The sequence below is a fragment of the Parasphingorhabdus pacifica genome, from assembly GCF_054779195.1.
The window spans coordinates 345,011-402,681 of the sequence record NZ_BAAGYS010000002.1 but is presented as its reverse complement, the minus strand read 5'-3'; the positions used below and the strand labels follow the sequence as shown (position 1 = coordinate 402,681).

The following is a 57,671-nucleotide window of genomic DNA, read 5'->3' as shown; positions in this document are numbered from 1 at the left end:
CTTCGCCGCACCCACCGTGTGGGTGGCGTTGGCCAACCACGACGAGTTCGGCCCGCGCGATCTGAGCTCGCTGCGCAAGGCCTACTACGGCGCATCGATCATGCCGGGACCGGTCCTGCAGCGGTTGCGGGAGAGCCTGCCGGAGCTGGGCTTCTACAACTGCTTCGGACAGTCCGAAATCGCGCCACTGGCCACCGTTATACGACCGGAGGAGCACGCCGACCGTCCCGATTCGGCGGGTCTTCCGGCGCTGTTCGTGGAGGCGAAGGTCGTCGACGACCGGGGAGAGGAAGTGCCCGCCGGCGAGTTGGGCGAGATCGTCTACCGGTCACCGCAGCTGTGCACCGGTTACTGGGACAAGCCGGAGGACACCGCAGAAGCGTTCCGGGACGGCTGGTTCCATTCGGGCGATCTGGTGCGGCGCGACGAGGGCGGTTTCTTCTACGTCGTCGACCGGATCAAGGACGTGATCAACACCGGTGGCGTGCTGGTGGCGTCCCGAGAAGTGGAGGACGCCCTCTACAGCCACCCGGCGGTGGCCGAGGTCGCGGTGATCGCCGTGCCCGACGACAAGTGGATCGAGAGCATCGCGGCGGTCGTGGTCGCACGGTCCGAAGTGGACGAGTCCGGACTGCTCGAGCACGCGCGCGGCGAGCTTGCCGGGTTCAAGATGCCCAAGCGGATCCGGTTCGTCGACGACCTCCCGCGCAACAGCGCGGGCAAGTTGTTGAAACGGGTGCTGCGGGAAGAGTTCACCGCCTGATCCGCTCGGGCAACGGGGCGACGTGCCGCGCACCCCGCCCCGTCGGGTGAGTGTGCCCGAATCCCGGACAATGGTGGCGTGAGCAACGCAGCGTGGACCTCCGCGACCGCCACCGCCGTCGGATCGATGCCGGGCGACGACCCGTTGGAGGCGGCCCGTCTCGTCGTCGGCGAACTGCCGAGGCTGGTTCCGATCCCGGAACTGCCCCGCCGGGGTGTTGGCGCCGACATGCTCGGGCGCACCGCCGGAATGCTGGTCGACATCGCCGTCGAGGTCGTGCCCTCCGGGTATCGGGTCGCGTCCCGGCCGGGGAGGGACCAGCGCCGCGCACGCGACCTGCTGCGCTGGGACACCGACGCGATCGAGCAGGCGGTCGGTGAGGCCGGCGCACCCGAGGCCGTGAAGGTGCAGGCGGCCGGACCGTGGTCACTCGCGGCCGGTATCGAACTCGAACGAGGTCACCGCGTGCTGACCGACCGCGGGGCGTTGCGGGACTTCACCGAATCACTGACCGAAGGATTGCTCGCGCACGCGGACGAAGTCTCGGCCCGGACCGGCGCGCGGGTCGTCATCCAGCTCGACGAGCCCACGCTGCCCGCGGTGCTCCGGGGGGCGCTGCCGACGCCGTCCGGCTACGGCAAGGTTCCCGCCGTGCCCGAGCCGGAGGTGCGGCGGCTGCTGTCCGAGACCATCGACCGGCTGTCCTCGGCGACCGGGGCGTCGGTCGCGGTGCACTGCTGCGCGCCCCGCCCGCCGGTCGAGCTGCTACGGCAGTCCGGGGCCGGGGTCGTCTCGTTGGACGCGACCGGGCTGGGTGAGGTATCCGGGGCGCTTGCCGACGAGCTCGGCGAGGCGTGGCAGGAGGGCGTGGTGCTGCTGCTGGGCCTGGTCCCGGGCGTGCGACCGGCCGTGGAACCGGGGCTGCGTGATCTCGCCGTGCCCGCGTTCGCCCTGGCCAAACGATTGGGGTTCCATCACCGGGTGCTGTCGGGGGCGAGCGTGCCGACCCCGTCGTGCGGACTGGCCGGGGCCTCCCCGGATTGGGCGAAGCGGGCGATCGAGTTGACCGGTGAGCTCGGACGGATGTTCGCCGAGGAAGCCGAGGAGTGATCACCGTCCCGGCTGGGCGACTCGGTGGGTTCAGGTTTCGCCGAGTCGGCGCGCGTACCGAGGGCGAGGCGGCACAATGGTGCCCATGCTGAATTTCCTGCGGCGCCGCCGCGCGGAGAAGAACGCCGGGCAACCGGAGGCCACCGGGGAGATCGACGTCGAGCGGGACGCCGCCGTCCGGGCCGCCACGTTCTGGCGGCGCTGGGACGAGTTCCTGCCCGAGGTGGGCGCTGCACTCGGCGACAGCATGCCGCAGCGCGTCGACCACCAGCTCTCGCAGATGTTTGCCGGGGTGCACCCGGAGCTGAAGTTCTCGATCGAACGCGGCGAGACCGCGGTCTACGCGCTGGTCCTCACCGCCCAGGCGGACCCGGAACTGCGGCCCTACACCGATGCGTGGATCGCCGCGGCCCCGAAGCCCGACACCTTGTTCGAGTACCACGACTCGATCCCCGCGGTGCCGGACCCGACGGAGGTGACGGTCAACCTGCGCGGGGAGCAGTACCCGTTGGCGGAGGTCCGGTTGGCCCCGCAGGTGGATTCCGGGGCGGGGCTGGTCGACGTCGCCGTGTACCACCCGGGATTCGACGGTCTGGAGGACGCGGCGCAGCAGGCGTTGACCTTCCTGCCGTTGGACGCCGCGCTCGGCGAGCGGCTGGCGGCCGATCGCATCGGCAGGGTGGAGACGGCCGTGCGGGAACCGCAGGGCTCGATCGACCTGCTGGAGTTCCGGGAGCTGGTCCGGCGCCTCGACCGGGGAGATGACCCGGACTCGGCAACCGACGTCCCGGACTCGGCAGCCGCGCAGCAGGACTCGCCGGAACAGGAGTCCGGATCCGACGGCCCGGACTCGCCGGAGCGGAACGCCGACGAGCGGCGTTCCGCGGGGCAGGACGTTGCGGGAGAGGACTCGTCGGGACAGGAACCGACGGATCGGGGCGGGGCCTGAAGCTCCTTCCCGGAGAGGCGATGTGCGCGAGTGTCGGGATGGCTCGTTAGGCTCGGGACGTGACCAGCGAGGACTCCGCCGGGCAGGACCGGCACGCCGCGACCGATCGGGACGACGCCCGCATGGGTGACGAGGCGCTCGATCAGGAAATGCGGGACCCGGCGGCGGCGCAGCAGGCCGAAGGCGTCGAGGACGTTCCGGCCGAGGTGCGCGAACACTACGCGAACCTGGTGGACGAGGTCCGCGGCCACCAGTTCCGCTACTACGTGCTGGATTCGCCCACGATCTCCGACGGCGAGTTCGACCGGATGTTCGCCGACCTGCAGCGGCTGGAATCCGAGCATCCCGCGTTGCGGGGCGCGGATTCGCCGACGCAGGCCGTCGGCGGGACCTTCTCCACCGAATTCACCGCGGTGAACCACCTCGAGCGCATGCTCAGTCTCGACAACGCGTTCGACACCGAGGAACTCGGTGCGTGGGTGGATCGGGTCGAGCGCGAGGTGGGGTCGTCCGCGCACTACCTGTGCGAGCTGAAGATCGACGGGTTGGCGATCAACCTGCTCTACCGGAACGGCGTGCTGGAGCGAGCGTTGACGCGGGGCGATGGCCGCACCGGCGAGGACGTGACGCTCAACGTCCGCACCATGAACGAGGTTCCCGAACAACTCGACGGCAGCGGCGAATACCCGGTGCCGGAGCTGGTGGAGATCCGCGGTGAGGTGTTCTTCCGGGTAGACGAGTTCGCCGAGCTGAACGCGGCACTGGTAGAGGCGGGCAAGCCCCCGTTCGCGAACCCGCGCAACGCGGCGGCCGGTTCGCTGCGGCAGAAGGACCCCAGGGTGACTCGTACCCGGCCGCTGCGGTTGATCTGCCACGGGCTCGGCAGGCGGGAGGGTTTCGAGCCGAACCGGCAGTCGGAGTCGTACGCGGCTCTGCGGGCCTGGGGCTTGCCGGTGTCCGAGCACACCGCGGTGCTGTCCGGTGTGGACGAAGTGCTCGATCACGTGCGCTACTGGGGAAAGAACCGCAACTCCGCCGAGCACGAGATCGACGGCATCGTGGTCAAGGTCGACGAAGTGCCCCTGCAGCGCAGGCTCGGCACCACCTCGCGTGCCCCGCGCTGGTCCATCGCCTACAAGTACGCACCGGAACAGGCCAACACCACGCTGCTCGACATCCAGGTCAACGTGGGGCGGACCGGCCGGGTCACGCCGTTCGCGGTGATGGAGCCGGTCAAGGTCGCCGGTTCGACGGTATCCATGGCGACATTGCACAACTCCGACGAGGTGCGCCGCAAGGGCGTGCTGATCGGTGATCGCGTGGTGATCCGCAAGGCGGGTGACGTGATTCCCGAGGTCCTCGGGCCGGTCGTCGACACCCGGGACGGCAGCGAACGCGAGTTCGTCATGCCCACCCAGTGCCCGGAGTGCGGCGCGGAGCTGTATCGGCAGAAGGAGGGCGACGTCGACCAGCGTTGCCCCAACGCGCGGTCCTGCCCCGGCCAGCGGCGGGAACGGCTGTTCCACCTGGCCAGCCGGAAGGTCTTCGACATCGAGGTGCTCGGGTACGAGGCCGCATCCGCGTTGCTGTCGGCGGGCGTGGTCTACGACGAGGGCGACATCTTCTCGCTGGACGAGGAGAAGCTGCTCGGGACCGCGTTGTTCCGCACCAAGGACGGGGCGTTGTCGGCCAACGGCCGGAAGCTGCTGAACAACCTGGAAACGGCCAAGCAGAAGCCGTTGTGGCGGGTCCTGGTCGGGCTCTCGATCCGGCACGTCGGTCCCACTGCCGCGCAGGCGCTGGCCAGGGAGTTCGGTTCGCTGGACAAGATCGAGTCGGCGGGCGAGGAAGAGCTCGCCGCGATCGACGGCGTCGGGCCGACGATCGCTACGGCGGTGCGCGAGTGGTTCGGCGTCGAGTGGCACCGCGAGGTGGTGCGCAAGTGGCGCGAGGCCGGGGTTCGGATGGCCGATGAACGCGACGAATCGGTGCCGCGAAACCTGGTCGGACTGTCCATCGTGGTCACCGGTTCGCTGCCGACGTTTTCCCGGGACGAGGCCAAGGAATACATCATGGCCCGTGGTGGCCGAGCGGCCGGTTCCGTGTCGAAGAAGACAGCCTTCGTCGTCGCCGGGGACGCTCCGGGGTCGAAGTACGACAAGGCCGTGCAGCTGGGGGTTCCGGTGCTCGACGAGAACGGTTTCCGGGTGCTGCTCGAACAAGGCCCCGAAGCCGCTGTCGACGCGGCACTGCCCGCGGAGTGAGGCGAGCATGGCGATGATTCGGGCCGCGAGGCCGGAAGAGTTCGAAGCCGTCGGGGAGCTGACGGCGCACGCCTACCTCGAAGGCGGGCACATCTCCGAGACCTCCGACTACGGGCAGGTGTTGCGGGATGCGGGCCACCGGGCAGCCAACGCCGAACTGCTCGTGTGCGTCGACGGGGACAAGGTGCTCGGTTCGGTCACCGTCGCCCGCCACGGTGACCGGTACGCCGACATAGCCGGCCCCGGTGAGCTGGAGTTCCGGATGTTGGCGGTCGCCCCGGAAGCGGCTGGTCGCGGTGTCGGCCGCGAACTGGTACGTGCGGTGCTCGACCGGGCCCGTGCGGAGGGCCTGGACCGCGTCGTGCTGAGCAGCCAGGAGTCGATGACCATCGCCCACCGGCTCTACGAGAGCCTGGGCTTCCGTCGGGCCGTCGATCGGGACTGGCAGCCCGTGCCAGGCCTGCAACTGATCGCTTACACCCTCGAACCGGTGTGACCGGGCCGCCGGGAGTCGTCGAGGACGATCGATCCGGCGGGTCAGTCGTCGAGGACGACGGAGACGATCCCGGCGAGGTGGGCGAGCCGGGCGACCTCGGCGGCGCGGAACATCGGCCCGCCGGGACGGCCGGCCAGCAGCACCCGGTCGGGTTTGCCGATGGGAGTCGCGGCCAGCTCGGTGCCCAGTTCCTGCCAGGTCTCGGGCACCCAGCCCTCGTCCCCGTCGAGGATGGTGGCGCGCGGTAGCGGCAGCCAGGGGAGCTCAAGGTAGCCCTGCTGCGGGGCGGAGCCGCTGGCGGCGAGCTGTTCGGCCCCGCCGGAGTGATGGCCGAACACGATCGCCCACCCGGAACGGATGATTTTCGGTACACCTTCGGCGAAGATCTGCAGCCCGTGGCTGGGCTCGGCGGCGATCTCCTCGACGAGTTCCAGCTCGCGGTGGGTGTCCAGCACGCCCGAGTAGGGGCGTACCGCGTCGACCTCGACTCCGTCGATGGATTCGGCGGCGGTGATCAGGCCGTCGGGCAGTCGGCCGGAGGGCATCTCGACGACCAGGTCGTCGATGGCGACGTCATTGCCGCGCTCGACGACGTCGACGCTGAGAATGTCGGCCCCGATCTCACCCAGTGCGGTGGCGACCGCTCCGAGAATTCCCGGACGGTCCGGTATCTGCACCCGGATCAGGAAGGACACCGGATCTTGCCTCCAGCTTCGTGCGCGGCACCTTGCCGTCCGCGCTCCTCGCGGCGCACTACCGCGCCCGGTGGGCGACATGCGCCGAGCAGGCCGGGGAAATTGTGGCAGACACAGCAGTCTATTCGTGAGGCCACCGTCAGTGTAGGGATTGCGCATCACGACTCGGACGCGTTGTCCGCACCGGCGGGCACGCCCCCTCCACGGGAGTCGCCCCGGGCCCGCAATAGACTGGGGGAAACCCGTGATACCGGACATGACCAGGGAGCCTTCGCAGTGTCCAAGATCTCCCGTGACGAGGTGGAGCACCTCGCCGGCCTGGCCAGACTGGCCGTTACCGAGCAGGAACTGAACACCTTCGCAGGCCAGCTGGACCAGATCTTGGAAGCGGTGGCCAAGGTCGGGCAGGTCGCCGCGGACGACATCCCACCGACCTCCCACGCGGTACCCGTGACGAACGTCTTCCGCGAGGACGTGGTCCGCCAGGGGTTGACCCGGGAGCAGGCGCTCGGCGGTGCGCCCGCAGCGGAAGAGGACCGTTTCCGCGTGCCGCGGATTCTCAGCGAGGAGGCGTGATGACGACGACCGCATCGGGCGAGGGCTCGGCGGTGACCCGGCTGACCGCCGCCGGGATCGCCGAGAAGCTGCAGGCGGGCGAGGTGACGGCCGTCGAGGTGACGCAGGCGCACCTGGACCGCATCGCCGCCGCCGAACCGGCCGTGAATTCGTTCCTGCACCTCGACGCGGACGGCGCGTTGGCCGCCGCCCGCAAGGCGGACGAGGATCGTGCCGCGGGCCGGGCTGCGTCGCCGCTGGCGGGTGTTCCGCTGGGGCTCAAGGACGTCTTCACCACCAATGACATGCCGACGACCTGTGGCTCGAAGATGCTGGAGGGGTGGCAGCCGCCGTACGACGCGACCGTGACCCGCAGGCTGCGCGAAGCGGGCGTGGTGATCCTCGGCAAGACGAACATGGACGAGTTCGCGATGGGCTCGTCGACGGAGAACTCCGCCTACGGGCCGACCCGCAACCCGTGGGACACCGACCGCATCCCGGGCGGTTCCGGGGGCGGTTCCGCGGCGGCACTGGCGGCCTTCGAGGCGCCCTTGGCGATCGGGACGGACACCGGCGGCTCCATCCGTCAGCCCGGTGCGGTGACGGGCACGGTGGGTGTGAAGCCGACCTACGGCGGTGTGTCCCGCTACGGCCTCGTCGCCTTCTCCTCGTCGTTGGACCAGCCGGGCCCGTGCGGCAGGACGGTGCTGGACGCCGCGCTGCTGCACGAGGTGATCGCGGGTCACGACCCGATGGATTCCACCTCGATCGACGCGGAGGCCCCCCAGGTGGTGGCCGCGGCTCGAGAGGGCGCCGCCGGTGACCTGACCGGCGTTCGCGTGGGCGTGGTCCGCGAACTCGGCGGCGAGGGCTACCAGGCGGGCGTGCAGCGCGCGTTCCAGGCGTCCGTCGCCCAGCTCGAGGCGTTGGGCGCGGAGGTCGTCGAGGTCTCCTGCCCGCACTTCGACTACGCGCTCGGGGCCTACTACCTGATCGCGCCGAGCGAATGCTCGTCGAACCTGGCACGGTTCGATGCGATGCGTTACGGGATCCGGGTCGGCGACGACGGCGAGCGGAGTGCCGAGGAGGTCATGTCGATGACCCGCGAGGCCGGATTCGGCCCCGAGGTCAAGCGGCGGATCATGCTGGGCACCTACGCGCTGTCGTCGGGTTACTACGACGCGTACTACGGCCAGGCGCAGAAGGTGCGGACGTTGATCACCCGCGACTTCGCCAGCGCGTTCGAGCAGGTCGACGTGCTGGTCTCGCCGACGACGCCGACAACCGCGTTCCGGATCGGCGAGCGGGCGGACGACCCGATGGCGATGTACCTCGCCGACCTGTGCACGATCCCGTCCAACCTGGCGGGCAACGCGGCCATGAGTGTCCCGTGTGGACTGTCCGACGAGGACGGAATGCCGGTGGGGCTGCAGATCATGGCCCCGGCATTGGCCGACGACCGGCTCTACCGGGTCGGCGCTGCCTACGAGGCAGCCCGCGACGCCGCCGACGGCGGCAGCCTGCTCGACCGTGTTCCTCAGCTGGAGGTGGCGTGATGAGTCCGAAGATGAAAGCAGTGTTCCAGCTCGTTTCGGCGGCATCGGCGGTCTTCGGACTGCGCGCGAGCTTCCGGGACGCCCGGCGGAACGACGACAAGCTGGCGCTGGCCGACTCGATCTTCACCGCGCTCGGCCTGATCACCGGTACCGCGCTGGCCGTGCGCGCCCTGCGCAAGGGGGAGGACAAGTGACCGCCGTCGCCGAGATCATGGACTACGACGAGGTCCTCGAGCGGTTCGACCCGGTGCTGGGCCTCGAGGTGCACGTCGAGCTGTCCACGGCAACGAAGATGTTCTGCGGCTGCGCGAACGCCTTCGGTTCCGACCCCAACACTCGGGTCTGCCCGGTGTGCCTGGGCATGCCCGGTGCGCTTCCGGTGGTCAACGGTAAGGCCGTGGAGTCGGCGATCCGTATCGGTCTGGCGCTGAACTGCCAGGTCGCGGAATGGTGCAGGTTCGCCCGGAAGAATTACTTCTACCCGGACATGCCGAAGAATTTCCAGACTTCGCAGTACGACGAGCCGATCGTGTTCGACGGGTACCTCGACGTCGTACTCGACGACGGCGAGACGTTCCGGGTCGAGATCGAGCGCGCGCACATGGAGGAGGACACCGGCAAGTCGCTGCACGTCGGTGGCTCCACCGGGCGCATCCACGGCGCGGAGCACTCGCTGCTGGACTACAACCGCGCGGGCGTGCCGCTGATCGAGATCGTCACCAAGCCGATCGAGGGTGCCGGTGACCGGGCTCCCGAGGTGGCGCGTGCCTACGTCTCGGCGCTCCGCGACCTGCTGCGGTCGATGGAGGTCTCCGATGTGCGGATGGACCAGGGCTCGTTGCGTTGCGACGCGAACGTGTCGCTGAAGCCGAAGGACGCCGACGAGTACGGCACCCGCACGGAGACGAAGAACGTCAACTCGCTGCGCAGCATCGAACGCGCGGTGCGCTTCGAGATGCGCAGGCACGCGGCGGTGCTCACCGGCGGCGGAAGCATCGTGCAGGAGACCCGGCACTTCGACGAGTCGACGGGGTCCACCCAGGCGGGCCGCCCGAAGGAGACCTCGGAGGACTACCGCTACTTCCCGGAGCCCGACCTCGTGCCCATCGCCCCCTCCAAGGAGTGGGTCGAGGAACTGGGCAAGACCCTGCCCGAGCTGCCGTGGGAGCGGCGCAAGCGGGTTCAGGAGAACTGGCAGCTCTCCGACGAGGAGCTGCGCGACCTGGTCAACGCGGGTGCGCTGGACCTGATCGCCGCCACCGTCGACGCGGGTGCCACGCCGGATGAGGCGCGGTCCTGGTGGGTGGCCTATCTTTCGCAGCAGGCCAACACGCGCGGTGTCGAGCTCGCGGAGCTGCCGATCACGCCGAAGCAGGTGGCGCGGGTGGTCGCGATGGTCAACGAGGGCAAGCTGACCAACAAGCTCGCGCGGCAGGTCGTCGACGGGGTGCTCGAGGACGAGGGCGAACCGGACGACGTCGTGGCCGCGCAGGGTCTGGAGGTCGTTTCCGACGACTCCGCGCTGCAGGCGGCGATCGACGAGGCGCTCGCCGCGCAGCCGGACGTGGCGGACAAGATCCGTGGCGGCAAGGTGCAGGCAGCGGGGGCGGTCGTCGGCGCGGTCATGAAGGCCACGAAGGGCCAGGCCGACGCCAAGCGCGTCCGCGAACTGGTGTTGGCGGCCTGCGGCCAGTAGCTGCCGGTCACCCGGGGCGTGTCGGTTTCGCGAGAAATCGCGCGTCCCGGGAGGCGCCGGTTGGCGGGCGGTCAGTCCGGCTCGCCGTGTTCGCCGAACCAGCGGGCGAGCTTTCCGCGCCTGCTGATCGCGCGCAGGCGCCGTTCGGCCGCTTCGCGCTTGGCTGCGGTGGTGACGATGAGCAGCTCGTCCCCGGAGAGCAGCCGGGTTTCCGGTTGTGGGACGAAGGTGTGCCCATTCCGGATGATCAACGTGATCACCGCCGGATCGGGCAGCCGGAGTTCGATGACCATCACGTAGTGCAGACCCGAGCCGTCCGGGACCTCGAAGGTGAGCAGTTCGGCGTCGAGCACGTCCAGCGGCGCGGATTCGACCTGGATCTCGAAGGCGAGGTCCGAACGGATCAGACCGAGCCCGCGAACCAGCGGTCCCAGACTGGGGCCCTGCACGAGGGTGAAGATCACCACCAGCACGAAGACGATGTTCAGCAGGCGGTCGCTCCCCGGCACGCCTTGCACGGCGGGGAACGTGGCCAGCACGATCGGCACCGCCCCGCGAAGCCCGGCCCAGGACAGGAACGCCTGCTCGCGCCACGGAATCCGGAACCCCGCCATCGAGAGCACCACCGAGACCGGTCTGGCCACCAGCAGCAGGACGAGTCCGGTGACCAGCGCGGGAACCAGTTCACGGAGCAACTCGTGGGGTGCAACCAGCAGACCGAGCAGCACGAACAGGGCGATCTGCGCGAGCCAGCCGAGTCCTTCGGCGAACGACCTGGTCGCCGCCCGGTGCGGCACCCCGGAGTTGGCCAGCACGACTCCGGCGATGTAGGCAGCGAGGAACCCGCTGGCCTGTGCCGATCCTGCCGCCGCGAAGGCGACCATGCCCAGGCCGAAGGTGGCCAGCGGATACAGGCCCGAAGCTGGTAGCGCGAAACGCCGCAACGCCACCGCGCCGAGCCTGCCCAGGACCAGCCCGATGAGTGCACCACCCGTGAGCTGGTAGAGCAGGTTCGCCGCCGTGGACACCGGGTCGAGCAGCAGCGGTGTGGTGCTGAACAGCATCACCAGGATGACCGTCGGGGCGTCGTTGAAGCCCGACTCGGCCTCCAGCAACCCGGCCAGCCGCCGCGGCACCGGCAGCGTGCGCAGCACGGAGAACACGGCGGCCGCATCCGTCGAGGAGACGATGGCGCCGAGCAGAAGCGCGAGCTGCCAGTCGAGCCCGAGCAGCAGATGGGTCCCCGCGGCGGTCACCAGCACGCTGGCCACGACGCCGAGCGTGGCCAGTGCGGTAGTCGGCCACAATCGCGGCCGGACCTCCGACCACTTGGTGGTGAGACCGCCTTCGACCAGGATGATCGCCAGCGCCGCCGTGCAGAGGTTCTGCGCGAGCCGGGCGTCGTCGAACTGGAGCCCGATACCGTCTTCGCCGAGTACCACTCCGACGACGAGGAACATCAGCAGGCTCGGCAACCCGAGACGGGTCGCGAACTGGGCGGCGATCACACCGGCGAGCAGCACGAGACCACCGGCGAGCATCGCCACGTACAACTGCTGCAAGCTCATCGAATCCCCGAGCGGTCCGGCCTGGGAGTACGAGTGCACCACGTGTCGTGGCTTCTCGTCGGTCACACCGCACGAAGGTGTGTGCGGCGCGGAGTCGATGTCACTCCTTGCCCGCGGCTCCGCTGGTCGGCGGTTCGATGCGCAGGGCGCGGTCGTCACTGGGTACGGGGTCGCCGCCGGCCTTGTTGGTGGTGCCCAGCCACAGCATGCCGTCCCGGCCGAGCGCCGCGGCGGAGAACTTGCCGTAGGTGTTCTCCAGGACCTTGGTCGGCTCGCCGGTGAACGCGCCGTCCGGCGTCGGATGCATGGTGTAGAGCGCCGAAGCGTCGTTGAGGGCCACGATCACCGTTGCCGGGCCCGCCGCGCAGCCGGTGACGCCCGGGCGGTCGGCCCAGGTCCAGGCGGGAGACCCGAGCGGACTGCCGGGTTCGACCCGGAACAGCGCGTCCTGCGAACGACCACGGTCCGTCACCCAGTAGCTGCCGGTCTCCGGGCTGGCGCAAAGTCCGCCGGGTGAGGTCAGACCGGAGGCCACGATCGGCGAGGACGGGTCGGGGTTGTCCGGCGCCGGATCGCCGAAGCCGTTGATGCGCAGGACCTTGCCCGCCAGCGAGGTGGGGTCGGCGGCGGCGGTGGGCGAGCCCGCGTTGCCGGTTGCCACCAGCAGCGCATCCCCGCCGTCGTCGAGCAGCGCGCCCGCGTTGCCGGAACCACCCTTGGGGATACCGGTCAGGACGGGTTTCGGCCGGTCACCCGGAGCGATCCGGACGACCTGGTTGCCGTCGGGGGCGGTGACGTAGGCGTAGACGAGTTCGTCCTCGTGGTAGCTCGGGGACAGCGCCAGACCTGTCAGGCCGCCACCACCCGTCGCGTCCACGGGGAGCCGTGCGAACTCGACGGGGTCGGCATCGGGCCGCACCAGCAGCACCCGCCCGGTGGCTCGTTCACCCACCAGCGCACTCCGGCCGTCGGGAAGTGGTGCGACCGCCCCCACCGGATCGAGGCAGGCGGCCACCACAGCGGGGTCGGGGTCGTGGCAGCCTTCGGGAGGCTCCGGGTCCTGCGGTGTTCCGGTTTCGGGGGGTGGCTGTTCGCCCTCGATCGACGGTTGCGGCGCGGTCTGCGGTTCCAGCGACGGCTGGTCCTGCCAGGCGTTCGGGTGTTCGTCGGGGAACTGCGCGCAGCCAGTCAGCAGTGCCCCGACCGCGACGGTCGCGGTCAGCAGGAAGCGAGGCCGACCGAGTGGGTGGTTGCGCGAGGTGACTGCCACGGTGTCCGAGGTTATCCGCTCGGTGGTGAACGGTGGGTGAGACCTGCCCCGGTCGCGAGGGCCATCCGGCCGTGGCGCCGGGCGAATCGCCGTTGTTTCGTCTCGGACCCGTAACTCGGCGGGGCCGTTTTTGGGAGAACGGGTCGCACACCGCAATGACCATGGCTTAGCCTTCTCGGCCGTGAGAACTCACGATGATCGCCCCGGAGGCGAGGGCGGCTACCCCGATGACCGCAACTTCGGCGGGACTTCCTCGGCCGGGGCCGGGTCGCAGGGCCCCGCTGGTCTCGACGGGTACGACTACTACGACGATGACGCCGGCTACAGCGACGGCGAGGGCACGTCCCTGATCCGTGGCCGGTCCGACGACTACTACGAGGAACTGGAGCGGGAGAGCAAGCAGCTCCGCTGGAACGCCGGTGCCGACCTCGGGCTGCTGGTCCTGCGACTGGCGCTGGGCGGATTGTTCATCGTCCACGGTGCGCAGAAGCTGTTCGGAGCGTTCGGCGGGCCGGGGCCGGACGGGTTCGCGCAGGCGCTGAGCCGGATGGGATTCCGCGAGAGCGCGGTGCTCTCGCTGGTCACCGGTGGTACGGAGCTGGGCGCGGGTGCGCTGTTGGTGCTGGGCCTGTTCACGCCGCTGGCCGCGGCGGGACTGCTCGGCGTCATGGCCAGCGCGGTCGTGACGAAGCTCGACTCGGGGTTCTTCGCGGCCCAGGGCGGCTTCGAGTTCGAGGCTGTGCTCGGCGTCGCCGCGCTCGCGCTGATGTTCACCGGACCGGGACGGGTCGCGCTGGACAAGGGGCGTTCCTGGTTCCGGCATCCGCTGGTGAGCGGATTCGTGGCGTTGCTGATCGCGGCCGGCTCGTCGGCGGCCGTGCTGTTGCTGCTGCGCTGACCCGTTGAACGTGGTGCGGGGGCGGGTTCCGTCGGGAACCCGCCCCCGCTCTTGTCGTGCGGTGCTCTCGTACTGCGGTGCTCTCGTACTGCGGTCGACTCCGCTTACTTGTCGACGTCGCGCACGGCGCCGTAGGACGCGGAGGTGGCCAGTCGAGCGTAGGCGCGCAACGCCGAGGTGACGGTGCGTTCCCGGCCGATGGGCTGCCACGGGTGCTCGGCGGCGTCCATCTTGGCTCGCCGTTCGGCCAGCACTTCGTCGTCTACGAGCAGCCGGAGCGCGCGTTCCCGGACGTCGATGAGGATCTCGTCGCCGTCTTCGACGAGTCCGATCGCGCCGCCGTTGGCCGCTTCCGGCGAGATGTGGCCGATGGAGAGCCCGGAGGAACCGCCGGAGAACCGGCCGTCGGTGATCAGCGCGCACTTCTTGCCGAGACCGGATCCTTTCAGGAACGCGGTCGGGTGCAGCATCTCCTGCATGCCCGGGCCACCGGCGGGACCCTCGTAACGGATCACCAGAACCTCGCCGGGCTGGATCTCGCGTTTGAGGATGGCCGAAACGGCCTGTTCCTGGCTCTCCAGGACGCGTGCCGGGCCGCGGAAGTGCCACAGCTCCTCTTCGACGCCCGCGGTCTTGACCACGGCGCCGTCCTCGGCGATGTTGCCGCGCAGAACCGCGAGCCCGCCGTCGGAGGTGTGGGCGTTGGCGACATCGCGAATGCAGCCGTTCACGCCATCGGTGTCCAAAGAGGACCACCGGTTCTCGGTGGAGAAGGCCTGAGTGGTGCGCACGCCCCCGGGTGCGGCGTGGAACACCTCGAGTGCCTCGGCCGAGGGGGACTCGCCTCGGATGTCCCAAGTGGACAACCAGTCGGGGAGGCTCGGGCTGTGCACGGATGCGACATCGCGGTGCAGCATCCCCGCCCGGTCCAGTTCGCCGAGGATAGCGGTGATTCCGCCCGCCCGGTGCACGTCCTCCATGTGGTAGTTGGAGTTCGGGGCCACCTTGGCCAGGCACGGAACCCGGCTGCTGATGTCCTCGATGTCCTCCAGCGCGAAGTCGATCTCGCCTTCTTGGGCGGCGGCGAGGGTGTGCAGGACCGTGTTCGTGGAGCCGCCCATCGCCATGTCCAGGGCCATCGCGTTCTCGAACGCCTCCTTGCTGGCCACCGATCGGGGCAGCACGGATTCGTCGTCCTCGACGTACCAGCGCTTGGCGATCCGCACGACCGTGCGGCCGGCCTCCTCGAACAGCGCGCGGCGCTTCGCGTGGGTGGCCAGGGTGGAGCCGTTGCCCGGCAGGGCCAGCCCCAGCGCTTCGGTGAGGCAGTTCATGGAGTTGGCGGTGAACATGCCGGAGCAGGACCCGCAAGTGGGGCACGCGGACCGCTCGACCTCGTCGAGCCCGGCATCGTCCACTTCGGAACTGGCGGAGGCGGAGATGGTGGTGATCAGGTCGGTGGGGGCCTGCGCGACACCGTCGACCACGACCGCTTTACCCGCCTCCATCGGCCCTCCGGAGACGAAGACGGTGGGAACGTTCAGCCGCATGGCGGCGTTGAGCATCCCCGGGGTGATCTTGTCGCAGTTGGAGATGCACACCAGCGCGTCGGCCTGGTGCGCGTTGACCATGTATTCCACCGAGTCGGCGATGATCTCGCGGGAAGGCAGCGAGTAGAGCATCCCGCTGTGCCCCATCGCGATGCCGTCATCGACCGCGATCGTGTGAAATTCGCGCGGTACGCCGCCTGCTTCGCGGATCTGTTCCGCGACCACGTCACCGAGGTCCCGGAGGTGCACGTGTCCGGGAACGAACTGGGTGTAGGAGTTGGCGATCGCCACGATCGGCTTGCCGAAGTCGTCATCGGTCATGCCGGTGGCCCGCCACAGCGACCGGGCACCTGCCGCGTTGCGGCCGTGCGTGGTGGTTCGGGAGCGCAGCTGGGGCATAGCTTTCATCTCGGTTCGTGAAGTCTGCCGGGGATCGAACCGATCCGCCGAGGCAGGGACGTGCGGCACCTTGTGGGTGCGCGAGCGGTCGCGGTGAACGCGAGATTACTCCGGCCCCGCGAGCGGGTGACGACTGGTCGGCCCCGGTCGCGGTGAAAGCGGGCCGGTCACCGCTGGTCGCGGCCGTCCTCGGTGGTCTTCGCCGAACCGGTCTCGGTGTCCTGCCCGGTCTCGGTGGGCTGCTCGGTCTCGGTTTCTGGTCCGGTCTCGGTGTCCGGCTCGATCCCGGCAGCCTGCGGGGCGTCGGTGGCCTGCTCGGTGGGCCGGTCCTGCTCCGAGGTGGCTGTCGGGTCCGGGATCAGGCCACCGCTCATCGCGGCGACCCGCGGCAGGTCCCGGACGCGGACGGCAGGCAGCAGGATCTCCTGTCCGGAATCGAGCACCGCGCGCAGCCAACGGCGCTCGTTGAGGCGAATCCGCCGGACGTCCTGCCAATCGATCTCCCTCGTCCGCAGCAGCATGCGGGAGGTGATCCGGTCCGGGGTGACCACGGTCTTGAGCCGGAGGATCCAGTAGGCCAAGCCCACGGGAAGCAGGAACAGCATGAGCAGCGCCGGATGTGCGAACGCCAACGGGGTGACGCAGACCGCGATCGCGAGCACCGCGAGCAACGCGGTCGGCAGGATCCGGAAGGTCAGCGACTCCGGGAGCGCGCGCTCGTCGGAGTGCCCGTCGCCGGACTGCTCGTCTTCGGGGCGCTTGTCTTCGGGGTGCTCGCCGTCGGAGTGCGCACGATCGGGGTTCGCACGGTCGGGGCGCTCGCCCCCGGGGTGCTCGTCACGGGACTGGTCGGGTTCGGAAACAGGCTCGCTCACGTTGCCGATGTTCTCACTAGAGCCGGTCGCAGCCTCACACGGTGGGGTTTTGCCGTTCCGACCGTGGCTTGAACCCGTTCTCGTGGCCGAGAGGTGCACCACATGACCACGACGTCCGTGCCCGGCGAGTGAAAAGGTGAAGTCCACGATGCGGGAAAGCCATCCCGCATAGTTTGACGTTGTGGACCTGATGCGATTACTGTCGACCACATGCTGCGACTGCACGACCTTCTCGTAATTCCCCGGCGCGTCGACGCCTGAGGAATTTCGCAGCGACGACGCGCCAACCCTCGTACGGTCCCGTGTGACCGGCGGGGGTTTTTTCGTGCCCGGCCCACTTACCGACCACGAGGCAGAACCGATGACCAGCGCCAGTACCAGGCAGAATCCCGTCCCGGCTCCGCCGCCGGGGCCCCGCCCGAAGCCAACCCCGCCCAGCGGTGTGCCAGTGAAGGCAACCGGCGCGCAGTCGCTGGTCCGCTCCCTGGAGTCCGCAGGCTGCGAGGTCGTATTCGGGATTCCGGGCGGCACGATCCTTCCCTCCTACGATCCGCTGCTCGACTCCACGAAGGTCCGGCACGTGCTGGTCCGTCACGAGCAAGGGGCCGGCCACGCCGCGACCGGGTATGCCCAGGCGACCGGCAAGGTCGGGGTCTGCATGGCGACGTCGGGACCCGGTGCGACGAACCTCGTCACACCGCTGGCCGATGCGCAGATGGACTCGGTTCCGGTGGTGGCCATCACCGGCCAGCAGGCCACCGGTCTGATCGGAACGGATGCCTTCCAGGAAGCCGACATCTGCGGCATCACGCTGCCTGTCACGAAGCACAACTTCCTGGTCACCAAGGCCGAGGACATCCCCAGGGTGATCGCCGAGGCGTTCTACATCGCGGCCAGCGGTCGTCCGGGACCGGTGCTGGTGGACATCCCGAAGGACGTCCAGCAGGCGATGACCTCGTTCTCCTGGCCGCCGGAGATGAAGCTGCCAGGGTACCGGCCCACCAGCAAGCCGCACGGCAAGCAGGTTCGCGAAGCGGCCAAACTGATCACTTCCGCGCAGCGGCCGGTGCTGTACGTCGGTGGCGGTGTGCTCAAGGCGGAGGCGACCGCGGAGCTGCGGGCGCTGGCCGAGGCCACCGGAATCCCGGTGGTGACCACGCTGATGGCTCGCGGAGCCTTCCCGGACTCGCACGAGCTGCACCTCGGGATGCCCGGGATGCACGGCACGGTGTCGGCGGTCGCGGCGATGCAGCGTTCCGATCTGCTGATCACGCTCGGCGCGCGGTTCGACGATCGGGTCACCGGCCAGCTGTCGTCCTTCGCGCCAGAGGCAAAGATCATCCATGCCGACATTGACCCGGCGGAGATCTCCAAGAACCGCAACGCCGATGTGCCGATCGTGGGCGACTGCAAGGACGTCATCACAGAACTGTCCGAGGCCGTCGCCTCGGTCACGGAGGAGAACGGCACGCGGGACCTGACGGCGTGGTGGACCCAGCTCAGCGACTGGCGAGACCGCTTCCCGCTGGGCTACGACGAACCCGCCGACGGAACGCTCTCCCCGGAGTACGTCATCGAGCGGCTCGGCAAGATCGCGGGCTCGGACGCCGTCTACGCCGCCGGCGTCGGCCAGCACCAGATGTGGGCCGCGCAGTTCATCGGCTACGAGAACCCGCGCAGCTGGCTGAACTCGGGTGGCCTCGGCACGATGGGCTACGCCGTGCCCGCCGCGATGGGCGCCAAGGCCGGTGTTCCGGACACGACGGTGTGGGCCGTCGACGGGGACGGATGTTTCCAGATGACCAATCAGGAACTGGCGACCTGCGCCATCGAGGGACTGCCCATCAAGGTGGCGGTCATCAACAACGGCAACCTCGGTATGGTCCGTCAGTGGCAGAGCCTGTTCTACGCCGAGCGCTACTCACACAGTGACCTCGGCACCCACAAGCACCGCATCCCGGACTTCAAGCTGTTGAGCGAGTCCCTCGGCTGCGCGGGCCTGCGGTGCGAGTCCAAAGAGGACGTCGACAGCGTCATCCAGCGGGCGATGGAGATCAACGACCGACCCGTCGTGATCGATTTCGTGGTGGGCAAGGACGCACAGGTGTGGCCGATGGTGGCCGCGGGAACCGGCAACGACGAGATCATGGCGGCGCGCGGTATCCGCCCGCTGTTCGACGAGGACGAGGGGTGAGCGCGCCGATGAGTCGACACACGCTCAGCGTGCTGGTGGAGAACGTGCCGGGTGTGCTGGCCAGGGTTTCGGGGCTGTTCTCCCGGCGCAGCTTCAACATCGAGTCACTGGCGGTGGGTCCGACCGAGCATGCGGAGATCTCCCGAATGACGATCGTGGTCAACGTCGGGGAGCAACCGCTGGAACAGGTCACCAAGCAGCTCAACAAGCTCGTCAACGTGATCAAGATCGTCGAGTTGGAACCGGACGCGTCGGTGCAACGGGAACTCCTGCTGGTCAAGGTGCGGGCCGACTCGTCGGTGCGCAGCCAGGTCCTGGAGACCGTGCAGTTGTTCCGCGCCAAGGTCGTCGACGTCTCCCCGGAGGCGTTGACCGTCGAGGCCACCGGCGACCGCGACAAGCTCGACGCGCTGCTGCGCATGCTCGAGCCTTACGGTGTCCGGGAGATGGTGCAGTCCGGCACGATCGCCATCGGGCGCGGGCCGCGCTCCATCACCGCGACCGCCGTGCGCTGACCAGCAGACCGGTCGCCACTGGCCGGCCACCGCCACAGGGCCAATCGGACAAGTCCGCGAAAGGAATACGGGAATCAATCATGGCAAGTGAGATCTTCTACGACGCCGACGCAGACCTCGGCATCGTGCAGGGCCGCAAGGTCGCGGTCATCGGCTACGGCAGCCAGGGGCACGCGCACGCGCTGAGCCTGCGCGACTCCGGCGTGGACGTCCGGATCGGCCTGCCCGAGGGCTCCAAGTCTCGGGCCAAGGCCGAGGACGAGGGCCTGCGCGTCGTCACGCCGTCCGAGGCCTCGGCCGAAGCGGATCTGATCATGATTCTGGCGCCGGACACCAAGCAGCGTCAGATCTACGCCGACGACATCGCCCCGAACCTCAAGAGCGGTGACGCGCTGTTCTTCGGGCACGGGTTCAACATCCGTTACGGCCTCATCAAGCCGCCGTCCGATGTGGACGTCGCGATGGTCGCGCCGAAGGGACCGGGACACCTGGTTCGCCGCCAGTTCGTCGACGGCAAGGGCGTGCCGTGCCTGATCGCGATGGAGCAGGATGCCACCGGCAACGCCCAGGCGTTGGCGCTGGCCTACGCCGCGGGCATCGGCGGGGCGCGCGCGGGGGTTATCAAGACCACCTTCACCGAGGAGACCGAGACCGACCTGTTCGGTGAGCAGGCAGTGCTCTGCGGCGGTGCCAGCGCCCTCGTGCAGACCGGTTTCGAGGTGCTCGTGGAGGCCGGTTACCAGCCGGAGATCGCCTACTTCGAGGTGCTGCACGAGCTGAAGCTGATCGTGGACCTGATGTGGGAGGGCGGCATTGCCGGCCAGCGCTACTCCATCAGCGACACCGCCGAATACGGCGACCTCAGCCGCGGTCCGCGCGTGATCGACGCCCACGTCAAGGAGTCGATGCGCAAGATCCTGGCCGAGGTGCAGGACGGCACCTTCGCCAAGGAGTGGGTGGCCGAGGACGAGGCCGGGCGCCCGAACTTCAACAAGCTGCAGGACGCGGGCAACGCCCACCAGATCGAAGAGGTCGGGAAGAAGCTGCGCGGGCTGATGTCCTGGACCCAGAAGTGACGTCTCCGCTTTGAGGAGAACCCCGGCGGGCCGGTGACCCCGGCGCCCGCCGGTACCGAAAGGCCCGGCTGCCGCACAACGGTGAGCCGGGCCTTTCGCGCGAGAGCCGGGTGCTCGCCGAGGACCTCGTCGGCGAGAACCCGCCCGCAAGGATCTTTATGGCAAGGATCTTGATGGGAAGGTTCTCGCAGGCAAAACGGGCCGTGACCGGAGAGGCATATCGAACTACAGCGGGTGACGATAAGGTTGTGATCGTGAACGACGACAACACGGTCCCCGCGGTAACCGAACCCGCCGTAACCGACCCCGCGGTAACCGAGGCCGCGGTAACCGACGCCGGGGCGACCGATCCCGTTGTGACCGAACCCGCGGCGATGAACTCCGCGGCGACGAGTCCGGGGCCAACGGCTTCGGCCGGGGGAGACGGCCCGATCGACGACGGCCCGATCGCCGACGGCCCGATCGGAGACGGTCCGGTCGACGACAAGGCGCACATCCGGCACAGGCTCGACTTCGGCGACGCGGAGTGGATCACCAGTACGGAGGATGACGACGAGCCCGGTGTTGAGGTCGCGTTCGTCGACGGCTACATCGGAATGCGCAACGGCGCGGACCCGGACGGACCGGTGCTCGTGTTCACCCCAGAGGAGTGGGACGCGTTCGTGGAGGGGGCCAAGGACGGGGAGTTCGACGAGCCCTGACGCTCACCGGCGGCGGGGCGCGTGGATCAACTACAACGAACAAGCCCCCCAGCTCGCCGACGCCAAAACTGAGCAAGCCTGGCTTAGCGCTGGTTGGAATCCCCCGCCTTTAGGCGTTGGGAGGAAGTCAACTTTCCATCTTTCATCCTGAATTGAAACCGCCGTGATTTGACCACCAAAAAGGTCAATGACCTGCGACGAGTGGGTTTGCAATGTTACTTTCCCCGGTGGGGTCGCCAGAAGGCGTGAACTTGGGCTGCGTCACACCCTTGTGAACAGATTCTCAATCCGCCGTTAAACTCCGACTGTCCGGGCACAACGCCGTGCCCTGCTTCGACCGTGATCTCTCTTACTGGAGCGCGCCCGTGACCAACGCAAGCCGTCCCGTCGTCCTGATCGCCGAGAAGCTGGCCCCATCCGTGCTCGACGCCTTCGGAGACGAGGTCGAGATTCGCCACGTGGACGGCACAGACCGCCCGGCGCTGCTCGACGCCGTCGCCGACGCCGACGCGCTGCTGGTCCGCTCTGCGACCAAGGTCGACGCCGAGGTGTTCGCCGCGACAACCAAGCTGAAGGTGGTCGCCCGTGCCGGCGTCGGCCTGGACAACGTAGAGGTACCCGCCGCCACCGAGCGCGGCGTGATGGTCGTCAATGCGCCCACCTCGAACATCGTGTCCGCCGCCGAACATGCCATGGCCCTGTTGCTGGCCGTCGCCCGCAACATCGCCCCTGCCGACGCCAGCCTGCGGGCCGGCGAGTGGAAGCGCAGCTCCTACGGGGGTGTCGAGCTCAGCGGCAAGGTCGTCGGTGTGGTCGGCCTCGGCAAGATCGGCCAGCTCTTCGCTCAGCGGGTCGCCGCATTCGGTACTCACCTGATCGCCTACGACCCCTACGTGTCGGCCGCCCGTGCCGCGCAGCTCGGCATCGAGCTGGTCAGCCTCGAGGAGCTCCTCGGGCGGGCCGACGCGATCTCCATCCACCTGCCGAAGACCGCGGAGACGCTGGGTCTGATCGGTGCGGAGGAGCTCAAGAAGGCCAAGAAGGGCATGCTGGTCGTCAACGCCGCCCGCGGCGGACTGATCGATGAGGAAGCCCTGGCCGACTCGATCCGCAGCGGCCACATCGGTGGTGCGGGCATCGACGTCTACAAGTCGGAGCCGACCACCTCCAGCCCGTTGTTCGAGCTCGAGAACGTCACCGCCACCCCGCACCTGGGGGCTTCGACCGTGGAGGCCCAGGACCGCGCGGGAACCGATGTGGCGCGCTCCGCGCTGCTGGCGCTGCGCGGCGACTTCGTGCCGGACGCGGTGAACGTCCAGGGTGGTGCGGTCGGTGAGGAAGTCCGCCCGTACCTGCCGTTGACCCAGAAGCTGGGCCAGCTGCTGTCTGCTCTGCTGGGGGCCACCCCGACGTCGGTGACCGTCGAGGCGCGCGGCGAGCTCGCGGGCGAGGACGTTTCGGTGCTGCAGCTCGCGGCGCTGCGCGGAGTCTTCTCCGGCGCGGTGGAGAGCCAGGTCACCTTCGTCAACGCGCCCCAGCTGGCCGAGGACCTCGGGGTCAACGTCGAGGTGGAAACCTCCCCGGAGAGCCCGAACCACCGCAGCGTCGTCCGGGTTCGCGCAGGGCTCGGGGACGGCCGTTACGCCGTCGTCTCGGGTGCGCTGTCCGGTTCGAACGAGGTGGAGAAGCTCGTCGAGGTCAACGGTAGGCACTTCGACCTGCGAGCCGAGGGCAACGTGCTGCTGCTCGAGTACCCGGACCGTCCCGGCGTGATGGGCAAGGTCGGCACGCTGCTCGGCGAGGTCGGGGTCAACATCGAGGCCGCGACGGTCAGCCAGACCACCGAGGGCGGCGACGCGATCATGCTGCTTCGGGTGGACCGCCCGGTCGAGACGGGCGTGCTGGAACCGATCGGGGCCGCCGTGGGCGCCAGGATCGTCCGGACCGTCACTTTCGAGTGAGCTCTGCCGCGAGTCGAAGGCCGCGGGATACACCGACATCGACAGTCGCCGGGCTGTGGTGAGCGCAAGGGCCGTCACGATGCGTTCGTGGCGGCCCTTGCGCTGTTTTGGGGAATACTTGCGGAAGTGGTTGCACCGAGTGGATGATCCCTCCGGTCTGACCGTCCGTTTCGGAGATCTTCGCGAATTCCCACGTACGTGTGTCCCGCTAAGCGGGACACATCAACCACTTGGTGGGTCCGGCGTGCTGGTGCCGAGAGCCTGGGCGGTAACCTTCGGCGCAATGGCTTCGAGCCCCGGCCGGGTCGGGGTGGTACTCGGGAGGTGTGTACATGCGGCTCGCTGTGATCCCAGGTGACGGGATTGGGCCGGAGGTAGTGGCCGAGGCGCTCAAGGTCCTCGGTGAGGTCGTTCCCGATACCGAGATCACCCGCTACGACCTGGGAGCCGCTCGCTGGCACGCGACCGGGGAGCTCCTGCCCGAGTCCGTGCTGGGTGAACTGCGGCAGCACGACGCGATCCTGCTCGGCGCGGTCGGAGATCCGTCGGTCCCCAGCGGAATTCTCGAACGCGGCCTCCTGCTGCGACTGAGGTTCGAACTGGACCACCACGTCAACCTCCGCCCCGGCCGGTTGTACCCGGGCGTGAAGAGCCCGATCAGCGACCCGGGCGAGATCGACATGGTGGTCGTGCGCGAAGGCACCGAAGGGCCGTACGCGGGCAACGGTGGTCTGCTGCGCAAGGACACCCCGCAGGAGATCGCCACCGAGGTGAGCCTGAACACCGCGTTCGGTGTCGAGCGGGTGGTCCGGGACGCGTTCGCGCGTGCGGCTTCGCGCCCGCGCAAGCACCTCACGCTGGTGCACAAGACCAACGTGCTCACCCACGCGGGCTCGTTGTGGTCCCGCGTGGTCGAGGAGATCTCGCTGGAGTACCCGGACGTGACGGTCGCCTACCAGCACGTCGACGCGGCTACCATCCACATGGTCACCGACCCGGGCCGGTTCGACGTGGTGGTCACCGACAACCTGTTCGGCGACATCATCACCGACATCACGGCCGCGATCACCGGCGGTATCGGACTGGCCGCCAGCGGGAACATCGACGCGACCCGCCGCAATCCGAGCATGTTCGAACCGGTGCACGGCAGTGCACCGGACATCGCCGGTCAGGCAGCGGCGGACCCGACGGCGGCGGTGCTGTCGGTGGCGCTGTTGCTCGACCACATCGGCCAGAGCGAAGCCGCCCGCCGTGTCGAGGCTTCGGTGGCCTTCGACCTGGCGACCCGGGATCACGCGGCGCCGGGTGCGACGTTCGCCATCGGTGACCGGCTGGCCGCGCTGGTTTCCTCGCACGAGGTCGCCCAGCAGGCCTAGAACGCAGCGGCGTAGATCGCTGCTGACGCCGGCACGCACCAGGGCGCCAGCACGCAGCGGAACCAGTGGGGCGTCCACACCAGTCGGTGTGGACGCCCCACTGCTGTGCGGGAACCGATCTTTCCGGGAACGTCCGCGGGGCCGGGGTCACCTTGTCCGGCCGTGGTCCGCATGGTGGGAATCCTGGCCCAGGTGGTGAAGCCGTATCGGGTTGTGGCAGCATACGAATGTGGCTTGCTTCTGCGTGACCATTATTCGTTCGCGCGCCGGGTGAATCTCCGCACCCCCGGCGCGCAGACCTCTCGCATCCGCGGGGGGTCTTTTTTGTGCTCGCAGAACCCCGCATGAGGCAACCACCATCTTCGATCCCAAGCCGACGGGAGAAACCAGTGACTCGCACCACCCCGGCAGGAACACCTCTGGGCGATGACTTCCACGTCTACGACACGACGCTGCGGGACGGCGCCCAACGAGAGGGCATTTCCTACTCGGTCACCGACAAGATCGCGGTGGCGAAGTTGCTGGACGGGCTCGGGGTCGGCTTCATCGAAGGCGGCTGGCCGGGGGCGCTGCCGAAGGACACCGAGTTCTTCCACCACGCGGCCGAGGGCGAACTCGAACTCCGGCACGCCGCGCTGGTCGCCTTCGGCGCGACCCGGCGGGCGGGCACGCTCGCGCACGAAGACCAGCAGGTTCGGGCGCTGCTCGACTCCCAGGCGCCAGTGGTGACCCTGGTGGCCAAATCGGACCGCAGGCACATCGAACGCGCACTGCGCACCGATGTGGACGAGAACTGCGCGATGGTTGCCGACACCGTCCGCTTCCTGGTCGGCGAAGGCCGCCGGGTTTTCCTGGACGCGGAGCACTTCTTCGACGGCTACGCGTACGATCCGGACACCGCGTTGCGCGTGCTCGACGCCGCCGCCGGGGCCGGCGCGGACGTGGTGACGTTGTGCGACACCAACGGCGGCCAACTGCCGACGCAACTGGCCGGCACGGTTCGGGAAGTGATCGACCGCACCGGTTTCCGCGTCGGGATCCACTGCCAGGACGACACCGGGTGCGCGGTCGCCAACACCGTCGCCGCCACGCAGGCCGGTGCGAGCCACGTCCAGTGCACCGCCAACGGATACGGGGAACGCGCGGGCAACGCGGACCTGTTCACGGTCGTGGGCAACCTCGCGACCAAGCTGGACATGCCGGTGCTGCCGGACGGCAAACTGGACGAACTCACCCGCACGTCGCACGCACTGGCCGAGATCGCGAACCTCGCTCCGGACACCCACCAGGCCTACGTCGGCACGTCGACCTTCGCGCACAAGGCCGGGCTGCACGCCAGCGCGATCAAAGTGGACCCCGAGCTGTACAACCACATCGACCCGGCCACGGTCGGGAACGGGATGCGGGTGCTGGTCACCGAAATGGCGGGCCGGGCCAGCCTGGAGCTCAAGGGCACGGAGCTGGGCGTGGACCTCTCCCGGAGCCCCGAAGCCGTGACCGGCGCCGTGCGCCGCGTCAAGGAACTCGAAGCCCGCGGTTGGTCGTTCGAGGCCGCGGATGCGTCGCTCGAACTGCTGCTTCGGCGCGAGATCGCGGCAGCCGAGGACGGCGACACCGACGCCCACGGCGCGCCGTTCGAGCTGGAGTCCTACCGGGTGCTGCTGGATCACCGGCCGGACGGAACGGTCGTCTCCGAAGCGACGGTCAAGATCTACGTCGGCGGTGAGCGGGTGATCGCCACGGCGGAGGGCAACGGACCGGTCAACGCCCTCGACGCGGCCCTGCGGGAGGCGCTGGTGCCGAGTCTGCCGTGGCTGGACGAGGTCGAGCTGGTCGACTACAAGGTGCGCATCCTCACCGACGCCTCGGGCACCGACGCCGTCACCCGCGTCCTGGTGGAGTCCCGGGACGAGCAGGAAGAGTGGACGACCGTCGGAGTTCACGGCAGCATCGTGCAGGCGAGCTGGCTGGCGCTGTGCGATGCGCTCGCGTTCAAGGCGTCCCGTCGCACAGCCGTGCTCGCCGGTTGACGAACCCGGCCGGGCGGGCCGGTTAGGCTGGTGCACCGTCCACACTCGATGAATGCCGGATCCTGGAGGTCTTGCTTTGCGCCTGGCCCGCGTTGCCCACCACGAGGGCGTCTCGTTCGTCGCGCTGGAACCCGATCCGGCCGCACCTCGGGAGAAGGTGCTCGCGATCGAGATCGACCAGCACCCCTTCGGCGAGCCGACGTTCACCGGCCGGAAGTGGCCGATGGCCGATGTTCGGCTGCTCGCGCCGATCCTGCCGAGCAAGGTGATCTGCGTCGGAAAGAACTATGCCGACCACGCCCGGGAGATGGGCGGGGAACCACCGGAGACCCCGGTGATCTTCATGAAGCCCTCCACTGCGGTGACGGGGCCGAACGTGCCGATCAAGTTGCCGGACAACTCCGAGCAGGTCGATTTCGAGGGCGAACTCGCCGCCGTCATCGGGCAGCCCTGCAAGGACGTCCCCGAGGCCCGCGGCACGGAGGTGCTGCTCGGCTACACGATCGCCAACGACGTCACCGCTCGGGACCAGCAGAAGGTGGACGGGCAGTGGACCCGCGCCAAGGGGTACGACACGTTCTGCCCGCTCGGGCCGTGGATCGACACCGAGGTCGACCCGGCGGACCTCGGAATTCGCACCGAACTCGACGGTGAGCTCAAGCAGGAGTCGCGCACCGGGCTGCTGATGCACGACGTGTCGGCGCTGGTCGCGTGGGTTTCGCGGATCATGACCCTGCTGCCCGGCGATGTCATCCTCACCGGTACGCCTGCCGGTGTCGGGCCGATGCAGGACGGGCAGAAGGTCTCGGTATCCATCGACAACCTGGGAACGCTGACGAACCCGGTGCAGCAGCGCTGACGAACCGCCCCCGGGCACGCCGGGGAGCGGTGCGCGGTGCCGGTGATGAAGACCGGGACCGCGCACCGTTGCGCGGTCGTGCCTCAGCGCAATGCGGTCGCGGGCGGACGTTCGCGCAGTGCGCCGTAGGCCAGCAGGTAGGCCGGGATCATCCGCAACCACGGGACGTTCGTCAGCAGCCGCAGCGGCAGGGGCACGCGTGGCCCCGCGAAGTCGATCTCACCGCGCAGCGCGGGCCCGATGACGTTGTCGTGCACGACGCGCTGCAGTCGCTGGACCAGCACGGTGGTCAGCCACCGCCGCCGTTGGACGGCGACCACGTGCCTGCGTCGAAGGCGCCGTTCGCGCAGCGGATCGGCGAGGTGGCGCGCGGCCGCCACGGCGTCCTGCACGGCGAGGTTGATCCCGACACCACCCACCGGCGACATCGCGTGCGCGGCGTCGCCGATGCACAGCAACCCCGGGACGTGCCACTTGTGCAGCCGGTCCAGCGTGACGTGCAGCAGTTTTACGTCGTCCCACGAAGGCACGAGTTCGCGTCCGTCGTCGAACCACGGCAGGTTTCGGGCCAGTGTCCGGTTGAACTCCTCGATCGGCTCGGCCCGGTTCTCGGCGTCGGTCCCCTTGGCGATGATCGAAGCGACCTGGAAGTAGTCGCCCCGGTCGAGCAAGGCGTAGAAACTCCGATCCTTGATCAGCCCGATGCCCCCTGCCGGGTCCTCGGGACGACGCGGGATCTTGAACCAGCGCGCGTCCATCGGGGTGGGGAAGTCCTGCAGCCCGAGTTCGGGGAGATCGCGGACGAGGGAACTGCGCCCGTCGCAGGCGACGGTGATGTCGGCACGGATCTGGCCGGTGACACCGTCGCTGGTGCGGTAGTGCACTCCGTTGACCCGGCCGCCTTCGCGGACCAGTCCGATCACCTCGGTGTTCATCCGGAGTTCGAAGGTGGGTTCCTGTTTGCTCTCGTCGGCGAGCAGGTCGAGGAAGTCCCATTGCGGGACCATCGCGATGTAGTTGTGCTTGATCGGCAGTGACCGGAAGTCGCCGAGCGTGAGGAATTCCCCGCTTTCCCCGAGCGGTACCCGTACCTCCTCGAGCCTGCGCTGCGGCAGTTCGGCGAACCGTTCGGAGAGTCCGAGCTCGTCGAGCAGTCGCAGGGTGGTCGGGTGGACCGTGTCGCCCCGGAAGTCGCGGAGGAAGTCGCCGTGCTTTTCGAGCACGGTCACTCGGACGCCGCTCCGGGCCAGTAGTAGCCCCAGCACCATTCCGGCCGGTCCGCCGCCGATGATGCAGCACGTGGTTCGCTCCATTGCGATCACTCCCCAGTTCGTCCGCCGGTCTTGCGGAGTCGGGTGGTTCGTCGAACGTGCTTGCGATTATTCAACGCGCGTTGAATAACTACCAGAATGCCTCGTCGGGACGTACTGGTCAACGCCCGGAGACCGCTCGGATACGCTTGACGTGCTATGAGCACGCCAGATGTCACCTCCGCCACCGAAACCCGCCAGGTCCGAGCCCGGTTCTGCCCTTCGCCGACCGGGATTCCGCACGTGGGCCTGATCCGGACCGCCCTGTACAACTGGGTTTTCGCCCGCCACCACCACGGCAAGTTGGTCTTCCGAGTGGAGGACACCGACGCGAGCCGGGACAGCGAGGAGTCCTACCAGGCGCTCCTGGACGCGCTGCGCTGGCTCGGGCTGGACTGGGACGAAGGCCCGGGAATGGGAGGTGACTACGGGCCTTACCGGCAGAGCGAACGTCGCGACATCTACACCGACATCGCGCGCAGGCTGCTCGAAGCCGGTGAGCTCTACGAAGCCTTCTCCACCGGAGAAGAGGTCGAGGCCCGGCACAAGGCGGCCGGACGCGACCCCAAGCTCGGCTACGACAACGCCGACCGGAACCTCACCGACGAACAGCGGGAGGCCTTCCGCGCGGAAGGGCGCGCTCCCGTGCTGCGGCTTCGGATGCCCGATCGGGACATCACCTTCACCGACCTCGTGCGCGGTGAGATCACGTTCCCCGCGGGAAGCATTCCCGACCCCGTGCTCGTGCGCGGCAGCGGTGACGCGCTCTACACGCTGACCAATCCGGTGGACGACGCGCTCATGCGCATCACGCACGTCCTGCGCGGGGAGGACCTGCTCTCGTCCACGCCCCGGCAGATCGCGCTCTACGAGGCGCTGCAGCGCATCGGGGTGACGGACTTCACGCCGGAGTTCGGTCACCTCCCCTTCGTCATGGGGGAGGGCAACAAGAAGCTCTCGAAGCGCGATCCCTCGTCGAACCTGTTCCACCATCGCGACCGGGGTTTCCTGCCGGAGGGGCTGCTGAACTACCTGGCGCTGCTGGGCTGGTCCATCTCCGAGGATCGCGATGTGTTCACCCTCGACGAGATGGTCGAAGCGTTCGACATCGGCCGGGTCAGCGCGAACCCGGCGCGGTTCGACCAGAAGAAGGCGGACGCGATCAACTCCGCGCACCTTCGCGCGCTGGCGCCCGATGACTTCGTCGACCGCGTGGTGCCGTATCTCGTCGAGGGCGGTGTGCTGCCTGCGGAGCCCTCCGACGAGCAGCTCTCCGTGGTGCGGGCGGCCGCTCCGCTGGTCCAGGAGCGGTTGATCGTCCTGTCGGACGCGGTGGGGATGATGAGCTTCCTGTTCGCCGGCGACGGTTTCGCCCCCGAGCAGTCCTCTGCGGACAAGGCGCTGGGGGAGGACGCGCGCCCGGTACTGGAGGCGGCCATCGCGTCACTCGAAGCGCTGCCGGAATGGCGCACGGATGCGATCGAGAGCGCGCTCAAGGAATCCGTCGTGGAGGGCTTGGGGATCAAGCCCCGCAAGGCGTTCGCGCCCGTCCGAGTCGCGGTCACGGGTCGCACGGTGTCGCCGCCGCTGTACGAGTCGATGGAACTGCTGGGGCGCGAGGTTTCGCTGCGTCGCATGCGCAACGCGTTGAACTGAGGACTGACCGCCTCGGTGGCCGCCACGGCGATCGGGTGTGGCCAATCGGATCGGACAGCCGGGTATCGCGGGTTGATACCCGGCTGTTCGTGTTTGTCCGGAAAAGTGCTTTCGAAACGTGGCGGCTGACACCGCGCAATCCCAACCGGATCTCTTCATGCAGGTGAGCACGTGTACGGCGAGGTCGTTCTCACCAGGGCAGCGGCGGAGAGCGCAGTCGGCCGCGATTTTGGGACGAGTTCTAAACCGTGTCAGGTACACAAGTGTCACCGCCTTGGGCGAGTCGTACGCATGGGGTGAACGCCTAGCCTCTCGGAGTGACATCCGCGCTTGAAGTTTCGACATCGCACGACCTTGGAAAGATCAAAGCCGTCTGCCTGGACGTCGACGACACGTTGATGGACAACGCGAGTTCGTCGAGAGCCGGCCTCAGAGCATTGATCGGAAACGATGCGGCCTGGCCGGTGTGGCGGTCCACGACGGAGGAGTACTACGCGCGGTTCGTCGCCGGTGAGATCGACTTCGACGTCATGTGCACCCAGCGAACCCGCGCCTTCTTCGCCGCTTTCGGTGAGCGCCTCAGCGATGAGCAGGCGGCTGACCGCGAACGGTTCCGGATGGCCGCGATGCAGCGCGCCTGGCAGCTGTTCGACGACGCGCTGCCGTGTCTGGAGTGGCTTCGGGGCGTCGGATTGCGATTGGCGGTCATCACCAACGCGCCGAGTTCCTACCAGCGCGAGAAGATCTCCTCGGTGGGGCTCGCCGGCATGTTCGACTCGCTGGTCATCTCCGGTGAGCACGGAGTGGCCAAACCGGACACTCGGATCTTCGATCTCGCCTGCGGGGAACTGGGGCTGAGCCAGGACGAGGTGGTGCACGTCGGCGACCGGTTGGACACCGACGCGGAAGGGGCCCTGCGGGCAGGGATGCGCGGTGTGTGGCTCAACCGGGACCGGGAGGCCCAGACGGCCCCCGAAGGCGTCTCGGTCATCGAGAGCCTCGATGAGCTGCCGGAACTGCTCGTGTGTGACCTGCCGGGCGTCCCACTCGCCCCGGGGGACTGGTTCGCAGACGAACGAGATCCGCTGCAGGCGTGCGTTCGCTGATCGACGTCCGCTGACCGCACTCGCCGACTTGGTCGCCCCGTGGGTCGCATTGCCGCTTTCACCTGCTGGTTCACCCCGAATGGGGGGGTGTTTCAACGGGCTCACGGGGCATGGTCTAGTATTTTCATTACCGACGACGGACAGCGGTTCGCAAGATTCGGAGTTCGAGAGAATCCGGGTAGCGGACGGCTGGCCGTCAAAGCGGTGGGGTATGGTGTAATCGGCAGCACGGCTGATTCTGGTTCAGTTAGTCTAGGTTCGAGTCCTGGTACCCCAGCGAGAGGATTCACAAGGCGATCTCAGCATTGTGGATCTCTCAGTCCTGGCCCCGTCGTCTAGCGGCCTAGGACGCCGCCCTCTCAAGGCGGTAGCGCGGGTTCAAATCCCGTCGGGGCTACGCGAACAAATCCGGCACGTGCAGCAGGCACGTGCCGGATTTGTTTTGTCTGATGGGTTCATCCGCGTCTGGCCATCCCGGCTGGTTCGGTCCCGGCTGGTTCGGTTCCGGCTGGTGCCCCCGGAGGCGAGGTGTCGGTTGCTGGACCTGTCCCGAACTCCGTTCATTCCCGAAAGGGGCTCCGATAATCGCTGGTGTTCGGTGCTTTGTCGGCCGATACCCGGGGTGGTGTTCGGAGTGTCTTTCGGGTGATGTAGAGTTTCGGTCGTTGGCGAGGTCCCGTCGTCTAGAGGTTAGGACGCCGCCCTCTCAAGGCGGTAACGCGGGTTCGAATCCCGTCGGGACTACATATGGGCGAGGCCGGTGCGGTGAATCCGCACCGGCCTCGTTCGTTTTCGCCGCTCGATCAGAGACGATTCTGCAGTCCGTCGGCGGCGGCGAGCAGGTCGGCGGCCCATCGTGCTCCTGGGCGGCGGCCGATCCGGTCGATGGGGCCGGAGACCGATATGGCCGCGACGACGTTGCCGCCCGTGTCCCGCACCGGAGCCGAAACGCTGGAGACCCCGGATTCGCGCTCGGCGATGCTCTGCGCCCATCCGCGCCGCCGGACCTCCATCAGCGTGCGTTCGCCGTAGACGGCCTCGGACAGGACCGTGCGTTGGGTCGCCGGGTCGGCCCACGCGGCCAGTACCTTCGCGCCGGACCCGGCGTGCATCGGCAGTGAGGTGCCGACCGGAACCGTGTCCCGTAGGCCGGAGGGTGGTTCGGCGGTGGCGATGCACAGCCGGTGAGCGCCGTCCCGCCGGTACAGTTGGACGCTCTCACCGGTGATGTCCCGGAGTTTGGGCAGTACTGTCGACGCTGCCTCCAGGAGCGGGTCTACGGCACCGCCGGAAAGCTCCGCCAGGGCCGAACCGGGGCGCCAGTGACCGTCGGAGCCGCGACGCAGCAGGCGGTGCACCTCCAGGCCGACCGCGAGGCGATGTGCGGTTGCCCTGGGCAGCCCGGTCCGGCTGCACAGTTCGGCGAGGCCGCACGGCTCCTCGGATACGGCCCACAACACGGCCACTGCCTTGTCCAATACTCCGATACCGCTATGCTGTCCCACGTAGCGATACTAGCTTCCCGGAATCTGGGAAGTCCACTCTTTGAGACGTGACTCGGGCAACGGGTCACCACAGTTCGGACGGGGAGGAGCGATGGGCAAAACGCTCGCGGAGAAGGTCTGGGACGCCCACATCGTGCGTCGTGGCGAGGGGCACGAGCCCGACCTGCTCTACATCGACCTCCATCTCGTGCACGAAGTCACCAGTCCGCAGGCGTTCGAAGGGCTGCGACTGGCGAACCGCGAGGTTCGCCGTCCTGATCTGACGCTGGCCACCGAAGACCACAACGTCCCCACCACCGGAGTCGATCTGCCGATCGTCGATCCGGTGTCGAGGACTCAGGTGGAGACTTTGCGGCGCAACTGCGAAGAGTTCGGCATCCGCCTGCATCCGATGGGCGACGCGGAACAGGGCATCGTGCACGTGGTGGGGCCACAGCTGGGGCTGACCCAGCCCGGCACGACGGTGGTGTGCGGCGACAGCCACACGTCCACGCACGGTGCGTTCGGCGCGCTGGCCTTCGGGATCGGCACTTCGGAAGTCGAGCACGTGCTGGCGACGCAGACGCTTCCGCTGCGCCCGTTCAAGACGATGGCCGTCAACATCGAGGGAACGCTGCGTCCCGGAGTGACGAGCAAGGACGTGATCCTCGCGGTCATCGCAAAGATCGGGACCGGCGGCGGGCAGGGTTACGTCCTGGAGTACCGGGGCGAGGCCGTCCGGCAGATGTCGATGGAAGCGCGCATGACTATGTGCAACATGTCGATCGAAGCGGGCGCCAGGGCCGGAATGATCGCGCCGGACGCGACCACGTTCGACTACATCGAGGGCCGTCCGCACGCCCCGCAGGGCGCGGATTGGGACGCGGCCAAGGCGGATTGGGCGGCGTTGCACACCGACGAGGACGCCGCGTTCGACGTCGAGGTCACGCTCAACGCCGACGAATTGACCCCGTTCGTCACCTGGGGCACCAACCCCGGTCAGGGTTTGCCGCTCGGCGAGCGGATTCCGGACCCGGAACTGATCGCCGACGAGTCCGAACGGTTCGCCGTCGAGAAGTCGCTGTCCTACATGGGCCTGGAAGCGGGCATGCCGCTGCGTGAGGTCTCCGTGGACACGGTCTTCCTCGGATCCTGCACGAATGGCCGGATCGAAGATCTCCGAGCCGCAGCGGCGATCGTGGAGGGTCGCAAGGTGGCCGCGGACACCCGAATGCTGGTGGTTCCGGGCTCGATGAAGGTCCGGTTGCAGGCCGAGTCCGAGGGGCTCGACCGGGTTTTCGCCGACGCGGGCGCGGAATGGCGTTCGGCGGGGTGTTCGATGTGCCTCGGGATGAACCCGGACCAGTTGGCCCCCGGCGAACGCAGCGCCTCGACGTCGAACCGGAATTTCGAGGGCAGGCAGGGCAAGGGTGGCCGTACGCACCTGGTATCGCCACTGGTGGCGGCCGCGACGGCGGTGCGCGGAACGCTGGCCTCGCCCGAAGACCTGGACTGACCGACCACGAACGCAGGAGCAGTAACGATGGAACCGTTCAAGACGCACACCGGGGTCGGCGTCCCACTGCGCCGGTCCAACGTGGACACCGACCAGATCATCCCGGCCGTCTACCTCAAGCGGGTGTCGCGTACCGGGTTCGAGGACGCCCTGTTCGCCGCCTGGCGCGGTGACGAGGATTTCGTGCTCAACTCGGAGCCATTCCGCAACGGCAGCGTTCTGGTGGCCGGTCCCGACTTCGGAACCGGGTCATCCCGGGAGCACGCCGTATGGGCACTCAAGGACTATGGCTTCCGTGTGGTCATCTCCTCCCGGTTCGCCGACATCTTCCGCGGCAATTCGGGAAAGCAGGGGTTGCTGGCGGCCCAGTGCGAGCAGTCCGATGTGGAACTGCTCTGGAAAGTACTGGAGAGCGAGCCGGGGACTTCGGTTACCGTTGATCTGGAGCAACTAACGGTGCACGCGAAGGACCTCACCGTGCCCTTCGAGATCGACGAGTACACCCGTTGGCGGTTGCTCGAAGGCCTTGACGACATCGCGTTGACGCTTCGTCAGGTCGAGACGATCGACACTTTTGAAAAAACCCGGCCGAGCTTCAAACCGGCCACGCTGCCCGCTCGCGCGGACTGACCGATGGACTCCCGGCGGGCGCGTTTTTCCTGAAGCGATGGGAAAAGCGCGTCCGCTGGAAGACAACTGAACAGTCGATCGCGGCGCTCTCCCGAAGCCCCGAACAGGACCGATTAGCCCACGCCCCAACGAAAAAATGAGGCGTGGCGAATGGCATTTGCCTGTTTGGGGCTTTACCGTGGCCTTGAGTCGGCCCGACGGGGCCGTTGTTGTCCTGGGAGGGACTGAAGTGAACAAGGCCCAACTCATCGAGGCTCTGGCAGAACGCCTCGGAGACAAGAAGACCGCGAGTCAGGCGGTGGAAGACGTCGTGGATCTCATCGTCCGCAACGTCAACAAGGGCGAAAAGGTCAACATCACCGGTTTCGGCGTTTTCGAGAAGCGTGCGCGTGCTGCCCGCACGGCTCGCAACCCGCGCACCGGTGAAGCGGTGAAGGTCAAGAAGACCAACGTTCCCGCATTCCGCCCCGGAACCCAGTTCAAGGAAGTCGTGGGCGGCAGCCGGAAACTCCCGCGGGCGACCTCGACCAAGACCGCCGGTACTCGTACGACCGCGACTCGCACGGCGGGGACGAAGAGCACGGCCGCGAAGCCGACCGCCACCAAGTCCACGACGTCGCAGTCGACCACGTCGAAGTCCACCGCGACCCGTTCGACCGGCACCAAGGCCGGCACGGCGAAGACCGGCACCGCCAAGGCGAGCACTGCCAAGGCTGCGCCCAAGGCCAGCACGACCAAGGCCGGCACGACCAAGGCGAGTACCGCCAAGTCCGGCACGGCCAAGGCCGGCACCAAGGCCGGCACGGCGAAGACCGGCACCGCCAAGGCGAGCACTGCCAAGGCTGCGCCCAAGGCCAGCACGACCAAGGCCGGCACGACCAAGGCGAGTACCGCCAAGTCCGGCACGGCCAAGGCCGGCACGACCAAGGCGAGCACGGCGAAGACCGGCACGACCAAGGCGAGCACCGCCAAGGCCGCGCCCAAGGCCAGCACGACCAAGGCGAGCACCGCCAAGGCCGAACCCAAGAAGGCCAGCACCACCCGGACCGCGTCGAAGTCGACGGCCGCGAAGTCGACCGGCAAGGCTTCGACGACCACCAAGTCCACGAGTGCTGCCGCCAAGAAGCCGGCTACCCGCAAGACCACCAAGAAGTGAACACTCGCTGGTTGAGCGAGCTGCGCTTCGGGCCTGAGCGGGTGGTGCGGCAGTCCACACCGGTGCGCCGCGCCGCCCGCTCAGTGCAGCCGGTCGGACCCGCTCACGGGCGGGGGTCGGCCAGGTAGGTCGCACTGCCGAGCTGCGGGGAAGGTCCGGAACCGTTGCCGGACGGGGCATCGTGCCGAAACGTCAGGATCCAGACGCTGCCCTTCGCGCTGCGTACCTCGCCCGGTTCGATCCCGGCGGATTCCGACAGGCGAGCCACCAGGTCCGGGATGACCCCGCCCTGGCTGCTGATGACGGCCGTGCCGGTACCCGCCGCGATTCGCAGCACCCGTTCGACGGTTGCCTCCGGATCCGCGAGATAGCCTTCTTCGGACAGCGAGGGATCGGCCTCCAGTTCGATCCCGAGGTCCTCCGCTACGGGGCGCACCGTTTGCTCGCACCGCAGGCGCGGCGCGGTGTAAACGCGTTCGGGACCGAACAACGGCAACAGTGAATGCAATGCGTCGCGCTGTTCACATCCGGATTCGCTCAGTGGTCGAATCGTGTCGTCCCCGGACCATTCGGACCGATTCCCCGCATTGGCGTGCCGCACCAACAGCACGGTCGTCACATCGATGGGAAGGCGTTCGAATGCGTCGAGCACTCGGCTGTCGTCGGGATAGCTGAGTTGCTCGCGGGCGCGGTCGGTGGGCAGCCAGCGGATCTCGTCGACTTCGTTGTTCGGGTCGAAGCGGCCGTTGTGGACCTTTGCGGAGAAGTAGTCCACGACTTTGTCGGCCCGGCCGCCACCGGCGGCCGGGACCGAATAACGGATTCGGGTGAGAAACCGGGAGACCACTCCGTGAAAGCCGGTTTCCTCGGTGACTTCCCGGACCGCCGCGTGCACGGCGGTTTCGCCCGGGTCGAGTTTGCCCTTCGGCAGCGACCAGTCGTCATAGCGCGGCCGGTGCACGACCGCCACCTCGGGGCGGCTGTTCGGCCCTTCCCGCCAGAGCACGGCACCGGCCGCGCGGATCTCGCCGTCCACGACCGCCGTGGCGGTCCGGGACGGCTCGCCCTCCGCCGGAACCTTCGTGTTCTCGATCACTAATCCACCCCCGGGACCTTGCTTTCCAGCGGCCACGGCCGCTCGCGGTGCGGGACCCCGACCCACCCCACCCGCACAGTCACGGGAAGGACTTCCGAGCCGCTCTCCGGCCGTGTCCGGCGAATCCCGCCGAATGCGCCCACGGTCATGACACCTGCGCTCCGTGTCGGCGGAGCATCTCCACCTGGTGGTCGCTGACCTGCTCACCGCTACGCGGCGAGGCGTCCCAATCGCCCTTGGCGTTGAGCACCCAGCACCGGGTCGCCGGATGGAGCGCCGAATCGAGCACCGCGTCGAGTTGCTCGGTCAGTTTCGGCTCGGTGACCCGCACCTGGGCTTCGATCCGGCGGTCGAGGTTGCGGTGCATCATGTCGGCGCTGCCGATCCAGTGCTCGTCGATGCCCGCGAAGTGGAAGATCCGCGAGTGCTCCAGGTACTGACCGAGGATCGAACGCACTTGGATATTGTCGCTGAGGCCCTCCACCCCGGCCTTGAGCGAGCAGATGCCGCGCACGATGATGCTGATCGGCACACCCGCCAGCGAGGCGCGGTACAGCGCGTCGATGATCTGCTCGTCGACCAGCGAATTCACCTTGATCCGGATCCCGCAGGGCCTGCCCGCGCGGGCGAGCTCGCTTTCGGCCTCGATCCGTTCGACGATGCCGCTGCGGATTCCCTGCGGTGAGACGAGGATCCGGCGGTAAGTGCCGTGGCGGGCATAACCGGTGAGGACGTTGAACAGGTCGGTCAGGTCGGCACCCACCTCGGAAGCGGCCGTCAGCAGCCCGAGATCCTCGTAGGCCCGTGCTGTCTTCGGGTTGTAGTTGCCGGTCCCGAGGTGGCAGTAGCGCCGAATCGTGGAACCCTCCTGCCGGACCACCAGCGCGGTCTTGCAGTGCGTTTTGAGCCCCACCAGGCCGTAGACGACGTGCACCCCGGAACGTTCGAGGGTGCGTGCCCACTGGATGTTGGCCTGCTCGTCGAAGCGTGCCTTGAGCTCCACCAGTGCGACCACCTGTTTGCCGGCCTCGGCGGCGTCGATGAGCGCGTTGACGATCGGCGAGTCACCGGAGGTGCGGTAGAGCGTCTGCTTGATCGCCAGCACGTGCGGATCCGCCGCGGCCTGCTCGATGAAGCGCTGCACGGACGTGGAGAACGCGTCGTAGGGGTGGTGCAGCAGCACGTCGCCCTCGCGCAGCGTCGAGAAGATGCTCTTCGGCGTCTGCCCCTCGGCGAATGCCGGGTGCGTCGCGGGCACCATCGGTGCGGGTCGGAGGTCCGGCCGTTGCAGTTTGGCCAGCTGGAACAAGCACGACAGATCCAGCAGTCCCGGAACTTCGACCACGTCGTGCGGGTCGACGTCGAGTTCCCGCAGCAGGAGTTCGAGCATCGTCTCGCTCATGCTGTCGGTGACTTCCAGCCGCACCGGCGGGCCGAAACGGCGACGCGCCAGTTCGCGCTCCATGGCCTGCAACAGGTCCTCGTCGCGGTCCTCCTCGACCTCCAGGTCCGCATTGCGGGTGACCCGGAAGATGTGGTGTTCGCTGACCTCCATGCCCGGGAACAGCTTGTCGAGGTGCGCGGCGATGAGCTCTTCCAGCGGCAGGAACGTAGCCTGCTCGTTGTCCCGCTCGCTTTCCACCCGGATGAGTCTCGGCACGTTGTCCGGGACCTTCACGCGGGCGAACCGCCTGAGCCCGGCATCCGGATCGGTCACGGTGACCGCCAGGTTCAGCGACAGTCCGGAGATGTAGGGGAACGGGTGGGCGGGGTCGACCGCGAGCGGGGTCAGGACGGGGAAGATGTGGTCTTCGAAGTACGAGGTGAGCTGCTGCCGGTAGGCGTTTTCGAGCTGCGCCCACGGCAGGATGCGGATGCCGGCCGCTTCGAGTTCCGGGAGCAGCTCGTCGAGGAACACCCTGCCGAGCTTCTCGGAGAGGTCCTGGTTGCGGGCCGCGATCCGGGTCAGCTGCTCGTGCGGGGTGAGTCCGTCGGCGCTGCGCACCGAAAGCCCGGTTTCCTCCCGCCGCTTCAGGCCCGCTACCCGGACCATGTAGAACTCGTCGAGGTTGTTGGCGAAGATGGCCAGGAACTTCGCCCGTTCCAGCAACGGCTGGGACTGGTCCTCGGCGACGGCCAGCACGCGCGCGTTGAAGTCCAGCCAGGACAGCTCCCGGTTGAGGTAGCGGTCGTCGGGCAGATCGGTGCTCGCCGCTGCCCGGGTGACCGCCGGCGGCGCCTCGGGGATGCGCGTAGTCGCGGCTTCGTCCGTGGTGGGGGACTCGATCGGGTCCGGGGCGTCGTGACGGTCCTCGGAACTGTGGTCCCGCGCGGTCTGTCCCGAGTTCGTGGCGCTCGGGGAACGAGTGACGTCCGGATCGTCCGTTCGACTCGTCGGCCTGCCGGGTTCCGGAGCGCTGCTGTCCGTACTCACGTGGACCATTGTCTCCCATGGTGGTCGCGGTGCTCGACTACTGCGAGCGGGAACACCCGCGTTCGCCGGGACGTTCGGGCGTCTCGGCGGTGATGCGGGCCGTGATGCGGGCGGAGGTGCGCGGCCCCAGCCCGAGCTCGGCGGCTCGGCGCAGGTCCGAGCCGGTGTCGACATCGCACCGCAAGGATTCCCACCGACCGCGCAACGGCATCGCGCCCGATGCCGAATGCGCCCGGGCCGAATCCGGGCCGAACCTGGGGTCGAGGGGCTGACCGGAGCCGGCGAGCAGCAGTGTGGTGCCGGTGCCGTGCCGGTCCGGGCAGAACGCGCGGCTTCCGCCCGCGGCCCGCAGCGCACTGTCCAGTTCGGCGGCCCGCAGCGCGGGCAGGTCGGCCTGGAGAGCTCCCACCCGCACCGTGCCCGTACGGTCCCGCAACACCTCTGCGCCGTACCGGAGCGCGGCGTTGAGCCCATCGGCGGGAACGTCGGGGAGCACGTCGACGCCCTCGGCGGTGAACGCGGTGGTCAGGGCCGCGTCCGAAGTCACCACGACCACGTCGCGTACCCCGGCCGCTCGCCGGGCCACGAGCACGGTGTCCAGGGCCGCAGCGGTCACGAGCTCGGCGTGTCCTCGCGCGGGCATGTCGCCCGAGGCCGCCCGCAGCCGGGATTTGGCCAGGTGCAACGGCTTGATCGGTACCAGGAGGTGCACGCCTGCGGTCATGGGACCATCTTGCGCCTTCGTTTTCGACCGACTTCGACCACCGGGAAGTGGAGGTGCCCGGGCGAGGTCGGCGTCGCACGCTGCCCGCCCAGGCGCGTTCGTCGCAGTGGTCGGGCCGAAGGGTTCGGATCGGGGCGGGTAACTTTGCAGCCGCCCACCACCGAAAGGGAGTTGCCGTGGTCGAAGAACACAACCTCAGGCGCAAGCGGCGGAAGACGAAGGAGAAGGCCAGGGGCCTGGGCAAGTTCTGGCTCGGCCTGGCCGCGTTCGTCTTCTACCCGGTGTCCGGGCTGCTGGCCCGGACACGGTCGATCGGACTCCGCAACGTGCCCGCGGAGGGGCCCGTGTTGCTGGTGTTCAACCACGTCTCGCATCTGGATCCGATCTACGACGCGGTGGCGGTCCACCGCACGGGGAGGATTCCGCGCTTCCTGGCCAAGAGCACGCTGTGGAACGTGCCCGTGCTCAAGAGCGTGCTTTCGGGAGTGCAGCAGATTCCCGTGTTCAGGGGGACCGCCGACGCGCAGAAGAGCCTGTTGGAGGCGCACAACGCGTTGGAGGAGGACCGGGTCGTTCTGATCTACCCGGACGGCACCATCACCAAGGATCCGGATGGTTGGCCGATGAACCCCAGGGTCGGGGTCGCCCGGTTGGCGCTGGAGCACGACGTGCCGGTCGTCCCGGCCGCCAGGTGGGGCACCCGCTCCATCTACGACCACTACGAGAAGAAGTTCCGCCCCCTGCCGCGAAAGCAGGTGACGTACAACTTCGGGGAACCGGTGGACCTGTCGGCCTACCGGGACAAGGAGGTCAACAACCAGTTGCTCCGGGAGGTCACCGATCTCACCATGAGCCGTGTGCGGGAGCTGCTGGCCGATATCCGTGAGGAGCAGGCGCCGACCGAGTTCTACTCGCCGGTGCGCCGCATGCGCGATCGGGGCGAAGGCGACGATGCCTGAGCGAACCGTGCGGAAGGTGTCGGTGCTCGGCTCGGGTTCTTGGGGAACCGCGTTCGCGAAGGTTGTGGCCGACGCGGGAAGCGATGTGACGTTGTGGGCGCGCCGCGCCGAGGTGGCCGCCGACATCAACGAGCGGCACCGCAACCCGGGATACCTTCCCGGCGTGGCGCTGCCCGAATCGTTGCGGGCCACCGACGACGCTGCCGAGGCGGTGCACGGCTGCGACGCGGTCGTACTCGCGGTGCCCAGCCAGAACCTGCGTGAACACCTCGCGGGTTGGCAGCCGTTGCTGCCGCCGGAGGCGACGCTGGTGAGTCTGGCCAAAGGCGTGGAGATCAGCACGCTCAAGCGGATGAGCCAGGTCGTCCACGAGGTCGCCGATGTGCCGATGGAGCAGGTGGCGGTGGTTTCGGGACCGAACCTGGCCAAGGAGGTCGCCGATGAGCAACCGGCTGCGACCGTAGTCGCCTGCAGCGATCACGAGCGCGCGGTCGCGTTGCAGCAGGCATGCTCGACCGGCTATTTCCGCCCGTACACCAACACCGATCTCGTCGGCATCGAGGTGGCTGGTGCGTGCAAGAACGTCATCGCGCTCGCTTGCGGGATGGCCGCCGGTCTCGGATACGGGCACAACACGATGTCCTCGCTGATCACGCGGGGGCTCGCCGAGACGACCCGGCTGGGAGTGGCGTTGGGGGCGGAACCGATGACGTTCGCGGGCCTGGCCGGTCTCGGAGATCTCGTCGCCACCTGCGCGTCACCGCTGTCGCGGAATCGGACCTTCGGTGAACGGCTGGGGCGTGGTGAGACGCTCGGGCGGGCTCAGGACGCCGCTCACGGGCAGGTCGCCGAAGGGGTCAAGTCGTGTTCCTCGATTCGGGAACTGGCCGCGCGGTGCGGAGTCGAGGTGCCGATCACCGATGTCGTGCACGGGGTGTGCCACGAGGGACTCGCGCCCGGGCCCGCGGCTGCCGCGCTCCTGGGGCGTGAGCGCAAGCCGGAGTGATCGCGAGCCGCAGTGAGTGGGGGAAGGAGTTCGCCGTGGTGCCGGTCGAATCGGACGACGCCGGGAACGTCGGGATGTTCGGGGACGGCACGCGGTGCGTGCACGGTGGACTTCCCGAGGCCGAAGCGGGCGCACCGCTGTCACCGGGGCCGGTCTTCGCCGCGCCGTACCACCTGGGTGGTGACGGTGATTTCTACGGCCGAGCGGGAAATCCCACCTGGCGTGCCGCGGAGGCCGCGATAGGCGATCTGGACGGCGGACACTGTGTCCTGCTGCCCTCGGGGATGGCCGCGATCAGCACGCTGCTGCGGACGGTGCTGGGCGTCGGGGATGCGGTGGTGTTGCCCTCCGACGGTTACTACGCGACCCGTCTTTTCGTGCAGGACGAACTCGCCGAGCTGAACCTGCGGGTGCGCCAGATCGCCACCGCCGGGCCTTGGGACGAGCGGGTTTTCGACGGTGCACGCCTGGTCCTGCTGGAAACACCGTCGAATCCGGGCGGGGACGTGTGCGACATCGCCCACCTGGCCCGCCGTGCCCATGCGGCGGGCGCACTGCTGGCGGTGGACAACACGACCGCCACACCACTGGGACAACGGCCGTTGGAACTGGGTGCCGACGTCGTCGTCGCCAGCGACACCAAGGCGTTGAGCGGCCACAGCGACCTGGTGCTCGGCCACGTTTCGACGCGGGACGAGCGGCTGGCCGAACGGCTGGTGCGTGCACGGACCCTCTCCGGTGCGGTCCCGGGGCCGTTCGAGTCCTGGCTGGCGCACCGCAGCATGGGCACGCTGGACCTCCGGTTGGCGCGGCAGGCCGAGAACGCGGCGGCTCTGGTGGAGGCGTTGCGGGGGCACCCGGCCGTGTCGGGACTGCGCTGGCCGGGGATGGCGGACGATCCCGCGCACGAGCTCGCCCGTGCCCAGATGCGCCGTTGGGGCGGGGTTTTGCGATTCGAGCTCGCGGATGCGGGCGCGGTGACGGAGTTCGTGCGACGCTCCCGTCTGGTTGTCGAGGCGACGAGCTTCGGCGGGTTGCACAGCACGGCGGACCGCCGCGCGCAGTGGGGCGACCCGGTTCCCGAGGGATTCGTCCGGTTCTCCGCCGGTTGCGAGGATCCCGGCGACCTGGTCGCCGATGTCGTGCGGGCGCTCCAGTAACCGCACTCGCCCGGGGCCTTCGGATGTGTGATGTGCGCCGCGCCGGAAGGGGGCGGGCTTGACTCGCTCGTCCCGCACTGGTTTCGTCGTCGGTGTGTTGATGCGTGCGATGGCTGTCCGGCGGGGTCATATCGACCTGCGTCGCGTTGCCAGCGCGCTCTGTCCTTCTCGGTGATCTGTCCCGTCCATGCGGGGTGATCGGTGCGACCGTGCGGTCGTGCACCGGCTCGCCCGCGCGAAGCCAGGATCCCGAAGGACTCACCCTTGTTCGCCGTACCGCCGGAAACAATCGCCGTTCCCGCCGACCGCGCGATCGCGCACCCGGTCCGCATCGCTCGCGAGTTCGCCGCCGACCGCCACTCTTGGGCGCACCTGCTGCGCTACGATCCCGAACAGCGCTGGTTCGGCCTGCTCGAACGGACCGCCGAGCACGAGGCGTGGTTGCTGAGCTGGCTGCCCGGCCAGCAAACCGAACTGCACGACCACGGCGGTGCGACCGGGGCGTTCACCGTCGTGTCCGGACACCTCGGCGAGCGGGTGATCCGCTCCGAGGGCGCGCGCTCGGCGGAGACGCTGAACTCGCTCGACGCGGGCAAGTCGCGGGTGTTCGGGCCGAATTACGTGCATCAGGTGCGCAACGACGGCCCGGATCCGGCGATCAGCATCCACGTGTACCGGCCCGCGCGTTCGGACATGCGGCTCTACGACCTCGACCCGATCGAGGGCCTCTCGCGGAGGTGAACCGTTCCCGCGGTCCGGATGACAGGGGGTCGATGCCCGTCATCCGGCGGTCACCCGCCCACCCGGTCGCGCACGTGCCGAGGAATCTCGGCATCGGCGGCCAGCTGCACGCAGGGTTCGGGCTCTCCCCAGTTCCACCGCAACGGCAGCACGCCCGCCCACGTGTCGGAGTCCGCGACATCGGCGTCCTCGTCCCCGGGGCCACCGATGCGGGTTTTCACGGCGGCCTCGTCGAGGGCCACCGCGATGACCGCGGTCTTGGCGAGTTCACGCTTGCTCGGCTTCCGGGTGTGGTCCCACGAGCCGGGAGCGAGGTGTTCGGTCAGTGCCCGCAGCGCCTGCCACTTCTCGTCGGGTTCGGTGACCGCGCGGGCAGGACCGTGCAGCATGGCGGAGCGGTAGTTCATCGAGTGATTCGCCGCGGCGCGGGAGTACACGATTCCGTCCAGGAGCGTGACGGTGACGCAGACTTCCACGCGCTCGGCGGCCTCCCGCAGTCCGCGCGCCCCACTGGACGCGTGGATGTAGAGCTGATCGCCGATGCGTCCGTACCCGGTCGGCATCACCCGCGGTGCACCGTCGACCTGCAGTCCGAGGTGGCAGATCAATGCTTCGTCCAGGATCGAGCGCAGTTCGGCCGGGTCGTCGGCGGCGCGATCGTTGTGGCGGCGAGGTGAGCTGCGGGGCGTGGGGGACAGCGGTGCGGTGGTCATGTTCAACAGGATCAACCGAACAGTGGCATTATCGAAGTGCCAATCAAGGAGATTCTCGAAATGCCACATCCGGTACCCGCGGCGAGTTCGCCCCTGCTGGAGATGCCGATAGAGCTGCGGCGCGACGACCCGCGGCCGCTCGCCGTGCAGTTGGCGGCCGCGTTGCGGAACGCCGCGACCCGAGGCCAGCTGCGAGGTGGTGATCGGCTGCCGTCCACGCGTGCTCTCGCGCGGCACCTCGAGGTCAGCCGCACCGTCACTGCCGCGGCCTACGAGCAGCTGCACGCGGAGGGGTGGACCGCGGGCAAGCACGGCTCCGGCACGTTCGTGACCACCACACCGGCTGCCCCCGTCGCCTCCACCGCCCCCCCTGCTCCGCACCGGGACAGCCCCGAGGACGGTCCGGCGGTCAGCCTGACCCCCGGATCACCGTGGGCGGACGGTATCGAGCGGGCCGCGTGGCGCAGGGCCTGGCGCGCGGCGGCGGACACCGAACCTTCGTCGCGACCGGTGCGGGCGGGCTTGGCCGAGTACCGCTCGGCGGTCGTCGATCACCTGCTGCGGCACCGGGGGCTCGTCGTGGGTGAGCCGAAGGTGGACACGGTGCTGGCCACCGGCGGAACCACGGCTGCGGTGGGTGAACTGGCGGCCACCGCGCTGGGGCCCGGAGCTACCGTGGCGGTCGAGGAACCCGGCTATCAACGGGCGGTGGGGGCATTCCGGGCGGCAGGCGTTCGCGTGGTGCCCGTCCCGGTCGACCACTCGGGAATCCTGCTCGATGCCATTCCCACCGGGGTGCGCGCCGTCTACTGCTCGCCGGCGCACCAGTACCCGGTCGGGGGCAGGATGCCCGCCGACCGCCGGATCGCGCTGGTGGAGCGCGCTCGCGCCGAAGGCTGGCTGATCTTCGAGGACGACTACGACGGCGAACTCCGCTACGACGTGGCGCCCCTGCCGGTGCTCGCGACGATGGCTCCCGACGTGGTGGTGCATCTCGGCACCACCAGCAAGATCCTCACACCCACGCTGGGAGTGGGCTGGATGCTGGGCCCCGAGGACGTGGTCTCCCGCGTGGTCGAGCACCGGGAGTGGACCGGCACGAGCCCTTCGCAGGCCGGCCAACGGGTTCTCGTCGAGTTTGCCCGCCACGGCGACCTCGGGCGGCACCTGCGCCGGTTGCGCCGCGAACTGTCGCAACGTCGCGCGCTCCTCGTCGATCGGCTCGCCTCCGCCGGAGTGGACGTGTTCGGCGATCAGGCCGGGGCGCATGTGGTTCTCCCGCTGCCGGACGCCGCGGCGGAGGATCGCATCGTCGAGGCCGGGCGTCGGAACGGCATCGCGCTGGACGGTCTGCGGCGCCACCACGACGGCCCGCAGCAGTGGTTCGGGCTGGCGTTGGGCTACGCGGCTTGCTCGCGGGCGGACCTGGAGCGGGTCCTGCCGCTGTTGGCCGCCTCGTGTGGCGAGGAGGTCGGCCGGGCTTCCGGACTCGCCCGGTAGGGTCCGGCGCATGACACAGCGCAAGACTCGGGTCGCGGTCGTCTTCGGCGGACGAAGCACCGAACACGGCATTTCGTGTGTTTCGGCGGGAAGCGTGCTCGCCCACCTGGATCGGGAACGCTTCGAAGTGCTGCCGGTCGGGATCACCCGGGACGGGGGCTGGGTGCTGGGTTCCGGCGACCCCGGCGAACTGGAGATCCGGGATCGCACCGAGCCCGAGGTCACCGGCGGAACGGCGGTGGCGTTGCCCGGCGACCCGACCCGACGCGATCTGGTGCTGTTGGAACCCGGTCGCGGTGGCGAGGTGCTTTCAGGCGTCGACGTGGTGTTCCCGGCACTGCACGGGGCGTTCGGCGAGGACGGCACCATCCAGGGTCTGCTGGAGATGGCCGACGTGCCCTACGCAGGGCCCGGAGTTCTCTCCAGCGCCGTGTCCATGGACAAGGAGTACACCAAGAAGCTGCTGGCTGCCGAAGGGATCGAGGTGGGGACCTACGAGATCCTGCGGCGTGATCAGGACACGTTGGACGATCGGCAGCGGGAGCGACTGGGGCTGCCGGTGTTCGTGAAGCCCGCCCGCGCGGGTTCGTCGTTGGGCATCACCCGCGTGACCGACTACGCCGACCTCGATGCGGCCATCGCCGAGGCTCGCCGTACCGACCCCAAGGTCATCATCGAATCGGCGGTCTCGGGGCGGGAGATCGAATGCGGCGTGCTGGAGTTCCCGGACGGACGCGTGGAAGCGTCGCTGCCCGCCGAACTCCGGGTGACCGGTAGTGCCGACTGGTACGACTACGAATCGAAGTACCTCGACGACGTCACCGAGTTCGACATCCCCGCGAAGGTCGGGGACGAGGCGATCGAGCAGCTGCGCGAGACGGCGGTGAGCGCCTTCCGCGCGCTGGAGTGCCAGGGGCTCGCGCGGGTCGACTTCTTCCTCACGGACGACGGCGAGCTGATCGTCAACGAGGTCAACACGATGCCCGGTTTCACGTCGATCTCGCTGTTCCCGCGCATGTGGGCGCAGACCGGCGTGGAGTACTCCGCCCTGCTGACCACGCTGATCGACACCGCTCTCGCACGGGGAACCGGCCTGCGCTGACCTCGGCTCCGTCTGGGCCGGGGACGCTACGGGAAGCCGCCCGGGGCAGGAAGCCCGCTCGGAAAGGCCACTCGGGACGGGCGGACGGTTCAGCCGAAGACCGGCTGCTCGGGCAGCTTTTCCCCCAGCAGCTTCGACATGTCCTGCACCGGTCCGGTGCCGGAACCGTCCGGAACGGTCAGTGCCACTCGGACAGGCCGGTCCACCGCCAACCACGAGGACTTGCCGCCCTCCACGACCTCGAACCAGCTCACCCCGGAGATCTCCGCGAGTTCGGAGGCGGGCGTCAGCTCGGCGGGGGCGTCGATGCCGCAACGCAGGGTGATCGTGTCGTGTTGCGCATCGCCCCAAGCGACGGCTCCCTGCGGGGCGGGTTCGGCGATCTCGCGCCGGGGAACCGGGTCGCCGTTGACGACGAGTTCGCGGGGGAGCGCGGCCAACACGGTGGCGCACTCCGGCGAACCGGCTTCCGGAGCGGGTACCGGCGGGAGCGCGAGCGGTCCGGTGCGTCGGGCTTCCAGTCGGGCCTGCTCCGCTTCACGTTCCTTGCCCGCGACGTACTTGGAGTGCAGCCCGATCCCGGCGACGCCGACGGCGAGCAACGTCGCGAGGGTGATCGCCACGATCAGCACCGGCCGGGGGACCCCGGGTGTCGATTGCTGGTCCATCACGCCGTCCACTACAGCATGCGGGCGCGAGCGCGAGTGCGGCGGCCATCGGTTGTGTGACCTCGCGTGTGGTCCGGCATGCGAACTTCGTTCACACCTCGGTTAGGGTCTTCGCGCCTGGCGGCTCATTCCGAGCAGTCACAGGTGCACCACAGGACAGGTCAGAGTGCGGGTGATTCCTTCGACGTTCTGGATGTTGGCGACGACCATCTTCCCGAGCAGGTCGACGTTCTCCGCTTCGGCCCGAACGATGACGTCATACGGTCCGGTGACGTCTTCGGCGCTGATGACACCCGGAGATCCGGAGATTTCCGTGGCGACCGCAGCCGCTTTGCCGACCTCTGTCTGGATGAGGATGTATGCCTGAACCACGGCGTGCCCCTTCGTCTGTGCCTGGGTGCGAGGTAGGAAACTGGCAAAAAGCTACCCCATCGGGCCGAGCGAGCGCTGAAGAAAGGCAGGTCTGAAGTGGGTCCGGATGCATCGCAGGACGCGCAGACCGTATCCCAGCTGGGTGAGTTCGGTCTCATTCACCGCGTGACGTCCGGGCGGGAGCAGTCCGCCGGAACGCTCATCGGCCCCGGCGACGACGCCGCCGTTTTGGCGGTTTCGGACGGTCGGGTGGTGGCGACCACCGATGTTCTCGTGGAGAACGTGCACTTTCGGTTCGACTGGTCGACGCCCAAGCAAGTGGGACGCAAAGCCATCGCGGTGAACCTGTCCGACATCGCGGCGATGGGTGCGGTACCGACCGGCGTGCTTGTCGGACTGGGGTGTGCGCCGGATCTGGCGACCAGCGTGGTCGACGAACTCTCGGACGGCATGTGGGAAGAGGCCCGCGGCGTCGGCATCGGTGTGGTCGGCGGCGACATGGTGACCGCGTCGACGATGACCATCTCGGTGACCGCGCTGGGCGATCTGCAGGGCCGGGAACCGGTCCGACGCTCGGGCGCGCGTCCGGGCGATGTCCTCGCGGTGGCGGGCCGACTCGGATGGGCGGCCGCCGGATTGGCGGTATTGGGCCGGGGTTTCCGCTCCCCGGTAGCCGTCGTCGGCGCCCAACGAGTACCGGAACCGCCGTACGCGGCGGGACCGCGAGCCGCCTCGGCGGGGGCGACGTCCATGGTCGACACCTCCGACGGACTGCTGGCCGACCTCGGGCACATCGCGAAGGCGTCGAAGGTGGCCGTCGACATCCGCACCGAGATGCTGGACGTGCCGCAGCGGCTCACGGAGGTCGCTTCGGCGCTGGGCGCGGACGCGCGGCACTGGGTGCTCACCGGCGGCGAGGACCAGGCGCTCGCGGCGACGTTCCCCGCCGAACGGGAGCTGCCGGAGGGCTGGCGCGCGATCGGCTCGGTCGCCGAGGGCACCGGGGTGACGGTCGACGGTGGCGAGTACCAGGGGCCGTCCGGCTGGGAACACTGGCGCTGACGTCCCGCCCGGACGAAACGACGGGGCCGGTGGCCGGGCGAGGTGCCCCGGTCACCGGCCCCGATGGTCCGCGGATCAGACGGAGGCGGTCTTCGCCTGTTCGTCCACGGTCAGCGGTTTGCCCGCGGTCTCCTTCATCAGCAGGATCGGAACCAGCGCGATGATCGCGGCGCCCATCAGGTAGAACGCCGGGAAGAACGAGTTTCCGGTCGCTGTGACGACGGATTCGTTGATGAGCGGAGCGGTGCCACCGAACGCGGCGGTGGACACGTTGTACCCGATGGAGAAGGCCGCGTAGCGGACCTTGGTCGGGAACATCGCGGGAAGGGTGCCCGCGAGCGGGCCGATGAGCTGCACGTGCCCGACACCCAGCAGGACCAATCCGGCCAGCGTGGTCAGCATCGTCCCCTGTGAGATCAGCAGGAAGGCCGGGTACGGCAACACGATGAAGCAGATGGCCGCCGACAAGAACAGCGGTTTCCGACCGACTCGGTCGGACAGGGCGCCAACCGGGGTGACCGCGATCATCATCACCGCGACCACGAGAAGCAGTGGTACCAGCACCTGGTACTCCTGCCCCGACGGGATCGACAGCGTCTCGGAGAGGTAGCTCTCCATGTAGGTCAGGATCGTGTAGTTGGCGACGTTGATGAGCACCACGATGCCCATCAGGATCAGCAACTGCTGCCAGTGCTGGACGATCAGCGACTTCACCGGGGACTTCGCGATGTTGTCGGTCGCCTTGAGGTTGTTGAACGCCGGCGTGTCTTCGAGCTTGCGCCGCAGGTAGAGACCGATCAGGCCGAGCGGCCCCGCCAGCAGGAACGGGACGCGCCAGCCCCACGCCTCCATCGACTCGGTCGACAGGTTCAGGATGAGGATGGTCGGCACCAGCGCGCCGAGGCCGAAACCGGCCAGCGTGCCGAACTCCAACCAGCTCCCGTAGAAGCCGCGCTTGCGGTCGGGGGCGAACTCGGCGATGTAGGTCGCCGCGCCGCCGTATTCGCCACCCGTCGAGAATCCCTGCAACACCCGGCACAACAGCAGGAGGATGGGGGCGAGGATGCCGATCGTGCTGTGCGTCGGGAGGAGTCCGATCATGAAGGTCGACCCGGACATCAGCAAGATCGTGACGGCCAGCACCTTCTGCCTGCCGATCCGGTCTCCCAGCGGCCCGAAGAAGAAGCTGCCGAACGGCCGGAACACGAACGAGATCGCGAAGACGGCGAAGGCGGACACGGTCGCCAGTGGTCCGGGGAAGAACTGGTGGCCCACGTAAGCCGCCACGTAGGCATAGACGCCGAAGTCGTACCATTCGGTGCAGTTACCGATTGCCGCTGCGCCGACCGCGCGCCGCAGAAGGGACTTCTGGGGCGGCGTTGCTTCGGCTTGGTCCTGGAAACTCATGGTTCTGCGAGCCACCTCCGGTTTGGTGCCCTCCACGGCGTACGGGATTCAGCGGGTAAAACCTGGCAAAAGAACAAAACGTGGCTACCGTACGCCGGGATGCATCCGTTCTGATGGAGTTCGGGATGCGTCACCTTACGGGGCCGAATCGCGGTTCGTCATCAGTTCGGTGGGATCGAGGCGAGTCACCCGCCTGGGGGACAGGTCGAGCGGCAGCCCGTCCCCCGTGCACCCGCCCCGTGCCCCGGGGGCGAAGGAGGGATCTGATCGTGGGAACGGGCCTGCTGGCTCCCCCGCGGCGTCGAGCGGCAACGGTCGTGCGGCTTTGTCCGGTCCCGGATCACCGAGGCATAGGCGTCAGAATTGCTCGGGACGAGAAAGTCCGGGCCTCGCCGCCCGCTTCGCCGGATGCCCTGTTCGCAGTTTGGACAGATTGCTGCGAGCGGTGCGAAATGGATCACGGAGAACGCCAGGGCGGTAGTGGCAGAAATCTCGAACCGAAATGTTGCGATGCGGTAACCGTGTTGACGTTCTCGTGTCGATTGGGTGCGCGGATGGCATCAGGCGTAGAAAGAAAAGTGGTCGAACGGTGCTGCGTGAGCAGCTAGAATCCGTCGAACCGCTCGCCACAACCCCGGACCGCGCGCCCGGAGAAGGCCTCTAGGGTGGGCTCATGACGGCACGGCCCTTGAGTGAAACAGTCGAAGCCGGATGGGCTCGGGCGCTGGACCCGGTCGCCGACCGGGTCTCCACAATGGGGGACTTCCTGCGCACGGAGGTCGCCGCGGGCAGGCAATACCTGCCCGCGGGCGAGAACGTGCTGCGCGCCTTCCAACAGCCCTTCGACGACGTCCGGGTGCTCATCGTCGGCCAGGACCCCTACCCGACGCCGGGACACGCGGTCGGTCTCAGCTTCTCCGTCGCGCCCGGCGTCCGGCCGCCCCGCAGCTTGGTCAACATCTATCGCGAGTACTCCGAGGACCTCGGTCACCCGCAGCCCTCCAGCGGCGACCTCACACCCTGGACCGAGCAGGGGGTGCTGCTGCTCAACCGTGCGCTGACCGTCGAGCCGGGCAAGTCCGCGGCACATCGAGGCAAGGGGTGGGAAGAAGTGACCGACCAAGCCATCCGGTCCCTCGCGACCAGGGACGCGCCGATGGTGGCGATCCTCTGGGGCAACGACGCACGCAAGCTGCGCCCGCTGATGCCCGAGGTCGAGTGCATCGAGTCACCACACCCCAGCCCGATGTCCGCCGACCGCGGGTTCTTCGGCAGCCGTCCGTTCAGCCGGACCAACGAGATCCTGCAGCGGCAGGGCGCCGACCCCGTCGACTGGAAGCTGCCCTGAGCCCGCGCATCGACACCCCGCCGCCCGCCAGCTGTTCTGACTAGCTCGCGCCGAACATCCGTACGCTCCCGCGCGTGCCTGCCGAGGCCCGGAGCAACTGGATTTCGACCGCCACCGGTCGTACATTTGTCCTCACACCACCGGAAACATGTGCTCGCCGAAGAAGGCAGGCGCGTCATGTGGGCAGACCGGAAGAGCGGTGCGTTCCACCGCCGCTTGCGCACTGTGTGGCCGGGGTCGAACCCCCTCCGTCGGGGCACCGACTGGTTCGAGGCGTGCGCGGTGTTCGGGGCGCTGATGGCCATGCTGGTAGCGGTGGTGCTTTCGGTCGCCACCTCGCAGATGGTTCTGCGGAATCAACTGGAGCAGGTGCGCGCCGAGCAGGCGAACCGGCACCAGGTCGTGGCCGAGGTGCTGACCGAGACCGAGGAGCAGGGGTCGCTCGCGCGGTTGGTGGCAGTGCGGTGGGGAGCACCCGAGGATGAGCGGTTCGCCACCGTGCGGGTGGCGGCCAGCGCGGAAGTCGGCGAGACGATTCCGATCTGGCTGGGGCCGGACGAGCAGCCGATGCCACCGCCGAAGACGCGTGCGGAAGCGAGCCAGGCCTCGGGAACCGCCGGCGCGGGCGTGCTCATCGGTTCCGCCGTCGTCACCGGTCTCGCGCTGAGCGGACTGAGCTGGTGGGTCAACCGCAGACGGCTGGCCGCGTGGGAAGCCGAGTGGGAGTGGATCGAGCCCCGGTGGCGAAATCACACCTTGTAACGGCGCGAGCCTGTCCTCGGGCCGGGAGTGTGGTGGTCGAGTGGCGGAACCTCAGGGGCCTTCTCGCTCCGGGAGTTCCGACTGGGGTATGGCCCGTACATGGCGTCGGAGCCCGTCCTCGCGAGAAGGCCCCTGAGAACCCGCTGGTGGTTTCGCTTCGTTCGGGGTGGAAGAGCATTGTTTAAGCGGCTGGTGCCGCTTGACATCCAGGCAGATTCCGGCGCAGGCCACAGGCCACCGAAAGAGCTTCAGTTGTTCGGTGCGGCGGCTAGCGGCCGTGAACAGCAAAAACCCCGGGGCGGCGGACCGGCCCGGGGTTTTTGACGCGCGAGATCGTGGCGCACTCAGCCACGCACGACCTTGCCCGCCTTCAAGCACGAGGTGCACACGTTCATCCGCTTCCGCTGGGAAAGGCCGATCTTCGCGTGCACGGTCTGGATGTTCGGGTTCCACCGACGCTTGGTCTTCCGGTGGGAGTGGGAGACCGAGTTGCCGAAGCCCGGCCCCTTACTGCAGACGTCGCAGACGGCAGCCACGTCAGACACCCCTAACTTCGTGTTCGATGTTCTCCGCGCGGTTGGCGCCGGAGAGCCTCACTTCGATTGCAGCGATGAGCGCCACGCAAGCGTTTCCCACTCGCGTGGAGTTCTTGCCACCCAGGGGTGGACCGCGCTTGCTGTTCACCGTCCGATCGACGGCACCATCCCGAAAGGCATGGTTGTCCAGGGTCATCGCACCCGGACCGGATCAGTGTAACCCACCGCGTGCTGGTCCCCGACGCCCACCTCCGCGCGGCGGCGAGAGTCCTCGCCGCGCAGGGCGCTAGGCTCGCAGGGTACCGGCGCACGGGTGTGAGACCGAGCTCCCGGGCGAACCCGGGCGGTCAGGTCCGTGAAGTGGAGGTCCGACGTGCTGCAGGCGCTGGACGAGGCGACTGCCCGCAGGTGGGCGGACGCGTGCGTGGCGGCGCTGGTCGAAGACCGTGCGGCCATCGACCGGATCAACGTCTACCCGGTGGCCGACGGCGACACCGGAACCAACCTGGTGCACACCATGCGCGCCGCCGTGGAAGCCGCCCGATCGCCGCGAGCGGGCACGCTCGGCGACCTCCTCGGCGCACTCGCCCGAGGCGCTCTGGCGGGTGCGCGGGGCAACTCGGGAATGCTGCTCTCGCAAGTCCTGCGCGGGATAGCCGAACAGGCGCGGAACGTGGACGAGATGGGCGGTGAGGAGTTCCGGACAGCGTTGCTGCGCGCTGACGAGCTCGCCACCCGCGCGGTTGCCGACCCGGTGCGCGGCACCCTGCTCTCGGTGTTGCACGCGGCCGCCTCGGCAGCCGACGCGAGCCGATCGTCTCGGCTGGATCTGGTCGTGCACAAGGCGACGTTGGCGGCCGTCGACGCGCTGGCCGAGACCACCCGGCAATTGCCCCCGCTCGCCGAGGCGGGCGTGGTCGACGCGGGTGGGCGCGGGTTGGTCCTCGTGCTCGACGCGCTGCACGCGGTGGTGCGGGACGGTGAGCGCCTCGCACCGGCTGCCCCGGCCGCGGCGCTCCCGGCTACCGCTGGAGGGCACCAACCGACCGGTGAACGCGTCGCCGGTCCGCACCAGCCGGTTCCGTACCAGTACGAGGTCATGTACCTGCTGGACGGAACGTCCGCGGGGCACGTCGCCTCGCTGCGGGCGAAGCTCGGGGAGCTCGGCGACTGCGTGTCCGTCGTCGCCGACGGCACGGGTTCCTGGGCCGTTCACGTGCACTGCGATGACATCGGTGGTGCGATCGAAGCGGGTGTCGAAGCGGGGCGGGCCCATCGGATCCGCGTGGTGCGGTTCGCCGACCAGCAGCACCCGGAGGCGTGGCGCCCGCCGACAGCACGGCACGCGGTGCTCGCCTGCGTTCGCAGCGGCCCCGTGGCGGAACTCTTCCGGGATGAGGGCGCCGCGGTGTTCCTCGCCGACGGAGACGACCCGCCGGAGGTCGGCGAGGTGATGGCCTCGATCGAGGAGACGGCGGCCGCCCATGTGGTCCTGCTGCCCAACGATCCGTCACTGGCCGCGCTCGCCGAAGACGCCGCTGCCCGGTCGGCGGAGGCCGAGTGGGATGCCGTCGTGATCCCGACCGCCTCACCCGTTCAGGGCCTGGCGGCGCTGGCCGTGCACGACCCGAGCCGGCGGCGGGCCGACGACGCCGTGGCGATGGCGGAGGCGTCGGCCGCGACCCGTCGGGGGGAGTTGCGCGTGGCCGATGCCGAGGCGCTCACGTGGGTGGGTCGGTGCCAGCCGGGCGACGTGCTCGGTCTCATCGACGGCGAAGTGGTGCTCATCACCGACGACCCGATGGCCGCGGCTTGTGAACTGGCCGACCGGATGCTCACCGCGGGCGGTGAGCTGGTGACCGCGTTGCTCGCGGGTGATTCACCGGACTCGGTGGGCGAAGCGCTTTCCGAACACCTGCGTCGCACCCACCCGGAAGTCGAGTTCACCCGCTATCCGGGAGGCGAGCTGCCCGCGGTGCTGTTGCTGGGGGTGGAGTGAGTGCGCGGACGTGGAGTGGCGTTGTCGGTGGTGTCGGATAATTTGCGCCGAGCGGATCGGGAACCGGAGCTGGTGAGGCAGTGACCACGTTGGATACGAAGCTCGACCGGGTGCTCGGGGCCAAGACGGCCAAGGCGCTCGATTCCGCACTGGGGCTGGCCACGGCGGGTGATCTGTTGCGCCATTATCCGCGCCGGTACGCCGAGCGGGGCGAGCTCACCGCGATCGCCGGTCTGGAGATCGGGGAGCACGCAACCGTGCTCGCGCAGGTGCAGCGGGTAGCCAAGCGGAGCATGAAATCCCGCAGGGGCACCATCGTGGAGGCCAGCATCACCGACGGGAACCGCTCGTTGACCTGCACCTTTTTCAACCAGGCTTGGCGTGAGCGGGAGTTGGTGCCCGGCAGGCAGGGAATGTTCGCCGGGAAAGTGACCGCGTACCGGGGGCAATTGCAGCTGGCTCACCCGGAGTACCAGCTGTTCACCGGCGACGAGGACGACTCCTCCTCGGCTGTGGAGGAGTTCGCGGGCGGTCTGATTCCGGTCTACCCGGCCGCGCAGGGATTGCCTTCGTGGTCCGTGGCGCGATGCGTCCGCCAGGTACTCGACACGTGGGACGGCGGCGATGATCCGCTGCCTGAGGACCTGCGTGTCGATCTCGGGCTGACGGGCCTGGAATCGGCTCTGCGCAAGATCCACCTGCCTCGTGATCTCGGCGATGTGTCCACCGCGCAGGAGCGGCTGAAGTGGGACGAGGCGCTGGCGGTGCAGCTGGCGCTGGCCCGGTCGCGGGGTGCCGCCCGGTCGCATCCCGCCCCCGCGTGCCCGCCCGCCGACGACGCCATCGCCGCCGCGTTCGACCAGCGCCTGCCCTTCGAACTGACGGCCGGGCAGCTGGAGATCGGAGAACAGATCGCGGCCGATCTGTCCGAGGAACATCCGATGAACCGGCTCGTGCAGGGCGAGGTGGGCTCGGGCAAGACCCTGGTGGCGTTGCGGGCGATGCTGCAGGTGGTCGACTCGGGCAGGCAGGCGGCGATGCTCGCGCCGACCGAGGTGCTCGCCGCGCAGCACGCCCGTTCGCTCGCCGAACTGCTGGACGACCTCGGAAGGGCGGGCGAGCTGGGGGCCGCCGACCAGGCCACCCGCATCACCTTGCTCACCGGTTCGATGCCCGTCGCGCAGCGCAGGAAGGCGTTGTTGGAGGCGGCTTCCGGTGCGGCCGGGATCGTGGTCGGCACGCACGCACTGATCCAGGACCGGGTTTCGTTCGCCGATCTCGGGCTGGTCGTGGTCGACGAGCAGCATCGGTTCGGGGTGGAGCAACGGGACGCGTTGCGGGCGCGCGCGGGCGACGACGTGTCGCCGCACGTGCTGGTGATGACCGCGACGCCGATCCCGCGCACGGTCGCGATGACCGTCTACGGCGATCTGGTGACGTCGGCGCTGCGCGAGCTGCCGCAGGGGCGTTCGCCGATCAGCACGAGTGTGGTGCCGGTGGCGGAGAAACCGGCGTGGTTGGACCGCGCGTGGGAGCGCGTGCGGGAGGAGGTCTCCGCCGGCCATCAGGTCTACGTCGTGTGTCCCCGGATCGGGGACGACGAGGCGGGAGCCGCGAACGGTGGCCGGAAGTCGTCCGGCGAGGTGGCGGACGGCACCGAGGAACCGCCGCCGGACGAGGGCAGTGAGCAGCGCAGACCGCCGCTGGCGGTGCTCGACGTGGTCGCGAGTTTGCGTGCGGGTCCGCTGTCGGGGCTGCGGCTGGGCGTGCTGCACGGCAGGCTGCCCGCGGACGACAAGGATGCCGTGATGCGCGAGTTCGCCGAGGGCGAGCTCGACGTGCTGGTGGCCACCACCGTCGTGGAGGTG

The 57,671-nt window shown here is 68.7% G+C and carries 50 protein-coding genes and 3 tRNA genes (2 of these 53 running past the window's edge); 38 read left to right on the top strand and 15 right to left on the bottom strand.

All coding sequences use genetic code 11. The features are described from left to right. The 5 genes from ACYVAN_RS01845 to ACYVAN_RS01825 all read left to right on the top strand — a co-directional run. A protein-coding gene (locus tag ACYVAN_RS01845; protein WP_460954878.1) for a fatty acyl-CoA synthetase crosses the window boundary here: on the top strand, positions 1-763 show its 3' end. The gene continues 770 nt to the left of window position 1, outside the view; only the last 763 of its 1,533 coding nucleotides appear in the window; its start codon lies beyond the left edge, outside the window; the stop codon is at positions 761-763. 78 nt (positions 764-841) lie between these two features. After that, a complete protein-coding gene (locus tag ACYVAN_RS01840) occupies positions 842-1,873 on the top strand; it encodes a uroporphyrinogen decarboxylase/cobalamine-independent methonine synthase family protein (RefSeq protein WP_460954876.1) in 1,032 nt (343 codons plus the stop codon). Between the two features lie 85 nt (positions 1,874-1,958). Further along, positions 1,959-2,822 (top strand): hypothetical protein, encoded by an 864-nt coding sequence (locus tag ACYVAN_RS01835; protein WP_460954874.1) that lies wholly within the window; start codon positions 1,959-1,961, stop codon positions 2,820-2,822. 59 nt (positions 2,823-2,881) lie between these two features. Next, complete coding sequence (ligA, locus tag ACYVAN_RS01830) at positions 2,882-5,086, top strand: NAD-dependent DNA ligase LigA (protein WP_460954872.1); 2,205 nt, start codon at positions 2,882-2,884, stop codon at positions 5,084-5,086. Positions 5,087-5,093: 7 nt separating this feature from the next. Next, a complete protein-coding gene (locus tag ACYVAN_RS01825) occupies positions 5,094-5,582 on the top strand; it encodes a GNAT family N-acetyltransferase (protein WP_460954870.1) in 489 nt (162 codons plus the stop codon). A gap of 41 nt (positions 5,583-5,623) precedes the next feature. Here ACYVAN_RS01825 and ACYVAN_RS01820 read toward each other — a convergent pair whose 3' ends face one another. Beyond that, complete coding sequence (locus ACYVAN_RS01820; RefSeq protein WP_460954868.1) at positions 5,624-6,277, bottom strand: ACT domain-containing protein; 654 nt, start codon at positions 6,275-6,277, stop codon at positions 5,624-5,626. A 276-nt stretch (positions 6,278-6,553) separates the two neighbouring features. Between ACYVAN_RS01820 and gatC the strand changes: the two genes are divergently transcribed. From gatC to gatB, 4 genes are read left to right on the top strand one after another with little or no spacing between them, the layout of a single operon-like run. After that, positions 6,554-6,853 carry an Asp-tRNA(Asn)/Glu-tRNA(Gln) amidotransferase subunit GatC gene (gene gatC / locus ACYVAN_RS01815; RefSeq protein WP_460954866.1) on the top strand — a complete coding sequence of 100 codons (300 nt, stop codon included), beginning with the start codon at positions 6,554-6,556 and terminating at the stop codon, positions 6,851-6,853. Next, positions 6,853-8,388, top strand: a complete 1,536-nt coding sequence (gene gatA, locus ACYVAN_RS01810) for an Asp-tRNA(Asn)/Glu-tRNA(Gln) amidotransferase subunit GatA (RefSeq protein ID WP_460954864.1) — start codon at positions 6,853-6,855, stop codon at positions 8,386-8,388. Before gatC ends, gatA begins: the two co-directional genes overlap by 1 nt. Next, positions 8,388-8,582, top strand: a complete 195-nt coding sequence (locus ACYVAN_RS01805) for a hypothetical protein (protein WP_460954862.1) — start codon at positions 8,388-8,390, stop codon at positions 8,580-8,582. Before gatA ends, ACYVAN_RS01805 begins: the two co-directional genes overlap by 1 nt. Next, positions 8,579-10,084, top strand: coding sequence for an Asp-tRNA(Asn)/Glu-tRNA(Gln) amidotransferase subunit GatB (gatB, locus tag ACYVAN_RS01800; protein ID WP_460954860.1), 1,506 nt, complete (start codon positions 8,579-8,581; stop codon positions 10,082-10,084). Before ACYVAN_RS01805 ends, gatB begins: the two co-directional genes overlap by 4 nt. A 71-nt stretch (positions 10,085-10,155) precedes the next feature. Here gatB and ACYVAN_RS01795 read toward each other — a convergent pair whose 3' ends face one another. After that, entirely contained in the window at positions 10,156-11,718 is a 1,563-nt protein-coding gene (locus ACYVAN_RS01795) for a potassium/proton antiporter (RefSeq protein WP_460954858.1), read from the bottom strand. Between the two features lie 34 nt (positions 11,719-11,752). Next, entirely contained in the window at positions 11,753-12,922 is a 1,170-nt protein-coding gene (locus ACYVAN_RS01790) for a PQQ-dependent sugar dehydrogenase (protein ID WP_460954856.1), read from the bottom strand. Positions 12,923-13,103: 181 nt separating this feature from the next. Between ACYVAN_RS01790 and ACYVAN_RS01785 the strand changes: the two genes are divergently transcribed. Beyond that, complete coding sequence (locus ACYVAN_RS01785) at positions 13,104-13,820, top strand: DoxX family protein (RefSeq protein ID WP_460954854.1); 717 nt, start codon at positions 13,104-13,106, stop codon at positions 13,818-13,820. Between the two features lie 104 nt (positions 13,821-13,924). On the opposite strand, the gene ilvD is transcribed toward ACYVAN_RS01785, so the two are convergent. Together ilvD and ACYVAN_RS01775 are read right to left on the bottom strand one after the other, a co-directional pair. Beyond that, the gene (ilvD, locus tag ACYVAN_RS01780; RefSeq protein ID WP_460955267.1) at positions 13,925-15,769 is read right to left on the bottom strand and encodes a dihydroxy-acid dehydratase; all 1,845 of its coding nucleotides are present in this window, start codon (positions 15,767-15,769) and stop codon (positions 13,925-13,927) included. Positions 15,770-15,936: 167 nt separating this feature from the next. After that, positions 15,937-16,644, bottom strand: a complete 708-nt coding sequence (locus tag ACYVAN_RS01775) for a PH domain-containing protein (RefSeq protein ID WP_460954852.1) — start codon at positions 16,642-16,644, stop codon at positions 15,937-15,939. Positions 16,645-17,092: 448 nt separating this feature from the next. Here ACYVAN_RS01775 and ACYVAN_RS01770 point away from each other — a divergent pair, with 448 nt between their 5' ends. The 8 genes from ACYVAN_RS01770 (at position 17,093) to ACYVAN_RS01735 (ending at position 27,356) form a co-directional block, all read left to right on the top strand. Next, the gene (locus ACYVAN_RS01770) at positions 17,093-18,838 is read left to right on the top strand and encodes an acetolactate synthase large subunit (RefSeq protein ID WP_460954850.1); all 1,746 of its coding nucleotides are present in this window, start codon (positions 17,093-17,095) and stop codon (positions 18,836-18,838) included. A gap of 8 nt (positions 18,839-18,846) precedes the next feature. After that, positions 18,847-19,353 (top strand): acetolactate synthase small subunit, encoded by a 507-nt coding sequence (gene ilvN / locus ACYVAN_RS01765; protein ID WP_460954848.1) that lies wholly within the window; start codon positions 18,847-18,849, stop codon positions 19,351-19,353. An 80-nt stretch (positions 19,354-19,433) separates the two neighbouring features. Beyond that, positions 19,434-20,429: a ketol-acid reductoisomerase gene (gene ilvC, locus ACYVAN_RS01760; RefSeq protein ID WP_460954846.1), complete on the top strand. Its 996-nt coding sequence runs from the start codon at positions 19,434-19,436 to the stop codon at positions 20,427-20,429. A 254-nt stretch (positions 20,430-20,683) separates the two neighbouring features. After that, entirely contained in the window at positions 20,684-21,130 is a 447-nt protein-coding gene (locus tag ACYVAN_RS01755; protein WP_460954844.1) for a DUF397 domain-containing protein, read from the top strand. 365 nt (positions 21,131-21,495) lie between these two features. Continuing rightward, the gene (gene serA / locus ACYVAN_RS01750) at positions 21,496-23,091 is read left to right on the top strand and encodes a phosphoglycerate dehydrogenase (RefSeq protein ID WP_460954842.1); all 1,596 of its coding nucleotides are present in this window, start codon (positions 21,496-21,498) and stop codon (positions 23,089-23,091) included. 332 nt (positions 23,092-23,423) lie between these two features. Beyond that, on the top strand, positions 23,424-24,467 hold the full coding sequence (locus tag ACYVAN_RS01745) for a 3-isopropylmalate dehydrogenase (protein ID WP_460954840.1): 1,044 nt from the start codon (positions 23,424-23,426) through the stop codon (positions 24,465-24,467). Positions 24,468-24,856: 389 nt separating this feature from the next. Beyond that, complete coding sequence (gene cimA, locus ACYVAN_RS01740) at positions 24,857-26,497, top strand: citramalate synthase (protein WP_460954838.1); 1,641 nt, start codon at positions 24,857-24,859, stop codon at positions 26,495-26,497. A gap of 52 nt (positions 26,498-26,549) precedes the next feature. Further along, positions 26,550-27,356 carry a fumarylacetoacetate hydrolase family protein gene (locus ACYVAN_RS01735; protein ID WP_460954836.1) on the top strand — a complete coding sequence of 269 codons (807 nt, stop codon included), beginning with the start codon at positions 26,550-26,552 and terminating at the stop codon, positions 27,354-27,356. An 83-nt stretch (positions 27,357-27,439) separates the two neighbouring features. Here the strand turns inward: ACYVAN_RS01735 and ACYVAN_RS01730 are convergent, their stop codons facing one another. After that, the gene (locus ACYVAN_RS01730) at positions 27,440-28,669 is read right to left on the bottom strand and encodes an FAD-dependent oxidoreductase (RefSeq protein ID WP_460954834.1); all 1,230 of its coding nucleotides are present in this window, start codon (positions 28,667-28,669) and stop codon (positions 27,440-27,442) included. A 156-nt stretch (positions 28,670-28,825) separates the two neighbouring features. Here ACYVAN_RS01730 and gltX point away from each other — a divergent pair, with 156 nt between their 5' ends. The 5 genes from gltX to ACYVAN_RS01705 all read left to right on the top strand — a co-directional run bounded on the left by gltX (position 28,826) and on the right by ACYVAN_RS01705 (position 32,172). Continuing rightward, on the top strand, positions 28,826-30,322 hold the full coding sequence (gene gltX, locus ACYVAN_RS01725; RefSeq protein WP_460954832.1) for a glutamate--tRNA ligase: 1,497 nt from the start codon (positions 28,826-28,828) through the stop codon (positions 30,320-30,322). A gap of 317 nt (positions 30,323-30,639) precedes the next feature. Beyond that, positions 30,640-31,428 carry an HAD family hydrolase gene (locus tag ACYVAN_RS01720; protein ID WP_460954830.1) on the top strand — a complete coding sequence of 263 codons (789 nt, stop codon included), beginning with the start codon at positions 30,640-30,642 and terminating at the stop codon, positions 31,426-31,428. Positions 31,429-31,633: 205 nt separating this feature from the next. Next, positions 31,634-31,705 (top strand) — tRNA-Gln (locus ACYVAN_RS01715). A 47-nt stretch (positions 31,706-31,752) separates the two neighbouring features. After that, positions 31,753-31,825, top strand: a tRNA-Glu gene (locus tag ACYVAN_RS01710). 275 nt (positions 31,826-32,100) lie between these two features. Continuing rightward, a tRNA-Glu gene (locus ACYVAN_RS01705) sits at positions 32,101-32,172 on the top strand. Positions 32,173-32,231: 59 nt separating this feature from the next. On the opposite strand, the gene ACYVAN_RS01700 is transcribed toward ACYVAN_RS01705, so the two are convergent. Further along, positions 32,232-32,933 (bottom strand): IclR family transcriptional regulator, encoded by a 702-nt coding sequence (locus ACYVAN_RS01700; RefSeq protein ID WP_460954828.1) that lies wholly within the window; start codon positions 32,931-32,933, stop codon positions 32,232-32,234. Between the two features lie 91 nt (positions 32,934-33,024). Between ACYVAN_RS01700 and leuC the strand changes: the two genes are divergently transcribed. The 3 genes from leuC (at position 33,025) to ACYVAN_RS01685 (ending at position 36,214) form a co-directional block, all read left to right on the top strand. Further along, on the top strand, positions 33,025-34,428 hold the full coding sequence (gene leuC / locus ACYVAN_RS01695) for a 3-isopropylmalate dehydratase large subunit (protein WP_460954826.1): 1,404 nt from the start codon (positions 33,025-33,027) through the stop codon (positions 34,426-34,428). 27 nt (positions 34,429-34,455) lie between these two features. After that, positions 34,456-35,058, top strand: coding sequence for a 3-isopropylmalate dehydratase small subunit (gene leuD, locus ACYVAN_RS01690; RefSeq protein ID WP_460954824.1), 603 nt, complete (start codon positions 34,456-34,458; stop codon positions 35,056-35,058). A gap of 229 nt (positions 35,059-35,287) precedes the next feature. After that, the gene (locus ACYVAN_RS01685) at positions 35,288-36,214 is read left to right on the top strand and encodes an HU family DNA-binding protein (protein ID WP_460954822.1); all 927 of its coding nucleotides are present in this window, start codon (positions 35,288-35,290) and stop codon (positions 36,212-36,214) included. Between the two features lie 103 nt (positions 36,215-36,317). On the opposite strand, the gene ACYVAN_RS01680 is transcribed toward ACYVAN_RS01685, so the two are convergent. The 3 genes from ACYVAN_RS01680 to cofC form a co-directional block, all read right to left on the bottom strand. Continuing rightward, positions 36,318-37,310 (bottom strand): NUDIX hydrolase, encoded by a 993-nt coding sequence (locus ACYVAN_RS01680; RefSeq protein WP_460954820.1) that lies wholly within the window; start codon positions 37,308-37,310, stop codon positions 36,318-36,320. Between the two features lie 145 nt (positions 37,311-37,455). Beyond that, the gene (locus tag ACYVAN_RS01675; RefSeq protein ID WP_460954818.1) at positions 37,456-39,744 is read right to left on the bottom strand and encodes an RNA degradosome polyphosphate kinase; all 2,289 of its coding nucleotides are present in this window, start codon (positions 39,742-39,744) and stop codon (positions 37,456-37,458) included. Positions 39,745-39,781: 37 nt separating this feature from the next. Continuing rightward, positions 39,782-40,468 (bottom strand): 2-phospho-L-lactate guanylyltransferase, encoded by a 687-nt coding sequence (gene cofC / locus ACYVAN_RS01670; protein ID WP_460954816.1) that lies wholly within the window; start codon positions 40,466-40,468, stop codon positions 39,782-39,784. A 176-nt stretch (positions 40,469-40,644) separates the two neighbouring features. On the opposite strand from cofC, the gene ACYVAN_RS01665 reads away from it, so the two are divergent. The 5 genes from ACYVAN_RS01665 (at position 40,645) to ACYVAN_RS01645 (ending at position 44,334) form a co-directional block, all read left to right on the top strand. Further along, positions 40,645-41,427: a lysophospholipid acyltransferase family protein gene (locus ACYVAN_RS01665; protein WP_460954814.1), complete on the top strand. Its 783-nt coding sequence runs from the start codon at positions 40,645-40,647 to the stop codon at positions 41,425-41,427. After that, positions 41,420-42,433 (top strand): NAD(P)H-dependent glycerol-3-phosphate dehydrogenase, encoded by a 1,014-nt coding sequence (locus ACYVAN_RS01660; RefSeq protein ID WP_460954812.1) that lies wholly within the window; start codon positions 41,420-41,422, stop codon positions 42,431-42,433. The genes ACYVAN_RS01665 and ACYVAN_RS01660 overlap by 8 nt, the downstream gene beginning before the upstream one ends. Positions 42,434-42,468: 35 nt before the next feature. Further along, positions 42,469-43,593: a cystathionine gamma-lyase gene (locus tag ACYVAN_RS01655; protein WP_460954810.1), complete on the top strand. Its 1,125-nt coding sequence runs from the start codon at positions 42,469-42,471 to the stop codon at positions 43,591-43,593. Positions 43,594-43,693: 100 nt separating this feature from the next. Next, positions 43,694-43,768, top strand: a complete 75-nt coding sequence (locus tag ACYVAN_RS01650) for a putative leader peptide (protein ID WP_460955265.1) — start codon at positions 43,694-43,696, stop codon at positions 43,766-43,768. An 89-nt stretch (positions 43,769-43,857) separates the two neighbouring features. Further along, the gene (locus tag ACYVAN_RS01645) at positions 43,858-44,334 is read left to right on the top strand and encodes a cysteine dioxygenase (protein WP_460954808.1); all 477 of its coding nucleotides are present in this window, start codon (positions 43,858-43,860) and stop codon (positions 44,332-44,334) included. Between the two features lie 50 nt (positions 44,335-44,384). Here ACYVAN_RS01645 and ACYVAN_RS01640 read toward each other — a convergent pair whose 3' ends face one another. After that, positions 44,385-45,047: a pyridoxamine 5'-phosphate oxidase family protein gene (locus ACYVAN_RS01640; RefSeq protein ID WP_460954806.1), complete on the bottom strand. Its 663-nt coding sequence runs from the start codon at positions 45,045-45,047 to the stop codon at positions 44,385-44,387. A 60-nt stretch (positions 45,048-45,107) separates the two neighbouring features. Between ACYVAN_RS01640 and pdxR the strand changes: the two genes are divergently transcribed. Together pdxR and ACYVAN_RS01630 are read left to right on the top strand one after the other, a co-directional pair. Beyond that, positions 45,108-46,547, top strand: coding sequence for a MocR-like pyridoxine biosynthesis transcription factor PdxR (gene pdxR, locus ACYVAN_RS01635; protein ID WP_460954804.1), 1,440 nt, complete (start codon positions 45,108-45,110; stop codon positions 46,545-46,547). Positions 46,548-46,557: 10 nt separating this feature from the next. Beyond that, positions 46,558-47,649: a D-alanine--D-alanine ligase family protein gene (locus tag ACYVAN_RS01630; protein ID WP_460954802.1), complete on the top strand. Its 1,092-nt coding sequence runs from the start codon at positions 46,558-46,560 to the stop codon at positions 47,647-47,649. A gap of 89 nt (positions 47,650-47,738) precedes the next feature. On the opposite strand, the gene ACYVAN_RS01625 is transcribed toward ACYVAN_RS01630, so the two are convergent. Then, positions 47,739-48,317: a DUF3515 domain-containing protein gene (locus ACYVAN_RS01625; RefSeq protein ID WP_460954800.1), complete on the bottom strand. Its 579-nt coding sequence runs from the start codon at positions 48,315-48,317 to the stop codon at positions 47,739-47,741. Between the two features lie 138 nt (positions 48,318-48,455). Continuing rightward, the gene (locus tag ACYVAN_RS01620) at positions 48,456-48,689 is read right to left on the bottom strand and encodes an Lrp/AsnC ligand binding domain-containing protein (RefSeq protein WP_460954798.1); all 234 of its coding nucleotides are present in this window, start codon (positions 48,687-48,689) and stop codon (positions 48,456-48,458) included. 96 nt (positions 48,690-48,785) lie between these two features. Between ACYVAN_RS01620 and ACYVAN_RS01615 the strand changes: the two genes are divergently transcribed. After that, positions 48,786-49,751 (top strand): thiamine-phosphate kinase, encoded by a 966-nt coding sequence (locus tag ACYVAN_RS01615; RefSeq protein ID WP_460954797.1) that lies wholly within the window; start codon positions 48,786-48,788, stop codon positions 49,749-49,751. Between the two features lie 75 nt (positions 49,752-49,826). Here the strand turns inward: ACYVAN_RS01615 and ACYVAN_RS01610 are convergent, their stop codons facing one another. Continuing rightward, entirely contained in the window at positions 49,827-51,158 is a 1,332-nt protein-coding gene (locus ACYVAN_RS01610; RefSeq protein WP_460954795.1) for an MFS transporter, read from the bottom strand. A gap of 673 nt (positions 51,159-51,831) precedes the next feature. Here ACYVAN_RS01610 and ACYVAN_RS01605 point away from each other — a divergent pair. Continuing rightward, positions 51,832-52,506 carry a uracil-DNA glycosylase gene (locus tag ACYVAN_RS01605; RefSeq protein WP_460954793.1) on the top strand — a complete coding sequence of 225 codons (675 nt, stop codon included), beginning with the start codon at positions 51,832-51,834 and terminating at the stop codon, positions 52,504-52,506. A gap of 177 nt (positions 52,507-52,683) precedes the next feature. Beyond that, positions 52,684-53,268, top strand: a complete 585-nt coding sequence (locus ACYVAN_RS01600) for an Rv1733c family protein (protein ID WP_460954791.1) — start codon at positions 52,684-52,686, stop codon at positions 53,266-53,268. Positions 53,269-53,612: 344 nt separating this feature from the next. Here the strand turns inward: ACYVAN_RS01600 and rpmB are convergent, their stop codons facing one another. Next, the gene (gene rpmB, locus ACYVAN_RS01595) at positions 53,613-53,813 is read right to left on the bottom strand and encodes a 50S ribosomal protein L28 (protein WP_460954789.1); all 201 of its coding nucleotides are present in this window, start codon (positions 53,811-53,813) and stop codon (positions 53,613-53,615) included. Positions 53,814-54,177: 364 nt separating this feature from the next. On the opposite strand from rpmB, the gene ACYVAN_RS01590 reads away from it, so the two are divergent. After that, on the top strand, positions 54,178-55,803 hold the full coding sequence (locus ACYVAN_RS01590; protein ID WP_460954787.1) for a DAK2 domain-containing protein: 1,626 nt from the start codon (positions 54,178-54,180) through the stop codon (positions 55,801-55,803). Positions 55,804-55,883: 80 nt separating this feature from the next. After that, positions 55,884-57,671, top strand: partial view of an ATP-dependent DNA helicase RecG gene (gene recG, locus ACYVAN_RS01585; protein WP_460954785.1) — the 5' portion only. It continues 441 nt past the right edge of the window; 1,788 of the gene's 2,229 nt are visible here — the first part of the coding sequence; the start codon lies at positions 55,884-55,886; its stop codon lies off the right edge, out of view.

Excerpts from the sequence above, each read along its gene's own strand:
- ACYVAN_RS01835 (WP_460954874.1), top strand. The coding sequence starts at position 1,959 with ATGCTGAATTTCCTGCGGCGCCGCCGCGCGGAGAAGAACGCCGGGCAA.
- ACYVAN_RS01825 (WP_460954870.1), top strand. The coding sequence starts at position 5,094 with ATGGCGATGATTCGGGCCGCGAGGCCGGAAGAGTTCGAAGCCGTCGGG.
- gatA (WP_460954864.1), top strand. The coding sequence starts at position 6,853 with ATGACGACGACCGCATCGGGCGAGGGCTCGGCGGTGACCCGGCTGACC.
- ACYVAN_RS01805 (WP_460954862.1), top strand. The coding sequence starts at position 8,388 with ATGAGTCCGAAGATGAAAGCAGTGTTCCAGCTCGTTTCGGCGGCATCG.
- ilvD (WP_460955267.1), bottom strand. The coding sequence starts at position 15,769 with ATGCCCCAGCTGCGCTCCCGAACCACCACGCACGGCCGCAACGCGGCA.
- ilvN (WP_460954848.1), top strand. The coding sequence starts at position 18,847 with ATGAGTCGACACACGCTCAGCGTGCTGGTGGAGAACGTGCCGGGTGTG.
- ilvC (WP_460954846.1), top strand. The coding sequence starts at position 19,434 with ATGGCAAGTGAGATCTTCTACGACGCCGACGCAGACCTCGGCATCGTG.
- ACYVAN_RS01745 (WP_460954840.1), top strand. The coding sequence starts at position 23,424 with ATGCGGCTCGCTGTGATCCCAGGTGACGGGATTGGGCCGGAGGTAGTG.
- ACYVAN_RS01735 (WP_460954836.1), top strand. The coding sequence starts at position 26,550 with ATGCCGGATCCTGGAGGTCTTGCTTTGCGCCTGGCCCGCGTTGCCCAC.
- ACYVAN_RS01730 (WP_460954834.1), bottom strand. The coding sequence starts at position 28,669 with ATGGAGCGAACCACGTGCTGCATCATCGGCGGCGGACCGGCCGGAATG.
- gltX (WP_460954832.1), top strand. The coding sequence starts at position 28,826 with ATGAGCACGCCAGATGTCACCTCCGCCACCGAAACCCGCCAGGTCCGA.
- leuC (WP_460954826.1), top strand. The coding sequence starts at position 33,025 with ATGGGCAAAACGCTCGCGGAGAAGGTCTGGGACGCCCACATCGTGCGT.
- leuD (WP_460954824.1), top strand. The coding sequence starts at position 34,456 with ATGGAACCGTTCAAGACGCACACCGGGGTCGGCGTCCCACTGCGCCGG.
- cofC (WP_460954816.1), bottom strand. The coding sequence starts at position 40,468 with ATGACCGCAGGCGTGCACCTCCTGGTACCGATCAAGCCGTTGCACCTG.
- ACYVAN_RS01660 (WP_460954812.1), top strand. The coding sequence starts at position 41,420 with ATGCCTGAGCGAACCGTGCGGAAGGTGTCGGTGCTCGGCTCGGGTTCT.
- ACYVAN_RS01640 (WP_460954806.1), bottom strand. The coding sequence starts at position 45,047 with ATGACCACCGCACCGCTGTCCCCCACGCCCCGCAGCTCACCTCGCCGC.
- pdxR (WP_460954804.1), top strand. The coding sequence starts at position 45,108 with ATGCCACATCCGGTACCCGCGGCGAGTTCGCCCCTGCTGGAGATGCCG.
- ACYVAN_RS01630 (WP_460954802.1), top strand. The coding sequence starts at position 46,558 with ATGACACAGCGCAAGACTCGGGTCGCGGTCGTCTTCGGCGGACGAAGC.
- ACYVAN_RS01625 (WP_460954800.1), bottom strand. The coding sequence starts at position 48,317 with ATGGACCAGCAATCGACACCCGGGGTCCCCCGGCCGGTGCTGATCGTG.
- ACYVAN_RS01610 (WP_460954795.1), bottom strand. The coding sequence starts at position 51,158 with ATGAGTTTCCAGGACCAAGCCGAAGCAACGCCGCCCCAGAAGTCCCTT.
- ACYVAN_RS01605 (WP_460954793.1), top strand. The coding sequence starts at position 51,832 with ATGACGGCACGGCCCTTGAGTGAAACAGTCGAAGCCGGATGGGCTCGG.
- ACYVAN_RS01600 (WP_460954791.1), top strand. The coding sequence starts at position 52,684 with ATGTGGGCAGACCGGAAGAGCGGTGCGTTCCACCGCCGCTTGCGCACT.